54 protein-coding genes and 4 tRNA genes (1 of these 58 running past the window's edge) are annotated in these 56,474 nt (G+C 60.2%); 23 read left to right on the top strand and 35 right to left on the bottom strand.

Annotation, left to right across the window (positions count from 1 at the left end; all coding sequences use genetic code 11):
* The 12 genes from mraY to citD form a co-directional block, all read right to left on the bottom strand.
* Positions 1 to 1,027, bottom strand: partial view of a phospho-N-acetylmuramoyl-pentapeptide-transferase gene (gene mraY, locus BMZ36_RS01475; RefSeq protein ID WP_444542563.1) — the 5' portion only. It extends 53 nt beyond the left edge of the window; the window shows 1,027 of its 1,080 coding nt (coding positions 1-1,027); it begins with the start codon at positions 1,025 to 1,027; its stop codon lies beyond the left edge, outside the window.
* Positions 1,028 to 1,033: 6 nt separating this feature from the next.
* Positions 1,034 to 2,377: a UDP-N-acetylmuramoyl-tripeptide--D-alanyl-D-alanine ligase gene (locus BMZ36_RS01470; RefSeq protein WP_091190782.1), complete on the bottom strand. Its 1,344-nt coding sequence runs from the start codon at positions 2,375 to 2,377 to the stop codon at positions 1,034 to 1,036.
* 30 nt (positions 2,378 to 2,407) lie between these two features.
* Positions 2,408 to 3,907 carry a UDP-N-acetylmuramoyl-L-alanyl-D-glutamate--2,6-diaminopimelate ligase gene (locus tag BMZ36_RS01465; protein ID WP_091190157.1) on the bottom strand — a complete coding sequence of 500 codons (1,500 nt, stop codon included), beginning with the start codon at positions 3,905 to 3,907 and terminating at the stop codon, positions 2,408 to 2,410.
* Positions 3,904 to 5,751, bottom strand: coding sequence for a peptidoglycan D,D-transpeptidase FtsI family protein (locus BMZ36_RS01460; RefSeq protein WP_091190155.1), 1,848 nt, complete (start codon positions 5,749 to 5,751; stop codon positions 3,904 to 3,906). The genes BMZ36_RS01465 and BMZ36_RS01460 overlap by 4 nt, the downstream gene beginning before the upstream one ends.
* The gene (gene ftsL / locus BMZ36_RS01455) at positions 5,751 to 6,053 is read right to left on the bottom strand and encodes a cell division protein FtsL (protein WP_091190151.1); all 303 of its coding nucleotides are present in this window, start codon (positions 6,051 to 6,053) and stop codon (positions 5,751 to 5,753) included. The genes BMZ36_RS01460 and ftsL overlap by 1 nt, the downstream gene beginning before the upstream one ends.
* Positions 6,050 to 6,982: a 16S rRNA (cytosine(1402)-N(4))-methyltransferase RsmH gene (gene rsmH / locus BMZ36_RS01450; protein ID WP_091190148.1), complete on the bottom strand. Its 933-nt coding sequence runs from the start codon at positions 6,980 to 6,982 to the stop codon at positions 6,050 to 6,052. The genes ftsL and rsmH overlap by 4 nt, the downstream gene beginning before the upstream one ends.
* Positions 6,979 to 7,416, bottom strand: coding sequence for a division/cell wall cluster transcriptional repressor MraZ (gene mraZ, locus BMZ36_RS01445; protein WP_091190778.1), 438 nt, complete (start codon positions 7,414 to 7,416; stop codon positions 6,979 to 6,981). Before mraZ ends, rsmH begins: the two co-directional genes overlap by 4 nt.
* A 298-nt stretch (positions 7,417 to 7,714) precedes the next feature.
* Positions 7,715 to 8,764: a [citrate (pro-3S)-lyase] ligase gene (citC, locus tag BMZ36_RS01440; RefSeq protein ID WP_091190146.1), complete on the bottom strand. Its 1,050-nt coding sequence runs from the start codon at positions 8,762 to 8,764 to the stop codon at positions 7,715 to 7,717.
* A 107-nt stretch (positions 8,765 to 8,871) separates the two neighbouring features.
* On the bottom strand, positions 8,872 to 9,921 hold the full coding sequence (gene citC, locus BMZ36_RS01435; protein ID WP_091190143.1) for a [citrate (pro-3S)-lyase] ligase: 1,050 nt from the start codon (positions 9,919 to 9,921) through the stop codon (positions 8,872 to 8,874).
* A gap of 3 nt (positions 9,922 to 9,924) precedes the next feature.
* The gene (gene citF, locus BMZ36_RS01430) at positions 9,925 to 11,466 is read right to left on the bottom strand and encodes a citrate lyase subunit alpha (protein ID WP_218142600.1); all 1,542 of its coding nucleotides are present in this window, start codon (positions 11,464 to 11,466) and stop codon (positions 9,925 to 9,927) included.
* Positions 11,463 to 12,341 (bottom strand): HpcH/HpaI aldolase/citrate lyase family protein, encoded by an 879-nt coding sequence (locus tag BMZ36_RS01425; RefSeq protein ID WP_218142599.1) that lies wholly within the window; start codon positions 12,339 to 12,341, stop codon positions 11,463 to 11,465. The genes citF and BMZ36_RS01425 overlap by 4 nt, the downstream gene beginning before the upstream one ends.
* Positions 12,338 to 12,604: a citrate lyase acyl carrier protein gene (gene citD, locus BMZ36_RS14620; RefSeq protein ID WP_218142598.1), complete on the bottom strand. Its 267-nt coding sequence runs from the start codon at positions 12,602 to 12,604 to the stop codon at positions 12,338 to 12,340. Before citD ends, BMZ36_RS01425 begins: the two co-directional genes overlap by 4 nt.
* 166 nt (positions 12,605 to 12,770) lie before the next feature.
* Between citD and BMZ36_RS01415 the strand changes: the two genes are divergently transcribed.
* Positions 12,771 to 13,739, top strand: a complete 969-nt coding sequence (locus BMZ36_RS01415; protein ID WP_091190138.1) for a LysR substrate-binding domain-containing protein — start codon at positions 12,771 to 12,773, stop codon at positions 13,737 to 13,739.
* A 13-nt stretch (positions 13,740 to 13,752) separates the two neighbouring features.
* On the opposite strand, the gene BMZ36_RS01410 is transcribed toward BMZ36_RS01415, so the two are convergent.
* On the bottom strand, positions 13,753 to 14,619 hold the full coding sequence (locus tag BMZ36_RS01410) for an LpxL/LpxP family acyltransferase (RefSeq protein WP_091190135.1): 867 nt from the start codon (positions 14,617 to 14,619) through the stop codon (positions 13,753 to 13,755).
* Positions 14,616 to 15,467, bottom strand: coding sequence for a lysophospholipid acyltransferase family protein (locus BMZ36_RS01405; RefSeq protein ID WP_091190131.1), 852 nt, complete (start codon positions 15,465 to 15,467; stop codon positions 14,616 to 14,618). Before BMZ36_RS01405 ends, BMZ36_RS01410 begins: the two co-directional genes overlap by 4 nt.
* 120 nt (positions 15,468 to 15,587) lie before the next feature.
* Here BMZ36_RS01405 and msbA point away from each other — a divergent pair, with 120 nt between their 5' ends.
* A complete protein-coding gene (msbA, locus tag BMZ36_RS01400) occupies positions 15,588 to 17,327 on the top strand; it encodes a lipid A export permease/ATP-binding protein MsbA (RefSeq protein WP_091190127.1) in 1,740 nt (579 codons plus the stop codon).
* Between the two features lie 33 nt (positions 17,328 to 17,360).
* On the opposite strand, the gene BMZ36_RS01395 is transcribed toward msbA, so the two are convergent.
* The 4 genes from BMZ36_RS01395 to BMZ36_RS01380 all read right to left on the bottom strand — a co-directional run bounded on the left by BMZ36_RS01395 (position 17,361) and on the right by BMZ36_RS01380 (position 21,607).
* Positions 17,361 to 19,184: a type IV pilus assembly protein FimV gene (locus BMZ36_RS01395; RefSeq protein WP_143085944.1), complete on the bottom strand. Its 1,824-nt coding sequence runs from the start codon at positions 19,182 to 19,184 to the stop codon at positions 17,361 to 17,363.
* Positions 19,185 to 19,275: 91 nt separating this feature from the next.
* Positions 19,276 to 20,025 carry a glycosyltransferase family 25 protein gene (locus BMZ36_RS01390; protein WP_091190120.1) on the bottom strand — a complete coding sequence of 250 codons (750 nt, stop codon included), beginning with the start codon at positions 20,023 to 20,025 and terminating at the stop codon, positions 19,276 to 19,278.
* A complete protein-coding gene (locus BMZ36_RS01385; protein WP_091190118.1) occupies positions 20,022 to 20,861 on the bottom strand; it encodes a glycosyltransferase family 2 protein in 840 nt (279 codons plus the stop codon). Before BMZ36_RS01385 ends, BMZ36_RS01390 begins: the two co-directional genes overlap by 4 nt.
* Positions 20,858 to 21,607 (bottom strand): glycosyltransferase family 2 protein, encoded by a 750-nt coding sequence (locus BMZ36_RS01380; protein ID WP_091190768.1) that lies wholly within the window; start codon positions 21,605 to 21,607, stop codon positions 20,858 to 20,860. Before BMZ36_RS01380 ends, BMZ36_RS01385 begins: the two co-directional genes overlap by 4 nt.
* 80 nt (positions 21,608 to 21,687) lie before the next feature.
* Between BMZ36_RS01380 and BMZ36_RS01375 the strand changes: the two genes are divergently transcribed.
* The 5 genes from BMZ36_RS01375 to metW are packed head-to-tail and all read left to right on the top strand — an operon-like array spanning position 21,688 to position 26,336.
* Complete coding sequence (locus BMZ36_RS01375) at positions 21,688 to 22,560, top strand: glycosyltransferase (RefSeq protein ID WP_091190115.1); 873 nt, start codon at positions 21,688 to 21,690, stop codon at positions 22,558 to 22,560.
* 5 nt (positions 22,561 to 22,565) lie between these two features.
* Positions 22,566 to 23,804, top strand: coding sequence for an O-antigen ligase family protein (locus BMZ36_RS01370; protein WP_143085943.1), 1,239 nt, complete (start codon positions 22,566 to 22,568; stop codon positions 23,802 to 23,804).
* Positions 23,801 to 24,616: a glycosyltransferase family 2 protein gene (locus tag BMZ36_RS01365; RefSeq protein WP_091190109.1), complete on the top strand. Its 816-nt coding sequence runs from the start codon at positions 23,801 to 23,803 to the stop codon at positions 24,614 to 24,616. The genes BMZ36_RS01370 and BMZ36_RS01365 overlap by 4 nt, the downstream gene beginning before the upstream one ends.
* Entirely contained in the window at positions 24,613 to 25,752 is a 1,140-nt protein-coding gene (metX, locus tag BMZ36_RS01360) for a homoserine O-succinyltransferase MetX (RefSeq protein ID WP_091190105.1), read from the top strand. The genes BMZ36_RS01365 and metX overlap by 4 nt, the downstream gene beginning before the upstream one ends.
* Entirely contained in the window at positions 25,749 to 26,336 is a 588-nt protein-coding gene (gene metW, locus BMZ36_RS01355; protein WP_091190101.1) for a methionine biosynthesis protein MetW, read from the top strand. Before metX ends, metW begins: the two co-directional genes overlap by 4 nt.
* Before the next feature lie 67 nt (positions 26,337 to 26,403).
* Here the strand turns inward: metW and BMZ36_RS01350 are convergent, their stop codons facing one another.
* Entirely contained in the window at positions 26,404 to 26,652 is a 249-nt protein-coding gene (locus BMZ36_RS01350) for a YfhL family 4Fe-4S dicluster ferredoxin (RefSeq protein WP_091190096.1), read from the bottom strand.
* Positions 26,653 to 26,738: 86 nt separating this feature from the next.
* On the bottom strand, positions 26,739 to 27,299 hold the full coding sequence (rsmD, locus tag BMZ36_RS01345; RefSeq protein ID WP_091190092.1) for a 16S rRNA (guanine(966)-N(2))-methyltransferase RsmD: 561 nt from the start codon (positions 27,297 to 27,299) through the stop codon (positions 26,739 to 26,741).
* A gap of 67 nt (positions 27,300 to 27,366) precedes the next feature.
* Between rsmD and ftsY the strand changes: the two genes are divergently transcribed.
* The 5 genes from ftsY to rpoH all read left to right on the top strand — a co-directional run bounded on the left by ftsY (position 27,367) and on the right by rpoH (position 31,733).
* Positions 27,367 to 28,398, top strand: coding sequence for a signal recognition particle-docking protein FtsY (gene ftsY / locus BMZ36_RS01340; protein ID WP_091190088.1), 1,032 nt, complete (start codon positions 27,367 to 27,369; stop codon positions 28,396 to 28,398).
* On the top strand, positions 28,395 to 28,955 hold the full coding sequence (locus tag BMZ36_RS01335) for a GNAT family N-acetyltransferase (RefSeq protein WP_091190084.1): 561 nt from the start codon (positions 28,395 to 28,397) through the stop codon (positions 28,953 to 28,955). The genes ftsY and BMZ36_RS01335 overlap by 4 nt, the downstream gene beginning before the upstream one ends.
* Positions 28,956 to 28,964: 9 nt before the next feature.
* Positions 28,965 to 29,618, top strand: a complete 654-nt coding sequence (ftsE, locus tag BMZ36_RS01330; protein ID WP_091190079.1) for a cell division ATP-binding protein FtsE — start codon at positions 28,965 to 28,967, stop codon at positions 29,616 to 29,618.
* Between the two features lie 10 nt (positions 29,619 to 29,628).
* Positions 29,629 to 30,531: a permease-like cell division protein FtsX gene (gene ftsX, locus BMZ36_RS01325; RefSeq protein ID WP_091190074.1), complete on the top strand. Its 903-nt coding sequence runs from the start codon at positions 29,629 to 29,631 to the stop codon at positions 30,529 to 30,531.
* A 344-nt stretch (positions 30,532 to 30,875) separates the two neighbouring features.
* The gene (gene rpoH, locus BMZ36_RS01320) at positions 30,876 to 31,733 is read left to right on the top strand and encodes an RNA polymerase sigma factor RpoH (RefSeq protein WP_091190070.1); all 858 of its coding nucleotides are present in this window, start codon (positions 30,876 to 30,878) and stop codon (positions 31,731 to 31,733) included.
* Positions 31,734 to 31,963: 230 nt separating this feature from the next.
* On the opposite strand, the gene BMZ36_RS14830 is transcribed toward rpoH, so the two are convergent.
* The 11 genes from BMZ36_RS14830 to BMZ36_RS01260 form a co-directional block, all read right to left on the bottom strand.
* On the bottom strand, positions 31,964 to 32,362 hold the full coding sequence (locus BMZ36_RS14830) for a type II toxin-antitoxin system PemK/MazF family toxin (protein ID WP_091190065.1): 399 nt from the start codon (positions 32,360 to 32,362) through the stop codon (positions 31,964 to 31,966).
* Between the two features lie 1,099 nt (positions 32,363 to 33,461).
* Positions 33,462 to 35,303, bottom strand: a complete 1,842-nt coding sequence (locus tag BMZ36_RS01310) for a DUF927 domain-containing protein (protein ID WP_091190061.1) — start codon at positions 35,301 to 35,303, stop codon at positions 33,462 to 33,464.
* Entirely contained in the window at positions 35,300 to 36,346 is a 1,047-nt protein-coding gene (locus BMZ36_RS01305) for a DUF7146 domain-containing protein (protein WP_177187727.1), read from the bottom strand. The genes BMZ36_RS01310 and BMZ36_RS01305 overlap by 4 nt, the downstream gene beginning before the upstream one ends.
* A complete protein-coding gene (locus BMZ36_RS01300) occupies positions 36,339 to 36,938 on the bottom strand; it encodes a hypothetical protein (protein WP_091190056.1) in 600 nt (199 codons plus the stop codon). Before BMZ36_RS01300 ends, BMZ36_RS01305 begins: the two co-directional genes overlap by 8 nt.
* Positions 36,935 to 37,156: a helix-turn-helix transcriptional regulator gene (locus BMZ36_RS01295; RefSeq protein WP_091190765.1), complete on the bottom strand. Its 222-nt coding sequence runs from the start codon at positions 37,154 to 37,156 to the stop codon at positions 36,935 to 36,937. The genes BMZ36_RS01300 and BMZ36_RS01295 overlap by 4 nt, the downstream gene beginning before the upstream one ends.
* A 139-nt stretch (positions 37,157 to 37,295) precedes the next feature.
* The gene (locus BMZ36_RS14245; RefSeq protein WP_143085942.1) at positions 37,296 to 38,360 is read right to left on the bottom strand and encodes a DUF6387 family protein; all 1,065 of its coding nucleotides are present in this window, start codon (positions 38,358 to 38,360) and stop codon (positions 37,296 to 37,298) included.
* 129 nt (positions 38,361 to 38,489) lie between these two features.
* Positions 38,490 to 38,987, bottom strand: coding sequence for a JAB domain-containing protein (locus tag BMZ36_RS01280; RefSeq protein ID WP_091190762.1), 498 nt, complete (start codon positions 38,985 to 38,987; stop codon positions 38,490 to 38,492).
* 539 nt (positions 38,988 to 39,526) lie between these two features.
* Positions 39,527 to 40,768 carry a tyrosine-type recombinase/integrase gene (locus BMZ36_RS01275; protein ID WP_091190045.1) on the bottom strand — a complete coding sequence of 414 codons (1,242 nt, stop codon included), beginning with the start codon at positions 40,766 to 40,768 and terminating at the stop codon, positions 39,527 to 39,529.
* 167 nt (positions 40,769 to 40,935) lie between these two features.
* Positions 40,936 to 41,008, bottom strand: a tRNA-Ala gene (locus tag BMZ36_RS01270).
* A gap of 44 nt (positions 41,009 to 41,052) precedes the next feature.
* A complete protein-coding gene (gene secA / locus BMZ36_RS01265) occupies positions 41,053 to 43,761 on the bottom strand; it encodes a preprotein translocase subunit SecA (RefSeq protein ID WP_091190041.1) in 2,709 nt (902 codons plus the stop codon).
* A 142-nt stretch (positions 43,762 to 43,903) separates the two neighbouring features.
* The gene (locus tag BMZ36_RS01260) at positions 43,904 to 44,794 is read right to left on the bottom strand and encodes a M23 family metallopeptidase (RefSeq protein ID WP_091190037.1); all 891 of its coding nucleotides are present in this window, start codon (positions 44,792 to 44,794) and stop codon (positions 43,904 to 43,906) included.
* Positions 44,795 to 44,819: 25 nt separating this feature from the next.
* On the opposite strand from BMZ36_RS01260, the gene BMZ36_RS01255 reads away from it, so the two are divergent.
* The 3 genes from BMZ36_RS01255 to BMZ36_RS01245 all read left to right on the top strand — a co-directional run bounded on the left by BMZ36_RS01255 (position 44,820) and on the right by BMZ36_RS01245 (position 46,387).
* A complete protein-coding gene (locus BMZ36_RS01255) occupies positions 44,820 to 45,257 on the top strand; it encodes a DciA family protein (protein ID WP_091190032.1) in 438 nt (145 codons plus the stop codon).
* A gap of 115 nt (positions 45,258 to 45,372) precedes the next feature.
* Entirely contained in the window at positions 45,373 to 46,197 is an 825-nt protein-coding gene (locus BMZ36_RS01250; RefSeq protein ID WP_091190029.1) for an undecaprenyl-diphosphate phosphatase, read from the top strand.
* A gap of 114 nt (positions 46,198 to 46,311) precedes the next feature.
* Positions 46,312 to 46,387: transfer RNA gene (locus BMZ36_RS01245), tRNA-Met, on the top strand.
* A 70-nt stretch (positions 46,388 to 46,457) separates the two neighbouring features.
* On the opposite strand, the gene BMZ36_RS01240 is transcribed toward BMZ36_RS01245, so the two are convergent.
* The 3 genes from BMZ36_RS01240 to BMZ36_RS01230 form a co-directional block, all read right to left on the bottom strand.
* A complete protein-coding gene (locus tag BMZ36_RS01240; RefSeq protein ID WP_091190023.1) occupies positions 46,458 to 46,706 on the bottom strand; it encodes a hypothetical protein in 249 nt (82 codons plus the stop codon).
* A gap of 733 nt (positions 46,707 to 47,439) precedes the next feature.
* Positions 47,440 to 47,515: transfer RNA gene (locus BMZ36_RS01235), tRNA-Lys, on the bottom strand.
* A gap of 46 nt (positions 47,516 to 47,561) precedes the next feature.
* Positions 47,562 to 47,637 (bottom strand) — tRNA-Lys (locus BMZ36_RS01230).
* A 167-nt stretch (positions 47,638 to 47,804) separates the two neighbouring features.
* Here BMZ36_RS01230 and gshA point away from each other — a divergent pair.
* From gshA to ptsP, 6 genes are all read left to right on the top strand, one after another.
* Positions 47,805 to 49,109: a glutamate--cysteine ligase gene (gene gshA / locus BMZ36_RS01225; protein WP_091190020.1), complete on the top strand. Its 1,305-nt coding sequence runs from the start codon at positions 47,805 to 47,807 to the stop codon at positions 49,107 to 49,109.
* Entirely contained in the window at positions 49,106 to 50,053 is a 948-nt protein-coding gene (gshB, locus tag BMZ36_RS01220; RefSeq protein WP_091190017.1) for a glutathione synthase, read from the top strand. Before gshA ends, gshB begins: the two co-directional genes overlap by 4 nt.
* Complete coding sequence (locus BMZ36_RS01215; protein ID WP_218142596.1) at positions 50,050 to 51,081, top strand: FAD:protein FMN transferase; 1,032 nt, start codon at positions 50,050 to 50,052, stop codon at positions 51,079 to 51,081. The genes gshB and BMZ36_RS01215 overlap by 4 nt, the downstream gene beginning before the upstream one ends.
* Before the next feature lie 80 nt (positions 51,082 to 51,161).
* Positions 51,162 to 51,563, top strand: a complete 402-nt coding sequence (locus BMZ36_RS01210) for a PTS sugar transporter subunit IIA (protein ID WP_091190015.1) — start codon at positions 51,162 to 51,164, stop codon at positions 51,561 to 51,563.
* A 28-nt stretch (positions 51,564 to 51,591) separates the two neighbouring features.
* Complete coding sequence (locus BMZ36_RS01205) at positions 51,592 to 51,864, top strand: HPr family phosphocarrier protein (protein ID WP_091190014.1); 273 nt, start codon at positions 51,592 to 51,594, stop codon at positions 51,862 to 51,864.
* Positions 51,865 to 51,952: 88 nt separating this feature from the next.
* Positions 51,953 to 53,683, top strand: a complete 1,731-nt coding sequence (gene ptsP / locus BMZ36_RS01200; RefSeq protein ID WP_091190013.1) for a phosphoenolpyruvate--protein phosphotransferase — start codon at positions 51,953 to 51,955, stop codon at positions 53,681 to 53,683.
* 81 nt (positions 53,684 to 53,764) lie between these two features.
* Here the strand turns inward: ptsP and BMZ36_RS01195 are convergent, their stop codons facing one another.
* Positions 53,765 to 54,784, bottom strand: a complete 1,020-nt coding sequence (locus BMZ36_RS01195; protein WP_218142595.1) for a patatin-like phospholipase family protein — start codon at positions 54,782 to 54,784, stop codon at positions 53,765 to 53,767.
* A gap of 309 nt (positions 54,785 to 55,093) precedes the next feature.
* Between BMZ36_RS01195 and groES the strand changes: the two genes are divergently transcribed.
* Together groES and groEL are read left to right on the top strand one after the other, a co-directional pair.
* Positions 55,094 to 55,384, top strand: a complete 291-nt coding sequence (groES, locus tag BMZ36_RS01190) for a co-chaperone GroES (RefSeq protein WP_091190011.1) — start codon at positions 55,094 to 55,096, stop codon at positions 55,382 to 55,384.
* 61 nt (positions 55,385 to 55,445) lie between these two features.
* A partial coding sequence (gene groEL, locus BMZ36_RS01185; RefSeq protein ID WP_143085941.1) for a chaperonin GroEL occupies positions 55,446 to 56,474 on the top strand: 1,029 nt, incomplete at its 3' end.

Below are 56,474 nucleotides of genomic sequence, written 5' to 3'. Positions count from 1 at the left end.
TCCAGAAACGGACCACGACCTGCGTTTCCTTCCAGCCCTTGAGTTCGTAGTGGTGGTGCAGCGGCGCCATCCTGAACACCCGCTTGCCGGTGAGCTTGAAGCTCGCCACCTGGATCATCACCGAGAGCGCTTCGACCACGAACACACCACCCATGATAAAGAGCACGATTTCCTGGCGCACGATCACCGCGACGGTGCCGAGCCCCGCGCCCAGCGCCAGCGCGCCGACGTCACCCATGAACACTTCGGCCGGATAGGCGTTGAACCAGAGGAAACCAAGCCCCGCACCAGCCATCGCCGCGCAGAACACCACGAGTTCCCCGGCGCCCGGCACATAGGGCACACCAAGGTAACGGGAAAACACCACGTTACCGGCAACGTAGGCAAAGATGCAGAAGCCGGCCGAAATCAGCACGGTCGGCATGATTGCCAGGCCGTCGAGCCCATCGGTCAGGTTCACGGCATTGGAAGTACCCACGATCACGAGGTAAGTCAGCACGCAGAAACCGATCGCGCCGAACGGATAGAGGATCTGTTTGTAGAACGGGATGATGAAGCCGGTCTGGGCCGGATCCTTGGCGAAGTTGACCAGAACGACGCCGGCAGTAATCGCAATCAACGATTGCCAGAACATCTTGGACTTGGCCGACAGCCCTTTCGGATCCTTGAGCGCCACTTTCTTGTAGTCATCGACGAAGCCGATCACACCGGTCGCCAGTGTGACGATCAACGTGATCCAGATATATTTGTTGCGCAGATCGCCCCAGAGCAGCGTGGTCAGGCCGATGGACAAGAGAATCAGCGTACCGCCCATGGTCGGCGTCCCGGCCTTGACGAGGTGAGTCTGCGGCCCGTCGCTGCGCACCGCCTGGCCGACCTTGAGTTCGGTCAGCTTGTTGATCACCCACGGGCCGAGCATCCAGGAAATGGAAAGCGCAGTGATAGTCGCCAACACCGCCCGCAGGGAGAGGTAGTTGAAGACGTAGAAGGCTCGGACCGATTCACCCAGCCACTGGGTCAGAAACAGCAACACTTAGTTGTTCTCCTGCAAAAGCTTGACCACGCGTTCCATCTGCATGAAACGCGATCCTTTAACCAGCACCACGGCATTGGCCGGCAATTCGGCGCGCAATGCTGCGGCCAGCGCCTCGTGCGTTGCGAAATGCCGGCCTGCGCCGAAGGTCCGCACGGCTTCGGCCATGTGCTTGCCCACGGCATACAGCGCGTCGATACCTTTCTCTCTGGCATACGCACCGATCTCGGCATGACGCTGCGGCGCATCGGCGCCGACTTCGCCCATGTCGCCCAGCACCAGGATTTTCTTGCCGTTGGCAGTGGACAGCACGTCCGCCGCCGCTTTCATCGAATCCGGGTTGGCGTTGTAGGTATCGTCGACGAGCCGCGCACCGTTGAAAGCCCGCTTGGCTTCCAGTCGCCCCTTGACGCCACGGTAGCCGGTCAGCGCTTGGGCGATGGTTGCGAGCGGCACGTTCAGCGCTTGCGCCACGGCGGCGGCAGCGAGCGCGTTGCGCACGTTGTGCACGCCGGGAACCGGCAGCGCGACCGATGCCTCGCCTGCCGGCGTTGTGAGTACGAAACGGGTTCCTTCCTCGCCAGCGTCAAGCTCGCGTGCGCCGACTTCGGCAGACTGCAGACCGAACGCGATCTGGCGATGGTTGCCGGCCAGTTGTTTCCACAACGGCGATTGGGCGTCGTCGGCATTGATCACGGCGCATCCTTGCTCCGCGAGCCCTTCGTAGATCTCGCCCTTGGCGCGCGCCACGCCCTCGACCGAGCCGAGCATTTCCAGATGCGCCTGGCCCGCGTTGGTGATCAGCGCCACGTCCGGCCGGGCAATGCGGGTCAGGTAGGCAATCTCGCCGAAATGGTTCATGCCCATTTCCGCGACCACAAAACGGCAGCCCTCGCGCATCCCCAGCAGGGTCAGCGGCAGGCCGATGTGATTGTTGAGGTTGCCGCGCGTGGCGTGCACGCATTCGGCACCGGCATGCGTGGCCAGAATCGCGGCGATCATTTCCTTGGCCGTGGTCTTGCCGTTGCTGCCGGTCACGCCGATCACGCGCACATTGGCAAAGCGCTGGCGCCAGGACGCGGCCAGTTCGCCCAAGGCCTGCAGCGTATCCTGGACCACGATGCGCGCGCCGGGACCGGGTTCGCTGACCACGGCGGCGACCGCGCCATCCTTCAAGGCTTGTTCGACGAAAGCATGGCCGTCGAAGTGCTCACCCTTGAGCGCGAAGAACAGGTCGCCCGGCTGCACGTCGCGGCTGTCGGTCGTGACGCGCGCGACCGTGCGGCTGCCGTCGCCGGCCAGCTCACCCTTCATCGCCATTGCTGCATCACGCAAACTCAACATCATCGCCTTCTCTGTCCTGGTTCTGAACGGTTACCGCCCCATGAGGGAGCGGCTTAATTTTCCTGCCAGGGCCAGACCTGCCTGCTCGACGTCGTCGAAGGCATGCCGCTCGCCCCTGATTTCCTGATAGTTTTCATGTCCCTTGCCGGCGATCAGCACCACATCACCCGGCCGAGCCAACTCCACCGCATCGACAATGGCATGCGCCCTGTCCGATTCGATCGCATAGTGGTCCTTGCCGGTTCCCGGCACACCGGACACGCCTGCCACGATGTCGTCAATGATGGCCTGCGGGACTTCATCGCGCGGATTGTCGCTGGTGATGATCACGCTGTCGGCAAGCCGGCAGGCGATTTCCCCCATCAGGGCGCGCTTGCCGCGGTCGCGGTTTCCCCCGCAGCCGAACACGCAAATCAGACGCCCCGGACCGGACATCGATTCGCGCAACGTCGACAACGCTTTTTCCAGTGCATCCGGCGTATGGGCGTAATCCACAACGATCAGCGGCTGTGCGCCACCGCCCAGTCGCTGCATCCGCCCCGGAGCCGGCTCGATCTTGCCCAGCGCCTTCGCGGCCGTTTCAAGGGCAATTCCGGCAGCAAGCAGCACGCCCAGACAAGCCAGCAGATTGCTGGCGTTGAAACGCCCGATCAGCGGGGATGCGATCTGCGTTTCGCCCAGCGGCGTTGCGACCCGCATGTGGATGCCATCGAGCGAAACATCGAGCTTCAAGGGGCGGATATCCCCATCTTCGAGGCCATAGGTATAAACCGTTTCGGCGCGGGTCAGCCCAAGTAGCTTGCGGCCGAACGTGTCGTCCTGGTTGATGACAGCGCTTTTCAGACCTTCCCACTCGAACAGTCTGGCCTTGGCCGCGCCGTATTCGTCCATGTCGCCGTGGTAATCGAGATGGTCGCGCGTCAGGTTGGTGAACACCGCGCAATCCACCGCTACGCCGTGCGCGCGCGCCTGGTCAAGACCGTGCGAAGAAAGCTCCATCGCGACGTGCGTTGCGCCCTGATCAAGCAGGCGGCGCATCCAGTTCTGTACGCCAACCGGATCGAGCGTGGTATGCGTCGATGCTTCCAGTTCACCGGGGAAGCCGTTGCCCACCGTGCCGAGCACGCCGCCCTTGCCTCCGGCCTGCGTAAATGCCTGCGCCAGCCAGTTGGCGATCGATGTCTTGCCGTTGGTACCGGTCACGCCGGCGACCCACAACACCGCCGAAGGATTGCCCAGCAGATGCGCAACAACGATACCGGCAAGCTCGCGCAGTTGCGGCACGCCCACATTGGAAACAGGCCAGGCGTCGTCCCAGCAGAATCCTTCCGCCTCCCAGATCACGCCCGCTGCACCTGCCGCGATGGCTTCGGGAATATATTTGCGGCCATCGGCATACTCGCCGCGGAAAGCCAGAAAAACATCGCCCGCCTGAATTTGGCGGCTATCGGAAACGATGCGGCGCCCTGCGGCCAGCGAATCGATCGCTACCCAATCGGGCGCAGGCAACAGCCAGCTCGCAGGCTTCATGTTTCCTCCTTGACGTCTTCTTCGGCATGACCTGCCGGCCCGATCGTGTTGCCCGTCGGCGCGTCCGGCGATACCCCGAGCATGCGCAGGCTCCCTGCCACGACATTGCTGAATACCGGCGCAGCAACCAGCCCACCGTAATAACCGCCTTGCGGCTCGTCGATCATCACTGCGACGATCAGGCGCGGATCGGATACGGGCGCGAACCCGACGAACGAGGCCACGTATTTCTTGACGTAAACACCGTTCTCCAGTTTGGTAGCCGTTCCAGTCTTGCCCGCTACGCGATAGCCCACTACCTGGGCGCGGGTTGCAGTACCGCCAGGCTGGGTTACCATTTCCAGCATCTTGCGTACAGCCAGTGCAGTCTCCGGCTTGACCACCCGCTTGCCGGGCAACGGAGCGACCAGCCGGGTAAAAGTCACCGGCCTGATTTCACCGTCCGTGGCGAACAGTTGGTAAGCGCGCGCCATCTGCATCAGGCTGACCGAGATGCCATGACCATAAGCCATCGTGGCTTGATCGATAGGTACCCAGTTCTTCCAAGGCCGCACCCGGCCGGCGACCTCGCCCGGGAAACCCGTGCGCGGCGGCTCGCCGAATCCCAGATTGCGCAGGTAAGCCCAGTGGTATTCCCTCTCCAGCATCAGCGCGATCTTGGCCGAGCCGATGTTGGAGGACTTCTGGATGATCTGCTCGACCGACATGGCACCCGATGCGTGATCATCGTGAATCGTGTTCGGCCCGATCGACAGGCTTTTTCCGGTGGGCAGCACCGTGGATGGCCTGATTTTTCCGGCCTCCATCGCAGCGGCGATCGTGAACGGCTTCATCGTCGAGCCCGGTTCGTAAACGTCCGTCAAGGCACGGTTGCGTTTTCTGGCCGGATCGATCACGGCACGACTGTTCGGGTTGTAGGAAGGCGCATTGGCCAAAGCCAGCACTTCTCCGGTCCGCGCATCCAGCACCACCACGCCACCGCCGATGGCCTTGGTCGATTCAACGACGCTTTTCAGTTCGCGGTAGGCGATGTACTGGATGCGGCGATCAATCGACAGTTCGACCTTCTCGCCATCACGCGGCGGAATGATGGTCGTGGTGTCTTCGACAATATGCCCGCGCCGATCGCGAATCACGTTGCGGCTGCCGGGCTTGCCGGCCAGCATCGCCTCTCGCGTCAACTCGAAGCCTTCCTGCCCTTTGCCGTCGATATCCGTAAAACCGACGATGTGCGCCATCATTTCGCCAGCCGGGTAATAACGCCGATATTCCGGCTGCGTGTAGACGCCAGGCAGGTTCAACTCCTTCACGGCCTTGGCCTCTGCCGGCGTGACATGCCGCTTCAGCCAGACAAAATCGGCCTTCTGTTCTTCGCCTTTTGCGCTCTTGCGCGATTCGCCCAGTTTTTTGGCCAACTCTTCCGGCGTCACCCCCAGCAGTTTGGCCAGCTTGCCAAGCTCGGCCACGGAGATCGGCGTCGGATCCTTTTCGTTTTCCGGTTCCCAATCGTTCGGCCGAACTTTGCCCGGGGGCAGCAAGATGATCGAACGCGGGCTGGCCCAGACCGACTGCACCGGGGTGGAAATCGCCAGCAATTCGCCATTGCGGTCGGTAATCGTCCCCCGGTTGGCTTCCAGCTTCAGCGTACGCGCATAGCGCGCCTTGCCCTGCTCCTTGAGGAAAGTCTCCTTGTACACCCGCAGGTACAGCCCTCTGCCCAACAAGACACCGAACAGCAGCAACAGGGCACTCAACGCCACCCAAGTCCGCCAGCGTTCCAGCTTCGCCGGAGGATCGAACTTCTGGCGACGGCCATCCGCAGCCACTCTGCGAGCCAACGCCATCAGTGCCGCTCCGAGGTGTCCGGCTTGGCGACAGCCTGTCCGTGGGGCAGAATCACTAGCGTTCGGGCATTGCCGGGCTGCTGCATTCCCAGCCGGCGCGTCGCCTCGGCCTCGATCCGCGAATGCATGGCCCAGGTGCTCTGCTCCAGCTGCAGTTGCCCCCATTCCACGTCCAGACGCTTGGTTTCATTTTCCTCTTTTTGCAGCTCGATATAGAACTTGCGCGCCTTGTGCTGGCTGGTCACGACAGACAAAGCACAACCAACCGCGATCAGCAGCAGGAAGAGATTGAGGCGGGTCACAGCACCGCCTCCGTCCGCTCCGCCACCCGCAGGATCGCGCTGCGCGCGCGCGGGTTTTCCGCGACTTCATGCGCTCCTGCCCGGATCGGCTTGCCCAGCAGTTTCAGCGGTGCCTGCCCGATTTCGGACGCACGCACCGGCAGCCGTGAAGGCAGGCGATCACTGGTCGCAGCATCCTGCATGAAGCGTTTGACGATACGGTCTTCCAGAGAATGGAACGCGATGACCGAGAGCCGTCCGCCCGGCGCCAGCAGGGCCAGCGCCTGCGGCAGGGTCAGCGACAGTTCCTCAAGCTCGCGATTGATGTAAATCCGTACAGCCTGGAAGGTGCGTGTCGCCGGGTCCTGGCCCGGCTCGCGGGTGCGGACGGCCTTTGCCACGATCTGGGCAAGCTGTCCTGTAGTGGCAATTGGCGCCATCCCCCTGCTCGCAACAATCGCTGCTGCAACCTGTTTAGCAAACCGCTCTTCCCCATAATCTCTCACCACCTCGGCTATTTCTTTTTCCTCTGCCGCATTCAGCCACTCTGCCGCCGTCGGCCCGCGCGTGGTATCCATGCGCATGTCGAGCGGAGCATCGAAGCGGAAACTGAACCCGCGGCTCCCGTCATCCAGCTGGGGGGACGACACCCCCAGATCCATCAAAATGCCATCTACTTGCCCGATGCCGCGCGCAGCCAGCGCGTCCTTCAACGCTACGAAGCCGGAATGAACAATCTCGAAACGCGGATCGGAAATTTTTTCGGCCTCCGCAATCGCATGCGGATCCTTGTCGAACGCGATCAGGCGGCCTTGCGCCCCCAACCGCGAAAGAATCAGGCGGGAATGCCCGCCGCGACCGAACGTGCAGTCGACATAGATACCGGACGGCTGGAGCGCCAGCGCCTCGACTGCCTCGTCGAGCAGGACCGTGCGATGTTCGAAACTCACAGGACGATCCCTTGCATCTGATCCGCGAGGCTGACCGGATCGATCGCCATGACGGCATCGACCTTGGCATTCCAGCGGGCGTCATCCCACAGCTCGAACTTGTTGCCCATGCCCACCAGCGCGACCTCCTTGTCGAGTCCGGCACGCTCGCGCAGCTTGGTCGGAACCAGCACGCGGCCGGCGGAATCGAGCTCCAGCTCTTCGGCGAAACCCACGATCACGCGCGCCACCGCCGCCTGCGCGCCGGACAGCTTGCGCAGTTGCTCATAGATCGGCTGCCATTCGGTCTTCGGATAAATCAGCAGGCACCCTTCCGGATTAAGCGTGATCATGATGCGACTCTCGCTCATCGCGGACAGCAGTTCGCGATGCTTGGCCGGAATCGCCAAACGCCCTTTGCTGTCCAGATTGAGAGTCGAAACACCGCTAAACATGATCATCTCGCCAGGTGGAATTTCCCACTTTTACCCACTTTTACCCACTGGGCCCCACTATAGCGAAAAAAATATGCCGGCACAAGCGCCGGCATCAGGCATTTTCCTTTTTTATACAACCACTTATGCGCGCATTGTCAGGGTTTTACGCACAAAGATAAATCAAGATAAATAATGGGGAAGGCGTGCAAGTTAAAGTTCTACTTTAACTTGCTGCTCGTTGAGGACTCATTTGTTGGCGAGAATTGTCAGCTACGCCGACCAGCGGCGCCTTCTTTGGAGTTGCCCGGCAAAGTGCTCAATGCCGGGATTGGCTGGTTTTGATCCGCTCGATCACTGCAGCGGTTTCCGGGGCACGCAAGTAGCGGTAGGTCGTTTCCGGAACCAGCTTGGCGATCTCGTCCCACCCATCTTGCCGGATCAGCTCGCGCACCCGCGAGGCGCTGACCGGCGCGGCTTCCACTTCGATTCGGGGCATGACCAGCATTTCGATTCCGTATCGCGGCAGCACCGCGAGCATCGCATCGTTGTAGGTGGCCGTCACTGCGCAATAGGGCTCACTCCCCACGTAGCGGCGCGTAGCGCCCAGTGCCGGCGCAATGTGCCGGCCGAACACTTCGGCATCGAGCCGGGTCTGTGCCTTGGTGATTTCTTCGCCGCGCGTGAAATACGCCGGGAAGGTGGCCGCGGAAATCACGTACTTGCCGCCCGGCAGCACCCGCACGTTGGTCAAGTCGGCCACGCCTTCCTTCACCAACCGGAGTCGGTCGGCATAGGGAAACAGCGAGCGGTCTTCTTCCACCACCAGCACCACGACCGAGGCATTCTCCCGCGCAGCTTTCTCGATCACGGCACGGTGTCCCAGTGTGAACGGGTTGCAGTTGACGACCAACACGGCGCGCGGACCGGGCGGCAAGTCGGCGACCTGCGCAGCAAGCATTTTGCAGTGTTCGGCAATCGAACCCAGACCGGATTCAAGCAACGCGGCATACGGCTCCGCGCGCGCGATTTCCTTGAATCCCAGCGCGCTGAAGAGATGAGCGGCATCGGGCTTGGTGTAGATGAAATGATGGAAGATGCCGCGCGCGCCTGCTTCCTGAATCAGGTGACTGACCACGCGCGCTGTCAGCCCTTCCCCCTGCATGTCGGCGGCCACGGCAATGTTGCGCAGCACTTCGCCGGCCATCGAGCCGGTCGCAACCATGGTGCGCCCTTGGTAAAGCGCCACGGTGTAATCGACCGAAGCATCGAAAGACAGATCGAACCGGGCCAGAAACGCCCGCACGGCTTCTACCTCGTCCGCACGGGCCAAATCGATGGAACGCTCTTCAAAACCGTGCCAGCTCATGACAATCCCCTCTTCTGTTAATTGGACGAGCCACGCTCGCACCGGCAAACGCAGAGGCTCGTCAATTCTTTCTTACAGTATAGGTGGCAAAGTCAAGAAATCCGGCGTCAATGCCGGGACTGGCTGGCTTTGATGCGCTCGATCAGCGCGCTGTTTTCGGGAGACCGCAGATAGCGACAGGTGGTTTCCGGAACCAGCCGGGCGATGGCATCCCAGTCATCCAGGCGGATCAGCTCCCGAACTCTGGAAGCACTGACCGACGCCGAATCCACTTCGACCCTCGGCATGACAACGACTTCCACACCATATTCGGGCAAGACCGTTTTCATGGCCTCGTTGTACGAAGCCGTCACGGCGCAGTAGGGCTCGCTGCCGACATAGCGGCGCGTCGCACCCAAGGCCGGAGCGATGTGCTTGCCGAACACTTCGGCATCGAGCCGGGTCTGGGCTTTGGTGATTTCCTCGCCGCGCGTGAAATAGGCCGGAAACGTGGCGGCGGAAATCACGTACTGGCCGCCCGGCAGCACCCGTACGTTGGCGAGATCGGCCACGCCTTCCTTCACCAGCCGTAAACGGTCGGCAAACGGAAACAGCGAGCGGTCTTCTTCCACCACCAGCACCACGACCGAGGCGTTTTCCCGTGCGGCCCGTTCGATCACGGCACGGTGCCCCAGTGTGAACGGATTGCAGTTGACCACCAGCGCGGCGCGCGGACCGGGCGGCAGGTCGGCGACCTTCGCGGCAAGCATTTTGCAATGATCGGCAATCGATCCCAGCCCGGATTCGAGCAGCACCGCATACGGCTCGGCACGCGCGATTTCCTTGAACCCCAAGGCGCAGAAGAGAGGCGCGGTATCGGGCTTGGTGTAAATGAAATAGTGGTAGATGCCGCGCCGAGCAGCCTCCTGGATCAGATGGCTGAGCACGGCCGCAGTCAAACCCTCGCCCTGCAAGGCGGGCTCGACGGCAATGTTGCGCAGCACTTCGCCGGCTCGCGAACCGACCGCGACCAGTTCATCATTCCGGTAAAACCCGACGGTGTAATCGACCGCGGCGTCGAAAGACAGGCCGAAGCGGGCAAGGAATTTCCTGATTTTTTCCGCTTCGACCTTGTTGCCCGGAGGAACCGGGCGCTCAACGCAGTTTTGCCAGCTCATTGCTTATTTTGCCTGACGAACCACATCGAGCACCGTTCCATCCCGGTACTCCACCACGGCCACAATCCGGCTACCCAACGGCACTTCCTTGGGCTTGCCAGCCATCTTCTCGGCAATGGCCTTCAATTCACCGATTTCCTTGACCGGCAAGCCAGCAGCAAGCAACTGCTCGCGCAATTCGGCACGGCGCGGATTGACCGCCACGCCCCACTCGGTCACCAGCACGTCGATGGTTTCGCCCGGCGTGGTTGCGGTCAATACCTTGTCCATGATGATAGGCAAGCGCCCGCGCAGCAGGTTGGCGACGACGATGGTCAGACCGGCGCCGGCTGCCGCATCGCTGTGCCCGCCCGATCCGCCCATGATCACGCCATCCGAACCCGTCACCACGTTGACGTTGAAGTCGGTATCGATTTCGGTCGCGCCAAGAATCACGCAGTCGAGCTGGTTGACAGCGCAACCGGCATTGAACGGGCTCGCATAGAAGCCGGCACTGACTTCCAGATGGTTCGGGTTGCTGGCAATCGAGCGCACGGCTTCCAGATCGAAACCCTGCACGTCGATGATCTTCTTGAAAAGCCCTTCTTCGAGCATTTCCACCAGATGTCCGGTGATGCCACCCAAGGCAAAACTGCCGGTGATCCGGGCCTTTTTCATCATCTGCCGGACAAAATGCGCCACCGCGAGCGAGGCACCGCCCGCGCCGGTCTGGAAAGAAAATCCGTCGCGAATCAGGCCCGCGGCCTCGATCACTTTGGCTGCCGTATCGGCGATCTTCAGTTGCACCGGATCCTTGGTAATGCGCGTAGTTCCGGAAACGATGCCTTTCGGATCGCCGATCCGTTCGATCTTCACCACGTAATCGACCCGGGTCTGGGGAATCGAAACCGGCGACAGCGGATAGGCTTCCAGATGATCCGTCACCGCCACGACATGGTCGGCATATTCGGCATCGGGAAAAGCGTAACCGAGCGAACCGCACGCGGTCGGCCCAGTGACGCCGTTGATGTTGCCGCAGGGGTCGGCCGCTGGCGCGGCGATGAAGGCCACATCGATCTTGAGCTGGCCGCATTCGATGGCACGCGCCCGCCCGCCGTGCGTGCGCAGGACAACAGGCTGGGCCAGCACGCCACGGGAAACGGCTTCCGCCACGGGGCCGGACATGTAATTGGTATCGAGCGCCGTCACCACGCCGGTCTTGAAGTGTTCGACGAGCGGGGCGTGAACCGGAAACACCGAGCTCAGCGCCACCTTGAGATTCTTGATGCCGAGTCTGGCGGCTGTGGCCAGCACCTGGTTCACCACGCCGTCGCCGTTGCGGAAATGGTGGTGGAAAGACAGCGTCATGCCGTCCCTGACCGGGATGCGTCTGAAGACCTCTTCCAGCCCATCGAGCAGCTTGCTGTCTCCGGGGCGAGCGGCTTTGACTGCCGGCGCCTGGCGTTGCATGCCCGGCGGCGTGGCAAACGCGCCGGCAAACGATTTAACCGGGCCGTAGCCTTCGACAACCTCGGGGATTTCGCGCCCAATCGCATTGATCATCATTGCCCGTCCTCCTTCTTCAATCCCAGCATCCGTGCCATTTCCAATGTGCGTTTGGCCCGGTTCACGATCGGCGCATCGACCATCTTTCCATCCACGGCGATCACGCCGGAGCCTTGCGCTTGGGCCTGTTCGATGGCAAAGACCACCCGCTCGGCCCAGTCGATTTCTTTCTCCGATGGATTGAAGGCTTCGTGGATCACGTCCACCTGCCGCGGGTTGATCGCAAGCTTGCCCTTGAAGCCGATGCGCCGCGCCAAGCCGGCATCTTCCGCGAGCCCGGCATCGTCGTTGGCATCGGTAAACGGGGTATCGATGGCATCGATTCCGGCCGCCGCCGCGGCATTGATCAGGAGTGCACGCGCGGTGAGGATTTCGCCACCCTCCTTGCTGCGCACCGCGCCCAGCCCGGCGGTGTAGTCTTCGGCGCCGAAAGCCAGCGCGACCACGCGGGGATCGGCCTCGGCGATTTCCAGCGCATTCGCGAGCCCGCGCGGTGTTTCGATCAGCGCGATGATCTTGACCGGTTTTTGCCCCGCAACTTCGGCGGAGGCAATCAACGCGGCCGCTTCGCGCAGTTCGGCGGCATTCTGTACCTTGGGCAGCAGGATGGCATCGGGTGCGCACGGCACAATCGCAGCAATATCTACCGCGCCATCGCAATCGAGCGGATTGATGCGCACCACTTTTTCGCTGTCGCCGTAATCGGCATTCTTCAGCGCCATGCCGACGAGCCGCCGTGCGGCATCCTTTTCGGTCGGTGCAACGGCATCTTCGAGATCAAGGATCACGCTGTCGGCGCCGAATACGCCGCCGTTCTGCAGCATGCCGGGATGGTTGCCGGGTATGAACAACATGCTTCTGCGAATCGCCATCATGCTGCCCTCCGTGCCCGGTCGAGCGCCGTGAGCAGGCGCGCCTTGATCGTATAGTCGAGCGCCCCCCGATCCACAGCCTTGACCCAAACGTCCTTGACGCCTGCTTCGGCCAGCGTCGAGGCAATTACCGCCTGAATCGCCTCGCCGTACTGGTGCAAGACGTTGCTGTCGATGTCGATCTTTACCCCGTCGCCCGGTTCCTGCGGCGAGAGGGTGATCATGATGTCGCTGGATTCCAGCGTTCCTGCTTGGGCTGTTTTCACTGTGCATCCTCCGTTGGAGAAGTTCTTCGCAACCAGTGTATTGAGCGCGGCGATTCCGGAGGAAATACGAAATAGCGAGACAGGGTATAGGCCACGCCTATACCGGAGACAAAGGGGAAGATATGATCGATGCCACCGACACAGGCATCGACACGGAGCGCCGGGCATGGACTTCAAGCAACTCAAATACTTTGTCGCCATCGTCGACGCGGGCAGCCTGACGAAGGCGGCGCAAAAGCTCTATATCGCGCAGCCCTCGCTCAGTCAGCAGATCGCCGGACTCGAAGCGGAACTCGACACCAAACTGCTATTGCGCAGCGCGCAGGGTGTCACGCCAACGACTGCGGGCAGCGCGCTCTACAAGCAGGCCCGGCTGGTTTTGCGGCAGGTAGAACAGATCCGGGAGGATGTGCGGGAAGACCGGGGAGCAGAGGTCGGCACCGTGGCAATCGGGCTGCCGACCACCGTCACCACCATCCTGGCATTGCCGCTGTTCGAGCGCATCCGCCTGCGCTATCCCGGCATCCGCCTGCAGCTTTTCGAGGGCATGAGCGGCTCGATCAGCGAAATGCTGCCGAACGGCCGGCTCGATCTCGCGCTGCTGTTCCGCGATACGGAAACACGCGGCATGTCGGTGATTCCGGTATTCGACGAGGAACTGTACCTGTTCGGAAATGCGGGATTGTCGCTGGACGACACCGCAACAGACTGCCCGCTGCGCACGCTGGCCGACGTGCCGATGGTCGCACCGGGCGCCAGCCACGGCTTGCGGCTCATCATCGAGCGCACGTTCCAGCGCGAGAACGTCGAACTGAACATGATCGCGGACATCGATTCGCTGCCCACGCTCGTCGCCATCGCCCGCTCGGGGCTGGCCTGTACGATCCTGCCGGTCTCGGCATTGGCCAGAACCGCTCCTGATTCACGCCCCGCTGTGCGCCGGATCGTCGAGCCAGTCATGACCCGACCGGTCAGCGTCTGCTGGTCGCATGCGCTGCCGGTCAGCGCCGCCGCGCTCGCCGTGCGCAAAGCCATTGTCGAGCTTGTCACGGAATTGCATGAACAGGGGCAGTGGCCCGGTATCACGTTGCGGCCGGCGCCCGATAAGGGCGTACTTGAGGACACCGGAGGCTAAATCGACAGCTGAATCAGTAAAGGGAAGGCTCGCCCTCCGGGCGGGTCTTGAAGCGGCGATGCAACCAGTAGTACTGCGAGGGCATTTCCCGGACGCGGTCTTCGATGAAGGTATTCATGCGCGCGGTGTCGGTATAAATGTCGCCGGTCGGGAAGTTGTCCCATTCCGGATAGTAGCGCTGCACGAAGCCGGTCCAAGTCATTTCGCTGACCATGGGCACCACGCGGGCTTTCGCCAGCAGAGTCAAACGGGTCAAGGCCGGGATGGTGGCAGCAGACTGCCCAAAAAACGGCACAAAGATGGATTCGCGCGGCCCCAGATCCTGATCGGGCAGATAGACAAAGCCGTAGCCATCCCTCAGCGCCTTGACGCAGGGACGAATCCCTTCGCTGCGTTTGATCAGGACGGGATTCTTGAAGCGGGTACGCGCACGCAACAGCAATTGATCAAAGGCGCCCACGCGCTGGGCTGAATACATGCTCGCGCCGCTGTAACTCATCGAGTGCCGGATGGCGATAAAATCGAGTCCGAGAAAATGCGGCAGCAGTATGATGACCGGCCCCTTGGCCGCAGCATTTTCAAAGTGCTCCACCCCTTCCCGCCGAACCAGACGATCGATTCTGCGTTCCGAGCCATACAGCAGAATGCTGTAGCAAAGAAAACCGGAGGCCAGTTCACGGAAATGCCGGCGCAACACACTGCGGCGTTCGGCATCGCTCCAATCGGGGAAACACAGTTCCAGATTGCGCAAACCGATGCGGCGCCGACGCGCCATCAGCGGATAAAGCAACGTTCCCAGCACCGCCCCCTTGAGGCGCAATAGCGGGAACGGCAGCCAATGCAACAGCCAGAAAAAAACGGACAGCAGGCGGGCAATCATGCGTTCTCTCCCGGTGCCGGTGCGCCTTGCGGCTGCTTGTAGCGGTTGTAGCTCCACAGGTATTGGCTGGGCGCCAGTCGAATCAGTTTTTCCATATTGGCGTTGAGCAGATGGGCATCCTGGATTGCATCGCCACTGAATTCCCCCTCCAGCGGCATGACATGAAAACGGTAACCGCCGCCGATACCCAGCCGCTCGGTGAAGCAGCACAGCACCGTGGCCTGTGTGGCAGCGGCCAGGCGCGAAAGCAGCGTCATGGTATAGGCCGGGCGGCCGAAGAACGGCGCCCAGACGCCCTCGCCGCCCCCGGGCGCCTGATCCGGCAACAGGTAGGTCACTCCGCCGCGCTTGAGCGTCGTCAACAGCACCCGCACGCCGCTGGTATTCGCAGCGGCCGGCTTGGCGCCGCTGCGGCTGCGCGAGGCGATCATCAGCGGTTCCAGATACGGCTGCTTGGGTGGGCGATAGAGCGGTGCGAGTGTGCGCGGCACCCAACCTGCAATGCAAACACCGGTCATCTCCAGTGCCCCCAGATGCGGCGAAATAAAGATGACTGGCCGGTTTTCAGCCAGAGCGGCTTCGACATGCTCCCAGCCGCACCGCTCATGCACTCTGGCGAGCAGGCCGGGAAGCGGGCGCAGCCAGTGCGCGAACATTTCCATCGCGCTGATACCCTGATGCGCGATGCACGCCGCGCGCGAAACCGTGAGCCCGCTCTGCGCGAGATTGGCGGCCATGATGCGGCGATGGCGCGCCGAAACCAGCCAGACCAGCCAGCCCAGCAGCGCGCCGAACAGTTGCAGCAGCGGAATTGGCAAGCGGGAGAAAAATTTGCCCAGAAGCAGCATGGCGCGAAGAATTCTTGAAACCGCGCTATTGTAACGGGGTTTGAGCCGTCAGGTGCGTTTCTGGGTTTCATCTGCAGCACTCCCGTATAATCGCCCCTTTGCCGCAAGATTTTTCCGCCCATGTCCAGTCGCGCCCTCTACTTCCGCATCCTCGGCTACATCAACCGTTACCGCTCCGCCGCAGCGTTGGCCATCCTGTGCATGGTGGTGGCGGGCGGCGTCGACGCGGCGATGATGCGGCTACTGAAAAACCTGATCGACGGTTTCCAGCAACTCAGCACCGGACAACAAGAACTCTGGATCATGCCCACCGTGCTGTTCGGGCTGGGGCTGCTGCGGCTGGGGACGAGCTTTACCTACGAATACCTTAGTGCCTGGCTCGCTTCGCGAGTGATGTTCGACCTGCGCGGCGAGGTGTTCGACCGCCTGATCCGCATGCCCGCGCCGTTCTTCGACCGCTCCTCCACCGGCGTGCTGCTCTCGCGCGTGACCTTCGACGTGAACCAGATCATGGATGCGGGGCTCAACGTGCTGACCGTGATCGTGCGCGATTCGGTGCTGTCCATCGGCCTGATTGCCGTGATGCTGTGGACCGATTGGCGGCTGACGCTGTTCTGTCTGCTGCTCTTGCCCAGCGCGGCGGTGTCCATCCGCGTGGTCAGCAAGCGCCAACGCCGCCTGTCGCGCGAAACGCAGGATACGATGGGCGAGATGACGCGCATCCTCGACGAGAGCCTGGGCGGACAGCGCATCGTCAAGATTTTCGGCGGCATGCCGTATGAAGCCGGGCGTTTCAGTACAGCCAACAACCTGGTGCGCCAACTGCATGTGAAGCGTAACGCCACCAGCAGCATGAATTCCGGCTTTACGGTGTTCCTGATCGCCGTGGCCATTGCGGCGCTGATCTATTTTGCCGGCCTGCGCGCGCAGGAAGGTGTGTTGACTGCCGGCGCGTTCGTCTCCTTCATGGGGTCGATGATGCTGCTGCAGCAACCGGTAAAGAACCTCTCCAAGATCAACGACCAGTTGCACAAGGGGCTCGCAGCGGCCGAATCGGTATTCGCCATCATCGACCAGCCGATCGAGGAAGATACGGGATCGCGCGAGGTCGAGCGCGCACAGGGCAAGCTGGAATACCGCAACGTGGTGTTCCGCTACGCGCCGGACAGCGACCGCACCGCACTGGACAGCCTCAACCTGACCGTCCGGCCAGGCGAAACCGTCGCGCTGGTCGGCCCCTCCGGCGGCGGCAAAACCACGCTCGTCAACCTGCTGCCGCGCTTCTACGAACCCTCGGCCGGCCAGATCCTGCTCGACGACGTACCGTTGATGGACTACCGGCTCGCCAACCTGCGCCGCCAGATCGCGCTTGTGAGCCAGGACGTGGTGCTGTTCAACGACACAGTCGCGGCCAACATCGCCTACGGTGCGGATGCGGTGGACATGGACAAGGTGCGCGCAGCCGCCAAAGCAGCACATGCGCTGGAGTTCATCGAGAACATGCAGGACGGATTCGGCGCGATGCTCGGCGAAAACGGCGTGCGCCTGTCGGGCGGCCAGCGCCAGCGCATCGCAATTGCCCGCGCACTGTACAAGGACGCGCCGATCCTGATCCTGGACGAGGCGACCAGCGCGCTCGACACCGAATCGGAACGCCAGGTGCAGGCCGCGCTCGACAACCTGATGAAGGGCCGCACCACGCTGGTGATCGCGCACCGGCTCTCCACCATCGAAAATGCCGACCGCATCGTGGTCCTGCAGCACGGCAAAGTCGCCGAGGAAGGCCGCCACGCCGACCTGCTCGCAGCGAACGGCATCTATGCCCGCATGCATGCGGTGCAATTTGCGGGCGGGGAATAAGAAACGGGGGGATAGACCTAGTCTGTCCGGGCGCTATTCGTCGATGGGCAACAACCGGTCAAGCCAAGCCGCAGCCACCATGCGCTGCTCGAAAGTTCCGCGGTACAGCAACTCTTCCAGCCTGTTACAGGCCTCGTCGCGCTGACCGGCGTGAATCATGCGAGCGACTTCCTGTAAAACGGGGTCGTCGGAAACGTAATCGGCTTCGGCTGTTTTTTTCGCGAAAGCCGGTTTGTCCAATGGCGGCAGTTCCAGCAGAGGCGACGCATCCCCTCCGAACATGAGGGGAGATGGCTCATGCACGGTCTTGCCATCCAGCCCCGGCAATTCGAACTCCAGCGAGAAATCGACCTCAGCCTCGGCCGGTTGCGCCGTTTCGGCTTGGGCTCCGGTCGGAAAATCGCCCCCTTCCCGATACAGGGCGTTGTCCGGATCAAGTTCGCGGCCGATGGCCTGCACCTGATGCCACAGGGCATCGGACAGGAAATGGGTACGGAATTCCTGCGCCCGCGCGGCAAACAATGCCTTGTCCCCTGCCTGACGACAAGCCTCGAACAGTTTGACCCACAAGGCCACGAACAGGGGGCGGCGCTTTATCTCGTCTTCCAGCAGATCCAATGCCTGGCGTGCCAAACCGTGATCCATCAGCAACTGCACTTCTTCAAGAACGGTATCGGGCTGAAAGACATCCACCTCGCCCCCCCCTCCCCACGCAGGCTGGGCCGGTTGGTTGGTAGCGCTGGCGACCGCTTCCGTGACCAGGACATGAGGGAGCGCGGGTGCGGAGCAAGAAAGAGCCTCTCCCGCTTTTTCCGCTTCATCCAGATCAAGCTCGAAAACGCGCTCTGCAGCCAGGGTCTTGGCCCTTTCTTTGCGCCAACGCCAGACAAAAAACACGGCAACGACAGCCCCCCCCCCTGCGAGCACACCCCAGAGCCAAGGCCCGGGGAATTCGCCTTCCCCGCTCTTGGCCGCTTCCGGCTTGCCGGCATGCGGCTTGGACACGACCGCCGACGCAGGCACCGAAGCCATGGCAACGGGCGAGGCCACCGGGGAAGCAGCCACCAACTGCCGCTCCAAGCGCATAATCCGGTCCTTGAGCTGCATCAACTGCGCAACCTGATCATCGGCGTCTATCAGCAACAGTCTTTCGCGGAGTCTGAGCTTTTCTTCTTCCGAAAGCTCGACCGCCAGCCGCACCGGATCAAGCGCTGCGGTCGAGAGTTGCAGCCGGAATCCGTCTTCCTGCAACACGCCCCCGGAAGCGGCTTTATCCTTTGGTCTGGCAATTTTTTCGCTTTTTCTAGCGGGCGGGGCGGCCCGTTTTGCACTCCCGCTCTCACTCACGCGCGGAGCACGAGAGACTGCAGCAGGCGGCATGCTCGGCGCGGGCATCGTTGCAACGGGGAGCGTGGCAATAGCCGGGGACGGGGAGACAGTTTTGTATTCACGCGGATCGAGCAAGGCGTTGTATTCCCGCGTAATTCCGCTACCCGCCTCGCCAGCACAGCGCAGCCGCACCACAAGCCGCAAAAGGGGCTCCGTTTCCGCGCCAATGCCACGGATATGCAGCTCACCACCGGAGCCCTTGCGCCGAAAATCCAGACTGGCATGGCGCAAGACGCGAACGCCGTCCGCACTGTCGGCGTCCGCCAGACGGAAACAATCCGTTCCCAGTGACTCCCCTTCGGCAGCGGACACATTCACCACGGCGGAAAAAGGCTCGCCCAGTGCCGAGCGGACCCGGATGTTGCCCAACCCGGCAGCACCTGCGCCGCTGGATAAAAGCGCAAACCCCGCCAGCAGGAACACAACAGAAAAAAGCCTTGCCTCAAGGCGAACGGAAACGGGCAGCACGCGCGGGAAGACCTTGCAAATAATAAACGGTTAGCATTTGGCGCGAGTTTAACATGCCTCCGCGAGGCTACCGCAGGCTTGGTACAGATTCCTATTTCCGCAAAAACGCGTAGCGAACCCGCTTCCCCATCACCCAGCGCTGCTTGCGCAAATCGCCGATGCCGCGATGAAGCTCGCGCACCAGCCGCCGCCACAGCGGCAGGCGGGCACGCTTGCGGCTGCCGATGGTCGAGGCATGCTGCAACTGCTCAACCACGAGGTAAGGCTCGACGCCGTACAGCCGCAGCTTGTGTTCCCAGCCGCGGTCGATGGCGTCGTCGATCGCGCAACTCATTTTTTCCGTGTGCTGCAGCAGACGCTCGGCCGCAACGCGGTTGAGTACGTAGCCCTGCGTGCCGCGCGGCTGGTCGAAATAGTCGACCAGCCAGCGTCCCGGCATGAGCTCGGCCAGCTTCGCGCTTTCGCGGCGAAATACGCCATACAGGCGCACGATGTCCCACTCACCGGCGTGCGCGCACAGCGCCTTCAGCCCTTCGGCAAAATCCGGCTGCAGTTCGACATCGTCTTCCAGCACGCACAGGAACGGATCGCTGCCAGCCAAAAATTCCTGCCAGGCTTGGCGGTGACTGAGAAAGCAGCCGATCTCGCCCTGCGTCAGATCATGGCCGTGCCGGGCCAGCCGCTGCTTGCGCTGGTAGCTGGCTGGCCAGCCTTGGGAAAGATCGGGGCGGATTGCATCCAGAAAACGGTAAGGCAGGCCGAGTTTTTCCAGTTGCCCGGCCATGAAAGCGCGACGCTGTTCGGCGTCGGCAAGAGAAATGCAGACAATCGGCGGGATCATGGGATATCGGGCTCAAGGTATTGGTCAAGTCCCAGCGTGGCGCGGACATGGTGGCCCTTGAGCGTGACCTCGAGCCGCGCCCAGTTTTCCGGCTGCTGCGAACGGTCGTTTTCCTTGTGCCACAAGTGCAGCACCGGAACGGCGAAGCGCCCGTCCTTGAGTCGGATTCCGGCGCGAATCAGGCGCACGGCGAAATCCGAATCCTCGTGCCCCCAGCCGGAAAACGCCTCGTCGAAGCCGTTGACCCGCATGAAATCGCTTTTCCAGACGCCGATATTGCAGCCCTTGAGCACTTGCCAGCGCTGGGCGCGCTTCTTGCGTGCGCTGTCGAGCCCCAGGCGTAGCCAGGGAATGGCGCGGTTGGATTTGCCGCTGACCCTGGCCAGCAGCCAGCGCAACGCGCCCCAGTTCGCGGGCGCGGCGGGTTGCTTGCTGGTCAACAGCTTGCGAGTGAACTTCTCGGCCAGCAGCACGCGGTTTCCCGCAACGAACCAGCCCGCCTCCGCCAGCTTCAGGTGGTGGTGCGCAAAATCGGGGAAAGGGATGCAGTCGCCATCGAGGAAAACCAGGTACTCGCCGCACGCCACCGTGGCGCTGCGGTTGCGGATGGCAGCGAGGCGGAAACCGGTATCCTCGTGCCAGACATGGCGCAGCGTACAGGGAAAGCGCGTCTGCCAGCTTTCGACGACTTCGCGCGTGGCCGGGCCTGAACCGTCGTCGGCCACGATCACTTCCCAGTCGGCGGGGTCGATACCGGCCTGCCCGGCCAGCCCGGCCAGCACGGCATTGAGCGCATCGGTGCGGTTGTAGGTGGAAACGATCACGGAAAGCTTCACTGCTTTTCCCCGAGGTACATGAGCTTCAGGTAACGATAGTAGGCGCCTTCGGCATTGGAAACCGCGAGGATGAAGCCCTCGCGCCCATCCAGGAAGCCGCGCTTGAGGAAATAGCTGCGGATGAAAGTCCACAGCCCCTTGCCGATGGCCTTGAGCAGGCCCGAGCGCTCGCCGCGCGCCAGCCGCTGTTGCGCACCGGCACTGGAATAACTGTCGATCTTGGCGAGCACCTGGCTCAGATCGTCGAACGAATGGTGCAGCAGGTGATGCTGCAGGCGAACGGCTTCGCCCGCGAAGATCAGCCGCTCATGCACCAGATCGTCCGAATAGCGCGCCGCGCCGCGTTTGAAGAGGCGCGGAACGAAATCCGGATACCAGCCCGAGTGATGCATCCAGCGCCCGCAGTAATTGGACAGGCGCGGCAGGGCGTAGACATCGGCCTTGGGCGCAGCCACGGCAGCGCGAATCTCTTCGGCCAGTTCCGGCGAGAGCACCTCGTCAGCATCGAGCGCCAGAATCCAGTCGGTATCGAGCAGCGCCAGGCAGCGGTTCTTCTGCACCCCGAAGCCCGGCCAGTCGACACTGACGTGAATCTCGGCGCCATGCGCGCGGGCGATGTCGAGCGTGTTGTCGGCACTGCCGGAATCGAGCACGACGATGCGGTCGGCCCAGCGCACGGCGGCCAGACAGGCATCGAGATGCGCAGCGGCATTCCGGGAGATCATGGCAACGCCAAGAGTGGGCATTTTGCAGGCTGGCAGGTATTGGGAGGCTGCTATAATCGCCGGATTGGCCGGCATCGTGCAAGCCGGAATCGGGAGAATTCATGCGCGTCAGCGGTTTTACCTTTCTGCGTAACGGCACGCTTCTCGGCTACCCCTACATCGAAAGCCTGAAAAGCCTGCTCATGGTCTGCGACGAGATCGTCGTAGCCGTGGGCAACAGCGATGACGACACGCTGGAACAGGTCCGGTCGATCGGCGATGCGCGCATCCGGGTCATCGAAACCACCTGGAACGAGAATATGCGCGACCGGGGCTACGTCTACGCGCAGCAGAAAATGATCGCGCAGTTCAACTGCACCGGCGACTGGGCCTTCTACCTCGAAGGCGACGAAATCATCCACGAAGACGACGCGCCGAAAATCCGCGCCGCGCTGGAACAGCACCTCGACGATCCCGAAATCGAAGCGCTGGTCTTCGATTACCACCATTTCTACGGCTGCCCCGATTGGGTGGCGAAAAGCCCGGGCTGGTACCGCCGCGCACCGCGCGTGATCCGCAACAGCATCCGTTCGTGGGCGCCGGACGGCCTGTTCTGGGTAGTCATGGACAAGAACAAGCGCGGACGCTACCCGCGCGCCGCGCTGGCGGACTGCCCGATCTACCATTACGGCCACGTGCGTTCGGCCGAGAAGATGTACGAGAAATACAACCGCTCGGCCCACTACTGGAACCACAAGCCCAGCGTGGGCGGCAAGCACGATTACTCGCAGATCGACGCGAGCATCCTCAAGCGTTTCGAAGGCAGCCATCCGGCCATCGTCCAGCCCTGGCTGCTGGAAATGGCCGAGCAGACCTTCACTCCCGACCCCGCCCACCAGCTCACCAGGCGCGAAAAGCGTCACCGCCGCCTGATGCTGCTTGAGCAATGGCTGGGACGAGATCTGACCAAAAAACATTTCACGCTGGTGCGCTAACCGCCATGGATTTTTCCCCTTCCAAAATCGCCGCAAGCTGGCAAGGCAAGCTCGCCGTCGCCGCGGCCTTCCTCGCCGGGGTCGGCATTCCGGTTTCACTGGCGCTGGAAAACATCGCCGCCGGGCTGATCGTGCTGGCGGCCTTGCTGACGCCCGCGCTGTGGCGCCAGTTGCCCGGCATCTGCCGCAAGCCGTTCGTGCTCGCGTGTCTGGCCTTTTACGGGCTGTTCGTGCTCGGCGCATTGTGGTCGCCCGAACCGCTGGAACGCATCGTCTGGATGCTGACCAAGCTGCGCGCCTACCTCTGCGCGCCGCTGATCTTTGCCGTGTTCCTGCTGCTGCCGGCGCGGCGCGCTTTTTTCTGGGGGCTGACGCTCGGCACGCTCGCAAGCCTGGTGCTGTCGTTCGCGATGGCAGCCATCGGCAAACCCTTCTGGCAGGGCATGCTGAACGATTGGGCAGTATTCCACTCCCACACCTACCACAACTATTACCTGAGCCTGCTGGTGTTCGGCTTGCTGGCATTGCTGGTCAACGGTGAAATCGCCGGTCGCTGGAAACCGGTTGCATGGGTGGTCATTCTCCTTTGCACGATCAACATCCTGTTCATGGTGCAAGGCCGCACCGCACAGGTCATTTTCCTGTTGCTGCTGGCATTGATTCCCGTGCTTTGGCGCTGGCGGCTTGGCTTGGCCGCAGCACTACTGGGCGCAATGGTCTTACTGCCGGCCCTGTATTTTTCCTCCGCGGGGCTGCGGACGGGCGTAGCTCGTGTCAAGGCAGATCTGGCCCTGTTTGAAAAAGATTCGCGGCAATCCACCAGCGTGGGCGTGCGACTGAATTTCTACCGTTCTGCCCTGCAAATGGTTGCAGAGAAACCGCTTCTCGGACACGGCACCGGCACGATCGTGAGCGAATTCAAACGTATTGCCGAAACCAACCCGGACAGCCTGGAAACGCGGAATCCGCACAACGATTACCTGTGGACCGCCGTGGAATTGGGGCTGGCGGGCATCGTCGCGCTACTTGGCATGATGACAGCCCTGGTGATCCAGGCGCGCCGCAGCGCCCGCCCGGAAAAATGGATGTGCATCGGTTTTGCCCTGTCGATGGCGGCTTCCACGCTCGCCAACTCGTTCTTCATGGACAACATCACCGGGCTCGGTTTCGTGCTGACCGCCTGCGCCCTGCTCGCCGGCAACAGTTTTGGTAGCCGGCCAGCCGGGCGGGAGATCTTTGCATGATCAGCATCATCACTGCCATCTACAACCAGCGCGCAGTCAACGAACTGTTCTGGGAGCACCTGCAGCGTTACACGCACAACCCGTTCGAATTGATCATCATCGACAACGGATCGACCGACGGCAGTGCCGAGTTCTTCGAATCGGTCGGCGCGAAGGTCATCCGCAACGGCGCCAATTACTCCTACCCGCACTGCCAGAACCAGGGCATTGCCGTGGCGCAGTACGACTGGCTGGCGTTCCTCAACAACGACATCATTGTCTCGCCGGACTGGGACCAGAAGCTGGTCGAGAGCATGACCGCCAACAATCTTGAAGTCGCCACCGTCTGCGGCATCGAGCAGGTCGAGAACGCGCGCGCAACCCGCACGCTCAAGCGCCGCTGGAAAGCGATCAAGAACGTGCTGGGCGTGTTCGGGAGCGGCAAACCCACGTTGCGCCTGATGCATCGCCTGATGTACCTTGACTGGGAGGGTTTCTGCCACGAACGGCAACAGCGCTTCCACCACCAGATCAAGGAAGGCTTCGTCGGCAACACGGTGATGATGCGCCGCGCGGCCTTCGACAAGATCGGTACCTGGGACGAGCGCCAGCAGGGTGCGGATTTCGACCTCTTCCTGCGCAGCAAGACCCGCGCGCGCGACGTGGGCGACATCCGCCCGGTGCACATCTGCCTCGATGTATTCGTGCACCATTACATCCGTTTGACCGTCAAGGCCGGCTACCCGCCGTTTGCCGACCGCGACAACCTGATCGGGCTCTCCGACAAGTGGTCGGAGGAAGATCTGAAATTCTTGCAGGAAATGAACAAGTGACTCAGCCACAAAGCGTCGGGGTCGTCACCGCGCAGAAAGCGGTGTTCGACCAACCCATCTCCCTCGCGTGCGGAACCACCCTGCCGCGCTACGAGCTGGTCTATGAAACCTATGGCCAGCTCAACGCCGACAAGTCCAACGCCATCCTGATCTGCCACGCACTGTCGGGCAACCACCATGTCGCCGGCAAATACGCCGAAACCGACAAGGCCACCGGCTGGTGGGACAACATGATCGGGCCGGGCAAGCCGATCGACACCAACCGCTTCTTCGTGATCGGCCTGAACAACCTCGGCGGCTGCCACGGCTCGACCGGGCCGTCGAGCATCGACCCGGAAACCGGCAAGCCCTACGGCTCGCGCTTCCCGCTGGTACTGGTGCGCGACTGGGTGGAAACGCAGGCCCGGCTCGCCGACTCCCTGGGCATCGACCGGTTCGCCGCAATCATCGGCGGCAGCCTGGGCGGGATGCAGGCGCTGCGCTGGACGATCTCGCACCCGCAGCGCGTGCGCCATGCGCTCGTCATCGCCTCGGCGCCGAAGCTCACAGCGCAGAACATCGCCTTCAACGACGTGGCCCGCCAAGCCATCCTGACCGACCCGGAATTCCACGGGGGAGACTACTACGAACACGGCACCGTGCCGCGTCGCGGCCTGCGCCTGGCACGCATGCTCGGCCACATCACCTATCTTTCCGATGACGGCATGGGCGAAAAATTCGGTCGCCTGTTGCGTTCGGGCGAGTACAAGTACGGCTTCGACGTCGAATTCGAGATCGAATCCTACCTGCGCTATCAGGGCGACAAGTTCTCCACGCTGTTCGACGCCAACACCTACCTGCTGATGACCAAGGCGCTCGATTATTTCGATCCGTCGCGCGACTACGAGGGCGACCTCTCCAAGGCACTGGCGCAAACCGCCGCCAAATTCCTGGTCGTCTCGTTCACCACAGACTGGCGCTTCTCGCCTTCGCGCTCGCGCGAGATCGTCAAGGCATTGCTCGACGCGCGCAAGGATGTGAGCTACGCCGAGATCGAATCGCAGCACGGCCACGACGCCTTCCTCATGGAAGACCCTGCCTACCACGGCGTGATGCGCGCCTACCTCAACCGGATTGCCGAGGAGATTGCCCGATGAGTGCCTTGCGCGCAGACTTGCAATACATCGCCGACTGGATCAAGCCCGCCTCGCGCGTGCTCGACCTCGGCTGCGGCGACGGCGACCTGCTCGCCTCGTTGCGCGAAGAAAAAGCCGTCACCGGCTACGGCGTCGAGATCGACGTCGACAAGGTCGTCACCTGCGTCGGCAAGGGGATCAACGTGATCCAGTCCGACCTCGAAAGCGGGTTGGCCACGTTTGAATCGGGCAGTTTCGACTACGTGGTGCTGTCGCTCACGATCCAGGCCATGCACAACATCGAGGGCATCCTCGCCGAAATGCTGCGCGTGGGGCGCACCGGCATCGTGACCTTCCCCAACTTCGGCTACTGGGAAAACCGCTGGCAATTACTCTTGGGCCGCATGCCGGTCTCGGAAACCATCCCTTACGAGTGGTACAACACGCCGAACATCCACTTCTGTACGCTGGCCGACTTCGACCAGTTGCTGGGCAAGCTCGGCATGCAGATCGAGGATCAACAGGTGTTGCACCAGGGAGAAAAGGTCGAATTCCTGCCCAACCTGCTGGGCAGTCTGGCCATGGTGCGTTTTGGCCGAATCTGACAAGAAATTCCAATGAAAAATGCCCGCCGGATCGGCGGGCATTTTGTTTTGTTTGGCGAAAACCGGATTACTTGCTGGTCAGAATCTTGTACTTCTGCAGCAGCGCTTCCTTGCTTTCCTTGTGGTCCGGGTTGAACGTGATGCAGTCAACCGGGCAAACCTGCTGGCACTGCGGCTCGTCGTAGTGGCCTACGCATTCGGTGCACAGGTCGGGGTTGATTTCGTAGGTTTCCGCGCCCTGCGAAATGGCGCCGTTCGGGCATTCCGGTTCGCAAACGTCGCAGTTGATGCATTCATCGGTAATCATCAGGGCCATGGCAGCTATTCCTCAGCAAAAAACTCGGGTATTGATTTTGCAGCGATTTTCCCACGATTGGGCGGGCCGGACAATATCCGCGCCCATCATTGCGCGCCGTTCGTCGCCCGGCGCAGCAAGCCGTAATGCACCTGCCCCGCCTTGCCTTCCTTTTCCAGCGACCATCCGTCGAGTGCGGGCCATGCCGCGCATTCGGCATAGACGAGCGCCCCTTCGTTGAGGATGCGCGGCAGGCGTTCCAGTGCTTTGGCGAGAAAATCGCTGGCAAAGGGCGGGTCGAGAAAAACCAGGTCGAAACGTTCGGGCGTGCTTTCCAGAAAACGCAGCCCGTCGCTCCAGACCACTTCCAGGTTGCGCGCATCGAGTGCCGCCTTGTTGCCGCGCAGCGCTTCCAGCACCGGCTTGGCCGTTTCCACGGAAACCACCTTGGCCGCATTGCGCGAAGCGGCCTCGAAACCCAGCGCGCCGCTGCCGGCGAAGAGGTCGAGACAGACAAGCCCGGTGCAGTCCTGCCCCAGCCAGTTGAACAGTGTTTCCCGCACCCGGTCCGGTGTCGGACGCAGCCCTTCGATCTGCGGAAAACGCAAACTGCGGCGCTTCCATTGCCCGCCGATGATCCGCACCTGATTTTTGTACTGTCCTGACATCGCTGCACCGCGTTAAAATCGCACGAGATCGGCATTTTCCGTCATCCACCCACGGCTCGACAAACCCATGTTCAGTTTTTTCCGCAAAAAGACCGATGAAACTGCCCCGGCAGCAGACGCCATCCCCGAAACCAAACCGGTTCACGAGGCACCCGGCATCGCACCGGCGGCCATCGAACCCGCCCCCAAGCCCTTGAGCTGGACCGAAAAGCTCAAGGCCGGCCTGGCCAAGACGCGCGACAAGCTCGGCAAGAATCTGGCGGGGCTGTTCGGCGGCGGGCAGATCGACGAAGACCTCTACGAAGAGCTGGAAACCGTGCTGCTCACGGCCGACATGGGCGTTTCCGCAACCAACCACCTTTTGCACGACGTGCGCGAGCGCGTGAGCCTTGCCGGGCTCAAGAACCCGTCCGAACTCAAGGGCGCGCTGAAAAGCTCGCTGCAGGAACTGCTCGCACCGCTGGAAAAATCGCTCGACGTTTCCGGCCACAAGCCCTTCATCCTGATGGTGGCGGGCGTGAACGGCGCGGGCAAGACCACCAGCATCGGCAAGCTGGCCAAGTATTTCCAGTCGCAGGGCAAGTCAGTGCTGCTTGCGGCGGGCGACACCTTTCGCGCCGCCGCGCGCGAGCAACTCGTGGTCTGGGGCGAGCGCAACAACGTGCAGGTGATCGCCCAGGAATCGGGCGATGCTGCTGCCGTGGCATTCGATGCGATCAACGCAGCCAAGGCGCGCGGCGTCGATGTCATCATCGTCGATACCGCAGGCCGGCTGCCGACCCAGTTGCACCTCATGGAAGAGATCAAGAAGGTCAAGCGCGTGGTGCAGAAGGCCGAGCCTTCCGGTCCGCACGAGGTCATGCTGGTGCTTGACGCCAACACCGGCCAGAACGCGGTGGCACAGGTCAAGGCCTTCGACGATGCGCTGGGGCTGACCGGCCTGATCCTCACCAAGCTCGACGGCACAGCCAAGGGCGGCGTGATCGCCGCCATCGCCCGCGACCGCCCGGTGCCGCTGCGCTTCATCGGCGTGGGCGAAGGCATCGACGACCTGCGCCCGTTCGTCACGACCGAATACGTGGAGGCCCTGTTCGAATGAAAGACTTGCCCACCCTGCTGACGCCCCGCCTGGTCCTGCGCCCCCTGCGCGCGGACGACGCGGCCCAGATCGCCCAACTCGCCGGCAACTGGAATGTGGCCCGTTTCACGCGGCGCATCCCGTTTCCCTACTCCGAGGAACTCGCCAGCCAGTTCATCCGCGAACAGCGCAGCGCCTACAACAAGGGCCAGGAATGGACCTGGGCAGTCTGCCTCAAGGACGGCCTGACGCTGGTCGGCTGCGCGAGCGTGATGTTCGAGAAGGACATGGCCGGGGAGCTGGGTTACTGGATCGGCGAAGCTTACTGGGGCAAGGGCTATGCCTCCGAAGCCGCGCGTGCCGTGGTCAATCATGCATTCAATTCCTGCGAACTGTGGGAACTCGAAGCGCGCCACATCTTCGGCAACGATGCCAGTGGCCGCGTGCTGACCAAGCTCGGATTCCAGGTCGTCGGTTTCACCCAGGGCACCTGCCGCGAAGCCGGCCAGAACATCGTACTTTATCGCCAGTTGCGCGCGGCCTGGATTGCGCGCCCGGACCGCGAAACGTTTGTTTGAGATGACCTCATGATCCAGTTCCAGCAAGTTTCCAAGCGCTACCCCGGCGGCTTCGACGCATTGAAGAACCTCTCGTTCGAGATCCAGACCGGTGAGCTGCTGTTCCTGGCCGGGCATTCCGGCGCAGGCAAATCGACCATCCTCAAGCTGATCGCCGGCATCGAGCGGCCCACCGGCGGCGCGGTGCTGGTGAACGGGCAGAACGTCGGCAGCATGCGCCGCAGTTCGATCCCGTTCATCCGCCGCAACATCGGCCTGATTTTCCAGGACCACAAGATCCTGTTCGACCGCAGCGTGTACGACAACGTACGCCTGCCGCTCGACATCCTCGGTTTCGACGGGCAGGAAGCGCGGCGGCGCGTGCTGGCGGCGCTGGACAAGGTCGGTCTCTCCGGCAAGGAAAAGCTCAACCCGGTCACGCTCTCCGGCGGCGAACAGCAACGCCTGTGCATCGCCCGCGCCGTGGTACACCGCCCTGCGATCCTGCTCGCGGACGAGCCGACCGCCAACCTCGACCGCGATTACGCGAACGATATTCTCGAACTGTTCCGCTCCTTCCATCAGGTCGGGGTGACGCTGGTCATTTCGGCGCACGACGAATCCCTGATGGCGGACTACGGCCGCCGCATCCTGCGCCTGAAAAACGGCCAGTTCACGGCATAAGGAGACGGCAATGAAAAACTGGTTCCGTCAACACTGGCTGGCTTTCAAACGCACGCTCGGCGGCATGCTGCGCCAGCCGCTCACCAGCCTGCTCAATCTCCTGGTCATCGCAGTCGCTGCGGCTTTCCCGCTGGCGCTGTGGCTGGTCATTTCCAGCCTGTCCGGCGTCGCGGGACGGATGCCGGTCGAATCGCAGATCACGGTTTTCCTGCGCTCAAGCGCGACGGAAGGGGAAATCAAGGCCCTGCGCGAACTCGACGGCAAGGATGCGCGCATCGCCCGCCACCGCTTCGTTTCCAGAGACGAGGCGCTCAAGGAAATGCAGCAATCGACCGGCATGGGCGACCTGCTGGCCGGGCTGCCGGACAACCCGCTGCCCGATGCGATCATCTTCACAGCAAAAAGCAACCAGGCCGAGACGCTGGAAACGCTGCAAAAGGAACTCGCCGTCAAGGCTGGCGTCGACGAAGCCCAGCTTGATTCCGCCTGGGCGCGCAGGCTGGAACGATTGCTGGCGCTGGGGCGCGCGGTATTCGATGCCATCGCGGTCTTGCTGGCGCTGGCGCTGGTGCTGATCACCGGCAACACCATCCGCATGCAGATCCTGACCCGTCAGGATGAAATCGAGGTTTCCAAGCTGATCGGCGCCTCCGATGCCTTCATCCGCCGACCGTTCATCCACTTCGCCATCGCGCAAGGGCTGGGCGGCGGCTTGCTGGCCTGCGGCATTGTGGCACTGGCGCTGTGGCGGCTGAATCCGGCCGTGCGGGAACTGGCCACCGCCTATGGCCAGCAATTCGCGCTGACCACTCCGGGCTTGGTCAGCATTGCCTTGGTCTGCGCTGCGACCACCCTGCTCTGCCTGTTCGGAGCCTGGCTGGCGGTGTGGCAGCATTTGCGGAAACTCCTCTGAAAACCTTCACTATCTTGCTACGAAGCCGTGATCGGGGCTCATGCGCTGCTCTTCGCCCCGCTGACGGCGTCCGCGACAGAGCGTGAACAGGTTTTGAGAGCCGCCGCGAATTGAGTCGGGCTATCGGCCTCATTGGAATAATTGCCATGCAATCCAAGCGCCGTTGTGCTGGAATGCATACGTGAACTTTCCGCATCTTTAGCACTCGAAGGTTGCGAGTGATAGAATGAATTTGCCGGGGTGCCCCGGCGCTTCAGAGCCTACTTCAGCAGAAGACGCCCAAGCAAATGCGGAAGGCCGAGCAGCCTGCAGGAATAGGCTCTTGGTATCAGGAGAATTGAATCATGGGAACCGCGCTAACCCTACCCGTACTGTCCGCCGGTGACAGCATCGAGAGCTACATCCTGCGCGTCAATACCATTCCGTTGCTGACCGCAGAAGAGGAGGTCGAACTGGCGACCCGCCTGCAAGAACACAACGATCTGGAGGCCGCGCGCCAACTGGTACTCTCGCACCTGCGCGTGGTGGTTTCAATTGCCCGTGGCTATTCCGGCTACGGCCTGCCCCAAGCCGACCTGATCCAGGAAGGCAACATCGGACTGATGAAGGCGGTCAAGCGCTTCGAGCCGGATCGCGGCGTACGCCTGTTCTCGTTCGCCGTACACTGGATCAAGGCCGAAATCCACGAATACATCCTGCGCAACTGGCGTCTGGTCCGCGTGGCGACGACCAAGGCGCAGCGCAAGCTGTTCTTCAATCTGCGCTCGATGAAAACCGGCTTTGCCGCGCTGACCCACAAGGAAGCCCAGCAGATCGCCGACGATCTTGGCGTCAAGCCCGAAGAAGTGCTGGAGATGGAAACGCGCATGAGCGGCCAGGATGTGGCGCTCATGGCCGATGAAGGCGACGACGAAGGCTTTGCCCCAATCGACTGGCTGGCCGATCACGAAAGCGAGCCCGGCAGGGCGCTGGAGCGCCGCGCCTTCGATCACCTGCAATCCGAAGGGCTGCAAGGCGCACTGGAAAGTCTCGACGAACGCAGCCGCCGCATCGTGGAAACCCGCTGGCTGGCCGACGAAGGCGAAAGCCTGACCCTGCACGACCTCGCCGCTGAATACAACGTCTCGGCCGAACGCATCCGCCAGATCGAGGTCAAGGCGCTGCAGAAGATGAAGCAGTTGCTTCTGCCGGCAACGGTTTGAAAATTTGAAATGTTTTACAAAAAGCGGAGGGATTCCTCCGCTTTTTAATTGCATTGCACAGGTTGATGAAAAAAGGGTTGGCGGTATGCCAACCCTTTTTTTGATCTGTGGACCGAATGGCTATCGAAGTTTGCTGTACAAGTGGCTGTTTTGCTTGGTTAGCCATTTTTGCTTTTTAAAATGTACCCCCATAAATACCCCCGGCAAGGTGTTGCTTACCTCGCCGAAACTTAAAGTGGTAGGTACGCTTTTACCGCAGCTAGGACCCCAGAATAATCCCCTTTATCCATAAGAGGGGCGTAATACTCGCGCCCATTTCTTGTACGGCGATGCAGTTTGTCGAGTCGTTCAAAACTGACGGTATAAAGCATATCCCCTTTGGCCCATATCTGCGCGTATGCCAAAGTGTCGGGACATGGGTTATTTCGCAAGAGGTAATGCCAGTCTTGAGCAGGATCAGGCGCGGTAGTTGATAGCGGCACAACAGTGCATAGCTTGCGGGAGTGAGTACTTGCAGGAGAAATAACAACCACTGGCCGGCGCTTTACCATCTCGGGCTCAATGAATCCCCTAGTAAAGTCGCATAACAGAATGTGGCCTGGCTTTGGATAAAAATGATTAAGTGGCATTGTTTTTGTTTCGGATAAAGCAAAGCCGCCCGTGGGCGGCTCTACAAAAAACGCGGGGTAGCTTGTTATCGCCACCCCCGCGCCGCTGCCTCACCTTTCGGGAGCCAGACTCCAACCGGATTAACCGGATACAAGTTCATTATGTATCCGAATTTCATCGGCTGCAACTAATTTGCACATGTTGAAAATTACTAGTGTATTGATCCGTAGTCGTTCACTGGAGTTTACTGCCGTACGGTATAACCCCCTATACACAACCCCCTGACTAGAATCGCATCGCGCCTGCCTGACCCGTATAGGCAACTTCCGTAGAGGGACCCAAGGCAGGCAAGGGAAGGGGGCTTCCCCAAACTGCCTGCCTGCCCGGCTTTCCCCTCTTGGCTAAAACCTGCTCACCAGATCAACAGGGGCAAACGCTGCCGCACGATCAGGCTGCAGGCCGGGGGTTCAATCAAAATCAGGACGATCAATCGCACCAGCACTCTGCAAATTTAACCCCCCTCCCCCTGAAAATCACTCCCCATGAAAGAACGCTTAACCGGTCGGTCTTGGACTGGTCGGCCCAGACTTTTTACCCCCCCCTCTCTGTCATGTAGTCAGCCCAAGCAGACAAGGCCACCGACTACAAAACACCGTGGATTTCAGTAACTTTCTAGGCTGCTTTGTACCCCTAGAACGGGGCTAGAATTACCCGCGTAGGAAGGTACTGGAAGGACCCGGACACCTTGGCAGGCAAACAGGCAAGCCACCAACCAAGCGCCCCTTTACCCGGTTGAATGGATCGCACTGGACTGCACTGGAACACCTCCCGCCCAAACATTTCAGTAACCCGATCACCCGCCAGAATTGCCGCGAATTTATCCTTGCAAGCGCCTCAGCAGCGCCGCAGCCTACCCCCACCCTGTCCGTTTTTTGGTGTTACCGGTGTTACTGGTGTTACCGCATTGATTTATATCGATATTTTTTGTGTTGCTGGTGTTGCAGTTGGTGTTACTGGTAACACCTTGATTGTCCAAACGCGTCCAGAAATAGCAAAGGGGTGGATATTTCCGCCCCTGTTTCATACTCGAAACCCCGCCGCACCAGACAGCGCTAGCCGTCAATCCTCGCCCCATTCCCATAGCTTGGGCGATACCCAATACACACGCGGCTTCCCCATTCCCGGCACGGCTTTTTGTCTTGATGCCTTGCCATCGCCACCCGGCAGCAAGATTCCTAGATCGACCAGTAGCCGGTTTGCCTTGCGTGGATCAAAGCCTTTCAGGACTTCCCCGGTCCATGCTTGCGGCAGGACATAATAGGTTGTCTTTGATACTTCCTCGCCATTGACGCTGCCGGTTTCCGTTTCCCGGAATCCGCAGCGCATCAGGGTTTTGGGGGCGTGATTATCGTTTTGCACATTACGGGCCAGATCGGCATAACGGCCTTCCCCGTGCTGCTCAAAGTGCGCCTGTACTTGGCGGATAATCTGCCTATCTTCCTCGTTTCCGGCTCCCCCACGCTGGGCAAGCCAATCCTCAAACAAGCCGCAAGCGGCCTCCCATGCGGTCAGCAAATCCCAGCCAGTCAACCCGTAGAGCGTAGCTTGCTCGGCGGCATAGCCTGCCAAGGCGAAGTAATGCGCTGCGTGGCGCACTTGGGCGCTCGCGCCTTCCGGGACGCAACGCTCGGCAAACTTATGCAAGGCCCGGCGGATTTCCTGTTTCTTGGTTTCCATATCCTCAGCGGTCAGGCGGGCAAGGAAGGCTTGACCGGCTGCGCCGTGGTGCTGGGCCGCAGTGGTCGCCAGCTTGGCGCACAGCGCGGGAGCATCCTGATACCCATGCAGATCATCGAACGCGCCAACACTTCGGCGGGCGGGGATCGACAGCAGCCGCACCGCTTGGCCGGCCTTGATTGTTTTGCCGGCCTGTCTGATAACCGTGGCAAGGTCTTGCTCGCCGTTCGATATGGCAAAGCAGCACCAGCGGGCGAAGTCGCGCAGCCCGCCGCTATCCTTGCCCCGCGCCTTGCCCTTGCCTTGACTGATCAGGTACACCACGCTATCCACTTCACGGGGCTCAGCCAGGTTGATTTCATCCAGCAGGAAAGGCAGATCGTTATAGCTGGCGCTGGCGTACTCGATCCCTACCGCCGTCGCCTTCCAGCTCATGCGGTAGTCTTTCGGGTTGCCCCAGATACTGGCCGCCATGTCGCAAATGGTGGACTTGCCGGCCTTGCTGTCGCCGTAGAAGTGGAAGCCCCCAGAATCCAACCCGGTCAGCCGCACCAGCGGACCAGCAAAGCCCGCCCCCAGTGCCAGCAGTAACAGCGGATTACCCGGCGCATACTTCGCCACGCCATCGCGCCAGCCTTCCAGCGTACCGGCCAGCGCAATCGGCGGCTTGCCGGCCCCTTGGTAGATCAGGTTTTCGGCAGTCGGGCCGATCACTTCATCCGGCAAGACAAAGGCCGATTCATGCCAGCCGGTGCGCTCGATCTTGCGGGCGCGGGGCGCATCGGTGCCGGTTTGCAGGTACAGCATCAGGTTTGCATTCCGATCCTTGGCCGATGACAGCCATAGCCCCAGCTCGGCCAGCTCTTCAATGACTCGCGTGGATTGATCGGACACCAAACGGGCGCGGGGTATCTGGTGCGTTTTGGTCTGGCCGTCCAAGTCGGTCAGCTTGACCAGTACACACCAGCCGCTGCCATTGGCATCGCGCAATTGCGCCACGATTTCTAGTGGGCCGCATAGCTTGCGGGGTTCGGTATCGCCACGCTGGATATACACGCCATCCGGTTGCGGGACAAATGTCGCATCGCCGGCAACGGTTGCGGTTTTCGGCTTGGGCGGTTTCTTGGCTTTGGCTGGACGGGCGGCAGGTGTTGCACTCGGCTGGGGCTGGTCTACCAAGGGGGCGGATTCGGGGTTTTGCAGCAAATCGTGGTCGGCTGTCATGCGGCGTCCTTTTCGTTTTGCGGGTCATTGCTGGCGCGTGCATTCCATACGTCCAGCCAATCCCAGCCGGGTTTACCGGGCAGCAGAATCCGCACGCTGCGGCCTTCTTGGGTCAGTCGGTCCGCAAGGGTCTTGGCTGCGTTCTGGCCAGTGCCGTTTTCATCGTGGTCGGCATAGATGAACACTTGGCGGGCCTCGGGCGGCAGCACCATTTGTGAAAGACCAAAGGCATTCAGCCCGGCCCAAACCGGAAGCCCGGACCCCAGATGCACGGCCAGCCCGGTTTCTATCCCCTCACAGATGGCAAGTTTTTCCCCGGCAGGGAACAGGCGGCAGGCCGCACCAGCAAGCGGGCCGCTGGGCTTGCTCATCTTCTTGGGGCTGGGCGCGTCGATCTTGCGCCCTGCGCCAGTCAGATAGGTTTTATGCACGGCCACCAGAGCGCCATCCGGCGCTTGCACGGCGGCCACCATGCCGCAGAAGTCGCCCAGCTTGATCGGTTTGCCATCCTCACCCCGGTCCCAATACGGCAGGCAAGGATGGAAGCGCAGGGCTTGCGGATACTCGGCCAGACTCAAGCCACGGTTGCGCAGATACAGGCCGACAGGAGAACCGGGCATAACCGGGTGCGCCTGCCGCCAAGTGGATAAATTGACCGCCCGGTTATTCAGCCAAGCGCGTTTCTGCTCGGCGTCCTCCCGCTCTTTGCGCCGCGCCAATTCTTCCGGACTTGGCGCGGTTGCCGTTACAGCAGCGCCGCCCAGATAGTCCGAAACAAAGCGGGCGGCTTCGATAAAGGAACAGGAGCGGAACGCGGCCAGCAAGTGGAAGCCGTCGCCGCCGTCCGGGCGGCACTTGTTGCACACATAGCAGCCCCGGCCATCCTTATCGGTGAAGCGGAAACGATCCTTGCCCCCGCACACCGGGCAAGCGCCGTGCTTGTTGCGCAGGTGTTTAGGATCAACGCCAGCCGCTTGCAGAATTCCCGGCCAACGGTTGCGGGCGGCATCTTTGAGGCCAATCAGATCAAGGCGGTTATTCATGCTCGCCCCCTTGCTCGGCAAGCCAAGCTGCAAGCATTTGCGCATCAACCTTATCTAACGCAGGGATACCATCATGCCCCCAGAATGGGGCAGCCTGTTTCTGCAAACAGTCGCCGCAATCGGTCAGCAAATCAGCCGGCATTTGGTCGGCAAACCCTCGCGCCGTAGCTTTGCAGGCCAGCGCATATTCCAAGCCCAGCAAATGCGCGTCACCAATCGCGTTTTGCAGCGCCATAGCCGCCTCGATCCCGGCCAGATACGGCGGCAAGGCCGGATTATCGGACGCCTCCAACAGCTCCCGGACGGAAGGCGACATTTCCGCATCCTCTTGATTGGCACTTGGGCTAGATGGGAACGGCAGCACGTTTGTTTTTGCCAGTGTCGCAGGCGCGGGGCTTGCCGTGGTTACAGGTTGGCCGTCTTGGCGCAGGGGAATCATTGAAGCACAGCCTAGCCAAACCGCCCGCTGGTCATTCTGGGGAACCCCTAAGGCCACGGCAGCACCACGAACATGCAGCATTGCACGGGCCACGGATGCGGCCACATCGGCGGGCAGGAAAGGGGCGCGTGATTTCAGTTCGGAGGCGTTCATGCTGCGCCCCTTTCTGCGACGCGGGCGGCAATCCAAGCCTGAATTTCAGACAACAGCCAAGCGCGGCTATTGGGACTAATTGGCACGGCGGCAGGAAAAGTGCCATCGGCCATCATCTTGTAGATGCTGGATTTCTTGAGGCCAACCATAGCCTCGACTTGGGCGAGCCGCAAAAGTTGCTCGTGTTGCGGCTGATTTTGGGTGGTGGTGTTTGCCATTATCGTTTCCTTTCCGTTGCGGGTTTTCTCGGCGCAACTGCACCGACACGGAAACAATAAAGACATAGAACGGCCCAAGACACGGCCAAATAACAGCAGGAAAAACCCTCAAAAAATGCGGGTTTTTATACGTGAGAAATTACCGCATTTTTGTGGCAACAACTTCTTGGGCGTGAAGCATATCAACCGTTTCGCGGCAGATGACTTTCTTTGCCCAGTCCTTTGCGCGGCGAATTGCATGGCGTTCATCGCCATTTATGCCACAAGGAAACAACGCATCCAAAAGAGCGGACTCATCAATTTTTACACCTTCCAGTGTTGCCCAGTACATCAAATCAAAGTAGGGGAAAATCTGGTATGCCTGCCATTTTTTGAAGTCTTGCTCGTTGATGATTTTATTTTCTGGTAATGGGTGTTGTGCACGTTGATCTGCCAGCCATTTTTTGAACTCATCCATAATTAGATCATCGGAGGCTTGCAGGTTGACCACAACTACAGGCGCATACCACTCATCAAACGGTTGGTTAAAATATTTATCTGCCTGCGCTCTCTGGGTGAGGGTTACGGTTTGGACAGTTTTATTTTCTTGTTCGTCGAATGGCACGCCAGCGGCATGGCAAGCGGCTCTATTTTCTACTCGGGCGTGCATTTCTTTAAGCGACTCATCTAGCTCTCTGTAATACCGTTCAACCAGTGCAAAACGGCTTGCAACTTGGCGTTTTTGTTTTGACTCCAAATAAAAGCCATACGCCAATCCTCGGTGAATAGGGGCAACCACGTTGTAGCGGAATTCAGCACAAACAGCCCCTAAATGTAACTCATCATACGATGCAGTATTAAAGAACTCGCGGCGAACAGCCCAATGCTTTTCATGTATTGCCTCAATTCTATTTTTCGTAGCATCATCAAGCGAATGCCAAATCCAATCACCTTCATCAGGAAGTCGCGGCCCCTCATCGCAATAGCCGCCAAACCCCGGCAGAGAATTCCAACGCTCACCGGTTGCCCGCTCATCCAGCCAGAAAAGAGCCCCAAATTCATCATTAGATGCATCAGTTCCATGGAGCTCCATCCATTTGATACGACTTTGGATGAGCCATGCCCATTGCCTAGCATCAAACTTTGCCAAGGGTTTATACGCTTCCAAAGAAAACCAACTGGGTAAGTCGCGGGCGCTTTTAATCCGTTTAGATTGTTTTTTCATGGCTTGCCTTCACAAGCACCCCTTCAAGAAGTCGCCCGGCCAACGGGTGAAGGTATCCCGTTATTCGGCGGCCAAACCTAGGCCGGGCTGTGCCAGTTTACCCCACGGCAGGCAAGGAAAGGCTTGCGACTACAAATAGCCGTTCTCTTTAAAGGAAAGCAGTTTAGCCCCGCCAATAATGAGATGATCCAACAGCTTCACGTCGATCAGACTAAGGGTTTGTTTGATTTGTTCGGTTATTTGGCGATCCCCATCACTGGCACCGACTCTGCCGCTGGGGTGGTTGTGGTAAATAATTACCGCCGCCGCATCTATTTCCAGCGCACGGCGGGCGACTTGACGCGGGTAAATGCGAGCCTCGTCCAATGTGCCACGAAACATATCCTCAACAGCAATAATTTGATGACCAGCATCAAGCCAGATCACACCAAACACCTCGTATTTCAACTCTCCCAGCTTGAGTTTCAGTAGCTGGCAGGCGCTGTCCGGGCTGGTAATGGCTGGGCCGTAGGTGGTGCGCGTTTCCAGCACAGAAAGCGCTGCACTAATCAGCTCTTCCTCTGTTTTGAAGCGGAAAGGGTAAACCCGTCGCCGTGAGCCGGCAGGGTGTGTGGATACGTTTGCCATAATCTGGCCTCCTATGTTTGCGGTTGTGTTTCCGCTCCCGCTGCTAAACGGGTGGACGGAACCGGGCGGGTTAGCAGACCGGCAACATAGGCAACCGGCGAGCCTTGCGGCTCCCCACCCGGCCCGCCCATAGAAGGCGCACCAAGGGCTATACGGACCAAAAAAACCGCCTGCTGGCGGTTGTCCGCCTATGTTGTTCGGGCTGCTAAACCCGGTCGCGCTATTGAACGCGACAACATCAGGATAGGCTTGTCGGTGTTTCCGGTCAAGGCCCAATCCTTACAAGATTTCATCCCCGGCGCAGCCCAAAACCGCCGCTGTCAGGCGGGCAGGAAAGAGCCTACCCGCGCCGCATTTTTCACCTTTTGGGATGCGCTTGGACAATCAAGGTGTTACCAGTAACACCAACCGCAACACCAGCAACACAAAAAATATCCATACAAATCAATCTGGTAACACCAGTAACACCGGTAACACCAAAAAACGGAGGGTGCAGGGGGTGGGGTGGCGTCTTTGTGCTAGTGCTGTAAGTTGGTTCCTTACGCGGCCTTGCCGAAATTACCGGTAATAATCTCGGCCCCGGCTTTGAGTTTTTCCAGATAATCAGCCCATGTTTGCATCATGGTACGGCGGTCTTTGATGAACTTGGTACGGTTGTATGCCGTGCCGAGCGCATCCGGGACTCGATGGGCTAGTTGATGCTCGATTACGTCCCGGTCTATTCCAAGCTCTTCATGCAGGATGGTCCGGGCCATGGCCCGGAATCCATGCCCGGTGATTTCCGTTTTGGTGTCGTACCCCATACGGCGAAGGGCAGCATTTACGGCGGCTTCACTCATCGGCTTGTTAGGATCGCGCCCGGTGAAAACATACTGGCGGCGACCCGTCAGCGGGTAAAGCTCCCGAAGGACCGCCACGGCTTGAGCCGAAAGCGGCACAAGGTGCGGGGTAGTTATCCCTTTGCGTATCCAGCCCTTCATGCGTTCGGCGGGTATGTTCCACTCGCCTTTGTCTAGGTTGATCTCTGACCATTCCGCCTTGCGCAGCTCTCCGGGCCGGGTAAATACCAGCGGGGCCAACCGTAGCGCAGATTGCACAATCAGCGTCCCCTTGAATCCATCCATGGCTCGCAAGAGTTCAGCCACGGCGGAAGGCTCGACAATTGAGGCGTAATGTTTGGTTCTGGATGGTGGCAAAGCGCCCCGCAGATCGGCGGCCGGGTCGCGCTCGGCCCGGCCAGTCGCCACGGCATAGCGGAATACTTGGCCGCAGTTCTGCAAAACCCGGTGCGCGGTATCCAGCGCCCCGCGTGATTCAGTCCGGCGAATAGTTGCCAGCAGTTCAGGCGCAGTAATCTCGGCAATCGGGCGATTCCCCAGCCAAGGGAAGGCATCTTTTTCCAGACGGTAGATAACCTTGTCGGCATGGCCTTTGGCCCAAGTCGGCTCATGCTTGGCGAACCACTCGCGGGCAACAGCCTCAAAACTGTTTTCACAGGCAATGACGCGGGCCAGCTTGGCCGCCTGTTTGGCTGCTGCTGGATCAACCCCTTGCGCAAGCAGCTTGCGGGCTTCGTCCCGACGTTCCCGTGCTTCCTTTAGGCTGACTTCCGGGTAAACCCCGTGCGCCAGTAACTTTTCCTTTCCGCCGTATCTGTACTTATGACGCCAATACTTGGCCCCGTTCGGCTGGATCAAAAGGAACAAGCCTTTCTCGTCCGCCAGTTTGACCGGCTTCCCTTCGGCTTTGGTTTTGCGTATCTCGGTATCGGTAAGCGGCATTGGGGGTATCTCCCTTTGGCGTATTGCCAGATACCCCTAGTTATACCCCCTCACACCGCCGGATTGCAACGTACCCCGACAGACGACAATGGACGCAAAAAAGGCCGGAAGCCTTGAATTTACTGGCTTTACCGGCCTTACTTGGACTGTTATGGAAAGGTGATTTGTGGACCGAATGAGGATCGAACTCACGACCTCTGCATTGCGAACGCAGCGCTCTCCCAGCTGAGCTATCGGCCCGTATTCACAGGCTAGTCAGTGGCAGCAGGGTCGTCAATATCGAATTACGCGAGGCGGCCGTGGCAATGCTTGTATTTCTTGCCCGATCCGCACGGGCAGGCTTCGTTGCGGCCAACGCCGGCAAAACGTGCCTGCTGCTCCTTGCGCGCATCTTCCGCTTGATCATCCTCCATGCCTGGTGTCAGGTCGTCGTGGAGGTACTGCACACCCTCCGGCAACTCGCGCGGCTGCACAGCATCCACGTCTTCCTGGGTACGGACCTGCACGTTCATGACGATCAGCACAACATCCCGCTTGATGCGGTCCAGCAGGCTGGAAAAGAGTTCGAACGCTTCGCGCTTGTACTCCTGCTTGGGGTTTTTCTGAGCATAACCACGCAGGTGAATGCCCTGGCGCAGGTGATCGAGCATGGAAAGATGTTCGCGCCAGTTCTGGTCGAGATGCTGCAGAAGCACGGCGCGCTCGAATTGACGGAATGTTTCGACGCCAGCCAACTCCACCTTGGCATCGTACGACTCTTGGGCGATGGTCTGGATGCGGGACTTGATCGCTTCCACGTCCAGCGCCGGCTCATGCTGCAACCACTCGCTGATCGGTGCATCAATACCGTATTCGGCCAGCGATTTTTCCAAGCCCGGGATATCCCACTGCTCTTCCATGGCTTCCGGCGGCAGATGCTGGTCGACCAGCTCAAGCACCGTACTCTGGCACATCGCCGTAATGGTTTCTGAGATATCCTCGGATTCCAGCAACTCGTTGCGCTGACCGTAAATGGCCTTTCGCTGTTCGTTGGCAACGTCGTCGTATTCCAGCAACTGCTTGCGGATATCGAAGTTGCGACCTTCGACCTTGCGCTGCGCGGATTCGATGGCGCGGGAAACCATCGGAGCTTCGATCGGCTCGCCTTCCGGCAGCTTGAGCTTGTCCATCACGAATGCGACGCGGTCGCCGGCGAAGATACGCAGCAGCGGGTCTTCAAGGCAGAGGTAGAAACGGCTGGAGCCCGGATCGCCCTGACGACCGGAACGGCCGCGCAACTGGTTGTCGATACGGCGCGATTCGTGGCGTTCGGAGCCGATGATGTGCAAGCCGCCTGCTGCCACCACTTGCTCGTGCAGCTTCTGCCAGTCTGCGCGCAAGGCGGCAATTTTTTCGCGCTTGCTTGCTTCATCCAGGCTTTCATCTTCCTCGATGGCGCGCAATGGCATTTCCAGACTGCCGCCCAGCACGATGTCGGTACCGCGACCGGCCATGTTGGTTGCAATCGTGATCATGCCGGGGCGGCCCGCTTCGGCAACGATTTCCGCTTCGCGGGCGTGTTGCTTGGCGTTGAGCACGTTGTGCGGCAGTTTTTCCTTCTGCAGCATCGTCGAAAGCAGTTCGGACTGCTCGATCGAGGTGGTGCCGACCAGTACCGGCTGTCCGCGCTCCCGGCAGTCCCTGATATCGGTCAGCATCGCCGCATATTTTTCCTTGGCGGTCTTGTAGACCTGATCCTGCCGGTCTTCGCGGATCATCGGACGGTTGGTCGGGATGATCACGGTTTCCAAACCGTAGATTTGCTGGAATTCGTAGGCTTCGGTATCGGCGGTGCCGGTCATGCCCGAAAGCTTGCCGTACATGCGGAAATAGTTCTGCAGCGTGATCGTGGCGTAGGTCTGGTTTTCCTGGTTGACCTGTACGCGCTCCTTGGCTTCCACGGCCTGATGCAGCCCTTCCGACCAGCGACGGCCGGCCATCAGGCGACCGGTGAATTCGTCGACGATGACAATTTCGCCATCCATGACCACGTAGTGCTGGTCGCGCAGGAACAGGGTGTGCGCCTTGAGTGCGGCGTTGAGGTGGTGGACCAAACTGATGTTGGCGGCCGAATAGAGGCTGTCGCCCTCTGCGAGCAGCCCCTTCTGCGTGAGGAGTTCCTCGACGCGTTCGTGGCCGGCTTCGGAAAGGTGGACCGAATTGGCCTTTTCGTCGACCCAGTAATCGCCTTCGCCTTCTTCGGTTTCCTGGCGTTTCAGGAGCGGCGGAATGGCGTCCATTTTCAGGTACAGGTCGGTGTTGTCCTCGGAGGGGCCGGAGATGATCAGCGGCGTACGCGCTTCGTCGATCAGGATCGAGTCCACTTCGTCGACGATGGAGTAGGCCAAGCCGCGCTGCACCCGCTCTTCATTGCGGAATGCCATGTTGTCGCGCAGGTAGTCGAAGCCGAATTCGTTATTGGTTCCGTAGGTGATATCGCAGGCGTAAGCGGCCTGCTTTTCCTCGTGGTCCATTTCGGCCAGGTTCACGCCGCAGGTTAGCCCCAGAAAGCGGAACAGGCGCCCCATCTGACGGGCATCGCGGCCGGCGAGGTAATCGTTCACGGTTACCACATGCACGCCCTTGCCGGTGAGCGCGTTGAGGTAGGCCGGCAGGGTTGCGACCAGCGTCTTGCCTTCGCCGGTGCGCATTTCGGCAATTTTTCCGTAATGCAAGGCCATGCCACCGATCAACTGCACATCGAAATGACGCATTCCCAGCGCGCGCTTGCCGCCTTCGCGACATACCGCAAAGGCTTCCGGCAGGATCTGGTCAAGCGAAGCCCCCTCGGCAATCCGCTTGCGGAATTCCTCCGTCCTGGCGCGAAGCTCGTCGTCGGAAAGCTTTTCCAGGCCGGCTTCCAGCGCGTTGATCTGGCGGACTACCGCGCCGTATTGCTTGAGCAGGCGATCGTTGCGACTACCGAAAATCTTCTTGAGCAGTTTGGAGATCATGTTCTGTTCTTTTTACCAAATGGGCAAAAGCACGGGACGTGCTTCTCGCCGGTTAATTCGATTCCACAGCGAATGACTGCGGCGGATTGGGTTCCCCCATCCGCCGCGCCTTGAATCCTGATTCGTTTTACACAGCGGCCTGTCAGGGCCGCAACGCGGGTATTTTGCCTGCCGCCACTTCCGTGGCCATGAAGCGCAACGGATTTTGCGGCACATTCTTGTAGCGTATCTCGTAATGCAAATGGGCGCCGGTCGAGCGCCCGCTGTTGCCCAGCTGCGCGATAACCTGCCCCGCTTCAACCATTCCGCCCTTGCGCACCATCAGCTTCGCGTTGTGCGCATAACGGCTGGTCAAACCGTTGCCGTGATCCAAGTCGACCATATTACCATATTCGACATGGTAGCCCGCAAAGGTCACCACGCCCCGGCCGGAGGCTTTGACCGGCGTCCCGACATCACCCACAAAATCAATGCCCTCGTGGAAAGTCTGCTTACCGCTCAGGGGGTCGATTCTTGCGCCGAATCCCGAAGATTGTCCGAGGGACAGTGAGACGGGAGGCAAGGCCGGCAAATTTTTCGTATCAGGCAGCATCAATACTGCCTCAGCCAAAGACAGCTGGTCGTGATAGGCTGAAAGCAGTGTCTCCGTTCCAGTCAACTGCCTGAGCAGGTCATCCGCGGACAAATACGCCCCTTCCTGCGCCGCGCCGCCGCGAGGCGCAGCCTCACCGGAAAGGAACGGCTTCACGTCGACGCCGGATTTTTGCCCGACCTGTTTTGCCAAGCCATCCAGTCGAACCAGTTTTGCCTGCAACTCGCCCAGTTTCACCGCCAACGCATCGATCTCGGCCTGACGGGGGTTGGGAACAAAACGCGTCAACTGGGTCACGCTCCGGGACGAAGCCAGCAAAGCCCCCAAGGCAAAGCAGGCACCACCAATCAGCATGGCCGCCAGCGTCAACGCCAGCGCCACCTGTTTCGGCCCCAGCGAAACAGCCTTGGCCAAGCGACTGGAAACCAGAATAATATTCAATATCTAATCCTCATCAGCAAACATCATGCAGCGTCGCCCCTCCCGCCCCGGTTTTGTCGGCCGCGACCCCGGATTGGCCCGAATCGTGAATCGCGTCGGCGAACTCCAGCAGGTACTGGACCTCGTCCGCCACGCAACGCCTCCAGAACTGGCACCGCTTTGTCAGGGCGTTGCCTGGTCAGGCTCCACCGTAGTCATCGGCGTACCACACAGCGCCGCAGCCACGCGCCTGCGGCTGGCAGCACCCGCCATTCTCGCGGCCTTGCAGGATGCAGGATGGCACGCTACCGCAATCTTGCCGCGCGTGCAAGTCAACCTCAATCATGAAAAACCAAGAAGAACCAATCGCTTAAGCATCCCCCCCGCGGCACAAAAGGCATTTGCCGATCTGGCAAACACGCTGGAAGACAAGGATCTGCAGGATGCCATCCAGACCTTGCTGAAACACCAGAAGCAAAGTTGACCCCGGCTCCGACAAAAACACTGCGTCAGCATTCACGCCCGCCGCATATCCGGGGCAACGCCCTTCCGGATCGCCTATAATCTTCCCCTTTCAAACGCAACAGTGGTACAGCGATATGGATCTGGTTCTGGTTTTCAAAGCAGTCATCATGGGAATCGTCGAGGGCTTGACGGAATTTCTGCCGATTTCCAGCACCGGCCACCTGATCCTGACAGGCGATCTGCTCAATTTTCTCGACAAGGAAAAACGCGATGTCTTCGAGATTTTCATCCAGTTCGGCGCCATGCTGGCCGTCGTATGGGAATACCGCGCCAAGATCGGCCACACGTTGCACGGCGCCAGGCAACCGGGGCGCGAGCGCAATCTGCTGATCAATGTCACCGCGGCTTTCGTACCTGCCGCCGCCATGGGCTACCTGTTCAACAAAGCCATCAAGGCCGTGCTATTCAAACCGGTTCCAGTTGCGCTGGCTTTCATCGTCGGCGCATTCGTCATCCTCTGGGCAGAAAAACGCCAGCATCGCATCACCGTGGAATCCGTCGACGACCTGACCCTGCGCGATGCCATCAAGATCGGCTTTGCCCAGTGTTTTGCGCTGATCCCCGGCACCTCGCGTTCCGGCGCAACGATCATCGGCGGCCTGTTTTTCGGCCTGTCGCGCCGCGCTGCCACCGAGTTCTCCTTCTTTCTCGCCATCCCCACGCTGAGCGCCGCCTCGCTCTACAGCCTGTTGAAACACCGCCACGCGCTGGACATGCACGACATGGGCATCTTCGCCATCGGCTTTCTGGCTTCGATGATCAGCGCCTTTTTCGCAGTGCGTGCGCTGTTGAAATTCATTTCCACCCACACCTTCATCGCCTTCGCTTGGTACCGGATCGCCTTTGGCATCGTGGTCTTGCTGACGGCCTGGAAGGGATGGGTCGAGTGGACCGTGTAATCGCCCGCCCCAAAAAAAGCAGTAGTTTTTCATCGGGCCAACAGAACATCCAAACAAAAGACCGGTCGAATCCTTGACTGCTCCACAACTTCTGGATATAGTCTCGTTCTCTGTCGCGGGATGGAGCAGTTGGCAGCTCGTCGGGCTCATAACCCGAAGGTCGTAGGTTCGAGTCCTACTCCCGCAACCAGGAATACCAAAAAACCCAGCCTTCACGGCTGGGTTTTTGTTTTAGATTGCACCAAAAGCTTTTCCTGAGATCACTTCTGCACGGCAACCCGCTCCAACCGGAAATAGTTTCCGTCGGCAAACAGCACAAACTCCTCCACCGGGCTCTCCCGCTCCCCGAAGTGCGGGCTGAACGCATCATAATTTGCTGCCGGGCGCACTTTTTCGCCAAAGTGAGTATCCAAAGGATCCTGATTATCCGCGCGATTCTGACTGGCCACAGCCTGCTCAAGTGTTTCAAATACACCGCGGCTGGTACGATAGACCTTTCGAATTTCCATTTTGCCACCCCTCCTTATTTTGTTTGAGCACGGCAATTCCAAACCTTGGACGGGCCAGAATTTCCGCAACACTTACTGCCATACCTGACAGCCAATCTGAAGTCTAGCAGCCGTCGCATTGGGCGCAACCCGCGAACCCCGCGCCTTCAAAACAAACCCTTCCCCCGGGGCGACGAGTTTTCACGAAAGGCTGTTTGGCTGATATGGGGTAGCCTGAAAACCGTAGACACGCCTGTGAGGGCGGCGTCCGCAAAAAAACAAAAAGAGGCCGTGAAACAATTTACATCTCAATCAAGCGCTGCATCCTGAAGAGCAATGCCGAGGAAAATCGGCACTACAGACACAAAAAAGCCCCAGTCAGACGCCGAGGCTTTTCACATTCAGGTTCAATGCCAGATCAGTCGACCAGGAGCGGCTCTTGGCCAGCCTCAATGATGTCTTCGCGACCGAAGTGCGATGCCACATAAGACTGAACTTCCTTCTCCACGGGGAAGACCTGTGCGCACTTGATCTTGCCCCCGGCCATAACAACGCCGCTGAATGCAGAAAACAAACCCATCACACAAACAGCAACTGCACACTTCTTAACATTAATTACAGACACCTTCAAAAAGCAGCCGAGACGCGGCGGATAAAATTACCGCGAGAGGATTTGGAAAAAACCGAAGCTCAAACCGGACTTGCCGGCGGCAGAAACGAAAAAACCAGCCCGAAGGCTGGTTTCTTGTATCTTTGGTGGGGCGTCACAGATTCGAACTGTGGACCTACGGATTAAGAGTCCGCTGCTCTACCAACTGAGCTAACGCCCCAAAGAAGGCACGCATTGTATTGCGTTTTTTTGTTCTGTGCAAGACTTGGTAGGCCGTGCGGGATTCGAACCTGCGACCAACGGATTAAAAGTCCGCTGCTCTACCAACTGAGCTAACGACCCGCCCTGTACAGAGACGCGCAATTATATAGAGGAAACTTTTCCTGTCAAGCACGCGCACGCTTTTTCAGTACATGAGGCTATCCTAGCCGATGCATCGCCGCCCCCGCATCTTGATTCACTCCTTTGCGCCCGCATATGCAATAGGATAACTTGTCCGGACCTTCTCAATGAGTGTACCTCATCTCACCACCGCACTGACCGGCCCCCTGCACGATCTGGAACGCAAGATTCTCGGTTCGTTGCCGGAAATCGAACACTGGTTCCGCAACCAGTGGCAAGAGCACACGCCGCCGTTTTATGGCTCGGTGGATCTGCGCAATGCGGGCTTCAAGCTGGCGCAGGTGGACATGAACCTGTTCCCCGGCGGGTTCAACAACCTGAATCCGGATTTCCATCCGCTGTGCGTGCAAGCAGCGATGATGGCGCTGGAGGGCTTTTGCCCGGATGCGCGCCGCCTGTTGCTAATCCCGGAAAACCACACGCGCAACCTGTTCTACCTGCAGAACGTGGCGGCCATTGTGCGCATCCTGCGCCAGTCGGGCATCATGGTCCGCATCGGTTCGTTGAACCCGGACATCACGGCACCTACGCGCCTTGACCTGCCCGACGGCGGTTGCCTGTTACTGGAGCCAGTGCAACGGCAGGGGCGGCGCATCCGCCTTGCCGATTTCGATCCTTGCGTCGTTCTGCTCAACAACGATCTTTCCGCGGGCATTCCTTCCATCCTGCGCGACGTCGACCAGATGCTGCTGCCCCCCTTGCAGGCCGGCTGGGCGGTGCGCCGCAAGACCCGTCATTTTGCCGCGTTCGACCAGGTAGCCCATGATTTCGGCGACCTGATCGGCATTGACCCGTGGGTGATCAACCCTTATTTCAGCGGCGTTTCCGGGCTTGATTTCCAGACGCGCGAAGGCGAGCAATGCCTGGCCGATGCGGTTTCCGACATCCTGAACAAGACCCGCCTGAAATACGCGGAACACGGCATCGACGAGCAGCCGTTCGCCATCGTCAAGGCCGATGCCGGCACCTACGGCATGGGCGTGATGAGCGTGAAATCGCCGGACGAGGTGATCGGCCTCAACCGCAAACAGCGCAACAAGATGGCCGTGGTCAAGGAAGGTCTGGAAGTCTCGGAGGTGATCGTTCAGGAAGGCGTACCGACTTTCGAGCAGATCAATGCCGCCGTGGCCGAGCCGGTCATCTACATGATCGACCGTTTCGTGGTAGGCGGCTTCTATCGGGTACACACCGGCCGCGGGCCGGACGAAAACCTCAACGCACCGGGGATGCATTTCGTGCCGCTGGCCTTCGCCACGCCGTCGAACACCCCCGATTGCGACGGCCGGCCGGATTGCCAGGCCAACCGTTTCTACGCCTACGGCGTGGTTGCCCGGCTGGCGTTGCTGGCAGCGGCGCTGGAGCTCGAAGAGAGCGAAGACCTGGTACAGCCCCTGGCCGAGGCCGTGGCATGAAGCTGCTCTTTATCGTCGACCCGCTGCCGGGGCTGAAAATCCACAAGGATTCGAGCTACGCCATGATGCGCGAAGCCTCCGCTCGCGGACACGAAATCTGGACGGCGCAAGCGGAAACGCTGTGCGTGCGCGCCGGGCGCATCGAAATTCACGCTGCGCCGCTGAGCTTCTCCGATACGCAGTACGGCCACGATTGGTACACGGAAGGCGACTACGCGGCGATGGCGCTGACCGATTTTTGCGCCACGGTCATGCGCAAGGATCCGCCTTTCGACCAGCAATACCTGTACGCCACCCATCTCCTGAGTCTCGCGGAAGCGCATGGCGCGAAAGTGTTCAATTCCGGACAGGCCCTGCGCGATTTCAACGAAAAATTGTCGGTTCTGCGCTATCCGCAGTTCACGGCGCCAACACTCGTCAGCCAGCAGGAAGACGACCTGCGCGCGTTCCTGGCAGAACACGGAGACATCATTCTCAAGCCACTCGACGGCATGGGCGGAGCGGGCATTTTCCGCGTCCGCAACGATGACCCCAATATTGGTTCGATCATCGAAACGCTCACCTGCAACGAAACGCGCACCGTGATGGCGCAACGTTTCATTCCAGAAATCGCTGCGGGCGACAAACGGGTACTGATCATCGACGGGCTCCCGGTGGATTGGTGTCTCGCACGCATCCCCAAAACGGGGGAGACGCGTGGCAATCTGGCAGTCGGCGGCACCGGCGTTGCCCAAGCACTCACCTCCCGGGATCGGGAAATTGCCGAAGCCCTCGGTCCGCAATTGCTGGCACAGGGATTGCTGCTCGTCGGTCTGGATATCATTGGCGATTATCTGACCGAGGTGAACGTGACCAGCCCGACCTGTTTCCAGGAAATCAGCACCCAGTCCGGCATCAACGTGGCGGGGCTATTCATCGATGCCGTCGAACGCAGGGCCGCATGATGCGCCGGTTCTTGGTGCTCCTTGTTGCCTTACTGCTGCCGGCATGCAGCAAGCCCGCGCTTTATCAGCAGGAAAGCTATGTATTTGGCACCCGTGTTGTCATCTCCGTCTGGGGCGCGCCGGAAAATCAGGCTCGCGAGGCAACGGCCGCAGCGCTGGGCGAGCTCGATCGGCTGCATGCCAAGCTGCATGCCTGGCGCCCGTCCGAGGTTCTACACCTCAACGAGGCGTTTGCCAGAGGCGAATCTGCGACTGTCGACGACGAACTGGCTGGCATGCTGAAACAGGCAGCGCGATATGCCCGGCAGTCCGATGAACTGTTCAACCCTGCAGTCGGGCAACTGGTAGCGCTGTGGGGCTTTCACCGCGACACGTTTGAGCCGGTCACCGCCGATCCCAAGGCGGTCGCGGCCTTGCTCGCCGCCCGCCCCTCGCTGGAAGACCTGCGCTTCGACGGCGCGAAGGTATCCAGCCGCAATCGCGCGGTCGCAATCGATCTGGGCGGTTACGCCAAGGGCTGGGCACTGGACCGGGTGGCAGGAATCCTGCGCAGCAAGGGCGTGAACAATGCGCTGATCAACATCGGCGGCAACGTCATGGCGTTGGGCCGCAAAAATGCCGAACGCTGGAAAATCGGCTTGCAGCATCCGCGCAAGCCGGCAGCGATGGCCTCGATTGAATTGAACGATGGAGAGGCCATCGGCACCTCGGGCGATTATCAGCGTTATTTTGAGAAAGACGGGCAGCGCTATTCGCACATCATCGACCCGCGCACCGGCAAACCGGCCCAAATCCTGCAAGCGGCCACCGTCATCGCGCCAGCAGGGAAAGAAGCCGGCACGATTTCCGATATCGCCACCAAACCGTTGTACATCGGAGGCAAAGCCAGCGCGCCGCGTTTTGCCGAGCGCTTCGGCATCCGCGATTACCTGCTGATCGACCCGCAGGGGGCGATTTTCGCCTCGCCATCCATGCTGTCGCGGATCGCCTGGCTGGAAAAACCCGACACGATTGCCACATTGCAGTAATTTGACTGCTCGCCGGACTCGGCAGAACTTCATTTCGGCTATATCATTGAAGTAATTTCCGGTTTGGCAATGGAACTGCGATGGTAGGAATTGTCATTGTGACTCATGTGATGCTGGGCGATGCGCTGTTGGCATGCGCCCGCCACATCATGCAACGGGACATGCCCAATCTTGGGCATCTGGCCGTAAGCAAGGCCGACGACCCGGACGAAGTGCTCGTGCGCGCTCGCCAGTTATGCGAAAAACTGGACGACGGGTCGGGCGTCCTGCTGTTGACCGACATCTTCGGCGGCACGCCGTCAAACGTCGCCAACCGACTCATCCAGCCAGGACGCATCGAAGCTGTGGCCGGTGTCAATCTGCCCATGCTGGTTCGCGTCCTGACTTACTGCCATCAGCCGCTGGATGTGGTGGTCAGCAAGGCCATCACCGGTGGCATGGAAGGGGTGCTGTACATGCTACCGCCGGAAAAAAGCGTTTAACGAAACCTCAAACCAGGAAGCACAAGAAATGCCGGTTCAGGAAGTCGAGATCGTCAACAAGCTTGGATTACACGCCCGGGCCTCAAGCAAATTCACCCAGCTCGCGAGCCAGTACCAGTGCGAAGTCTGGGTCAGTCGCAACCAGCGCCGTGTCAATGCCAAGTCGATCATGGGCGTCATGATGCTGGCCGCAGGCAAGGGCAGCAAGATCACCATAGAAACTTTCGACGGCACGGATGAAAACGAAGCCATGGCAGCACTTGTGGCTTTGGTTGCCGACAAGTTCGGAGAAGGCGAATAGTCGTATCCATTCAGCTTCCCATGCCGCCGAAGAGCGGCAGGGAAAATTCCGGGAGCCCTGAAGCAGGCTTCGGAGGAGAGGAAGAGGCATGAGTTGTTTGACACTGCAGGGTATCGGTATCGGTGGCGGCATTGCCATTGGTCACGCCCGCGTCATGACACGCACGGATATTGAGGTTGTCCATTTCCGGATCGCCCCCGATGAAGTCCAGAGCGAGATTCGTCGCTTTGAAGAGGCTATCCGCCAGACCCGCAAGGAACTTGAAACGCTCTGGTCCAGCATCCCGGAAAATGCGCCGACCGAGTTGGGCGCGTTTCTGAGCCTGCATATCATGCTGCTCAACGATCACACGCTTTCCAAAGAACCGATTTCCCTGATCGAGAACCAGCATTGCAACGCCGAGTGGGCCTTGCAGCAGCAACTGGATGTTCTGCTGGCTCAGTTTGACGAGATTGAAGACGACTACCTGCGCGAGCGCCGTGCCGACGTGGTACAGGTCGTCGAGCGCGTGCAAAAAGCGCTGGCCGGCCATGAAAGCTCCGCACACGCCGCTGGCGATGGAGCCCAAAACACCATCCTGGTTGCGCACGATCTCTCGCCGGCGGATATGGTCCTGTTCAAGGATTGCAATCACCTGGCTTTCATCACCGACCAAGGCGGGCCGACCTCCCATACCGCCATCCTGGCGCGCAGCCTGGATCTACCCTCAGTACTGGCCCTGCGCCATGCCCGCTCCCTGATCCGCGAAGGCGAATTGCTGATCGTGGACGGCGTCAACGGCGTCGTCATCGTCAACCCGGACGACCATACGCTTGCCGAATATCATCTGCGCAGCGAGGAATGGCTGGGCAAGCAAAAAGCCCTGCTCGATATCCGCACCCGTCGCCCGGTTACCCGCGACGGAATCGAACTCGAGCTGTTTGCCAATATCGAACTGCCGGACGATACGTCCGATGCGCTCGAATACGGCGCGGACGGCATCGGCCTGTTCCGCTCGGAATTCCTGTTCCTGCGCGAGGAAGAGCTGCCTACCGAAGACGAACAGTTCGAAGCCTATCGCCGCGTAATCCAGGCAATGGAAGGCCGCCCGGTTGTTATCCGGACTCTGGATCTGGGCAAGGACAAGATTGCCAAGTGGCAGAACCAATGCGAATCGGCCAACCCCGCTCTGGGCCTGACCGGCATCCGTCTGTGCCTGGCGGAAAGCCAGATCTTCCGCACCCAGTTGCGCGCCATCCTGCGTGCCTCGGCCTATGGCCAGGTCAAGCTGCTATTGCCCATGCTGTCGCAAATTGCCGAAGTGCGCGCCACCCAGCGCCACATCGAGGAAGCCAGGGCCCAGTTGCGCGAGGAAAACATTCCGTTCGCCGAGAACATCGAGCTGGGCGGCATGATCGAAGTCCCGGCCGCGGCAATTGCGGTAGCAAAATTCCTCGGACATCTGGATTTCATCTCGATCGGGACCAACGACCTGATCCAGTACACCATGGCGATCGACCGCAACGACGATATGGTTTCGCACCTGCACGATCCGCTGCATCCCGCTGTGCTTCAACTGATCGGCCATGTCATCGCCACCGCGGACCGTATGGGCAAACCGGTGGCCATGTGCGGCGAAATGGCCGGCGACCCGACCCTGTCGCGGCTTTTGCTGGGCTTGGGACTGCGACGTTATTCGATGCTGCCGATCCAGTTGCTCAAGGTCAAACAGCAGTTGCTGACCACCGACCTGGCTACGGTGCGCCCGTTGGTCGAGCGCATGCTGGCGGCGGAAGAAAGTGAGCAGATGCGCGATCTGCTTCTGGAACTCAACCGGTAACTTCCGCGGAAAAACAAAAACGGCGGGGATTCCCGCCGTTTTTGTTTTCAGCCCCTTATGTCTGGCGTTTGGACTTGGGAGTCATGGGTTTTGCCCTCCTTCGACCAGATGCGCAAGATGCGCCGTGGCCCATTCCTTGGCCTGTTTGTAGCCAATCTCGTACATCTGGGCCAAGTTGGAACGCGACCAATCGAACACTTCCGCCAGATCCTGGCCGGAAATTCCGTCCAGCAACGGCACCTTGTGCAGGCAAATGTCCTTCTTGTACCGGTCTTCGAAAATTTTCACGTCGTCGCGCGCGATTTCCACGAGAGGAGTAATAATCGACATCACCCACGCATCGTAAAGATCACGCGGCGGGCGCAGCAATTGTTCCGCCCCCAGAATGTCGAAGACCACAATCTCTTCGAGCTCCGGATGGTTCTTCAACAGATCCTTGAAATTAAGGCTGTCGAGCACCGCACCCTCAATGAAGAATTCGTCGCCGATCTGGGTGGGAGGATAAATGAAAGGAAAGGAGAGCGCCGCCTGCAAATGCAGCAGGTCGATCTTGTCCTTGCCCCAGTTGGCCATCTCGCGCCTGGATAGATTGTAGGCATTGACATAGAAGGCCGGTTTGATTTCCGGAATGCGCTCAAAGTCAATGAGCTCTCCTGCAAACGGAACATGCGCACACAGGCCCTTCGATGACGAGTTGAGATCGGAGGGGCAAGCGCAGGCCAGCGCCAGCTCGGCACCATCTTTCATCCACTGAGACAACGGGTCATGCGCGGGCCAGCGCTTGATTTGCTCCACCAGCGGGTTCATGGCCAGCGCGCGCCGATAGATATCGGCCAGGACGCCGGGCTTGTTGAAGACCTTGTAATTGACCGGAAACTGTTCGTAGAGCGGGTCTGCGATCCCGATGTCGGTCAGTTCGCGCAGCGTTTTGACCGGATCCCCGTTTTTCGGTGCCAGATACATCAGGCCGAGCAATGCTCCGGCACCCGCCGTCGAAACCACGTCGAACCGGAGACCCAGTTCATGAAAAGCCACAAGCGCGCCAGCGACCAGGGTCGAATTGGGAGCGCCGCCACTGATGACAAGGGCTGTACGTGCCATGACATACTCCATTCAATATATCGTGACCATATCGTAGCACGGCAAAAACAATCGAAAGACTACAATCATGCCATTACAAGGCAGCGGCAATTTTTACGCCAGGAAAAATGTACGGCATGCCAACGCAGAATTCCATTCATCGTGATCGCGTACACTTTTCAAACGAAAACCTCCTCACCTCTTGAAAAGCGTCAACCTCGCACCTATTATTGGCACTCGTTAGCCACGAGTGCTAACAGACAAACATCAACCCGTTGATTTTGTGCTGTTTGCGTTTTGGCACAGCATTTCATAACAGGAGATAAGCACATGAAAATCCGTCCGTTGCATGACCGTGTCGTGGTCAAGCGTGTAGAAGCCGAAGAAAAAACCGCCTCCGGCATCGTGTTGCCGGGCAACGCAGCCGAAAAGCCGGACATGGGCGAAGTGATCGCCGTTGGCACTGGCAAGCTGCTGGATGACGGCTCCGTGCGCGCCCTGCAACTGAAAGTGGGCGACAAGGTCATTTTCGGCAAGTACAGCGGCCAGACCGTCAAGGTTGATGGCGAAGAACTGCTCGTCATGCGCGAAGAAGATATTTTCGGCGTCATCGAAGCTTAATCGCCCGGATATTTCGTAGGGCGGGTCGAGACCCGCCAGTAAAAAGATTTGGAGAACTAAAATGGCAGCAAAAGAAGTCAAGTTTGGCAATTCCGCCCGCTCCCGCATGGTTGCCGGCGTCAACATCCTGGCCGACGCAGTCAAGGTCACCCTGGGCCCGAAAGGCCGCAACGTGGTGCTGGAGCGCTCCTTTGGCGCCCCGACCATCACCAAGGATGGCGTTTCTGTGGCCAAGGAAATCGAACTGAAGGACAAGTTCGAGAACATGGGTGCCCAGATGGTCAAGGAAGTCGCATCCAAGACCTCCGACATCGCCGGTGACGGCACCACCACCGCTACCGTGCTGGCCCAGGCCATCATGCAGGAAGGCATGAAGTACGTGGCTGCAGGCATGAACCCGATGGATCTGAAGCGCGGCATCGACAAGGCCGTGATCGCCCTCGTTGGCGAACTGAAGAACATCTCCAAGCCCTGCACCACCAGCAAGGAGATCGCTCAGGTTGGCGCCATCTCCGCCAACTCCGACACCGTGATCGGCGACAAGATCGCTGAAGCCATGGACAAGGTCGGCAAGGAAGGCGTGATCACCGTTGAAGACGGTTCCGGTCTGCAGGATGAGCTGGATGTCGTGGAAGGCATGCAATTCGACCGCGGTTACCTGTCCCCGTACTTCATCAACAACCCGGACAAGCAGATCGCTGCTCTGGAAAACCCGTTCGTGCTGCTGTTCGACAAGAAGATCAGCAACATCCGTGATCTGCTGCCGGTGCTGGAGCAAGTCGCCAAGTCCGGTCGTCCGCTGCTGATCATCGCTGAAGATGTCGATGGCGAAGCGCTGGCGACCCTGGTTGTGAACACCATCCGCGGCATCCTGAAGGTTGTCGCCGTGAAGGCCCCGGGCTTCGGCGATCGTCGCAAAGCCATGCTGGAAGACATCGCCGTGCTGACCGGCGGCACCGTGATCGCAGAAGAAGTCGGCCTGACCCTGGAAAAGGCCACCCTGGCCGAACTCGGCCAAGCCAAGCGCATCGAAGTGGCCAAGGAAAACACCACCATCATCGACGGCGCAGGCCAGGAAGACGCCATCAAG

This window comes from Formivibrio citricus (assembly GCF_900115065.1).
Classification (GTDB): Bacteria; Pseudomonadota; Gammaproteobacteria; order Burkholderiales; family Chitinibacteraceae; genus Formivibrio; species Formivibrio citricus.
This window is presented reverse-complemented; position numbering and strand designations above follow the sequence as displayed.

Bases quoted from the DNA above. Each gene is read 5' to 3' on its own strand.
- BMZ36_RS01460 (WP_091190155.1), bottom strand. From the start codon at position 5,751: ATGGCGTTGGCTCGCAGAGTGGCTGCGGATGGCCGTCGCCAGAAGTTC.
- gshB (WP_091190017.1), top strand. From the start codon at position 49,106: ATGAAGCTGCTCTTTATCGTCGACCCGCTGCCGGGGCTGAAAATCCAC.
- citF (WP_218142600.1), bottom strand. From the start codon at position 11,466: ATGATGATCAATGCGATTGGGCGCGAAATCCCCGAGGTTGTCGAAGGC.
- rpoH (WP_091190070.1), top strand. From the start codon at position 30,876: ATGGGAACCGCGCTAACCCTACCCGTACTGTCCGCCGGTGACAGCATC.
- BMZ36_RS01275 (WP_091190045.1), bottom strand. From the start codon at position 40,768: ATGCCGCTTACCGATACCGAGATACGCAAAACCAAAGCCGAAGGGAAG.
- BMZ36_RS01365 (WP_091190109.1), top strand. From the start codon at position 23,801: ATGATCAGCATCATCACTGCCATCTACAACCAGCGCGCAGTCAACGAA.
- BMZ36_RS14245 (WP_143085942.1), bottom strand. From the start codon at position 38,360: ATGAAAAAACAATCTAAACGGATTAAAAGCGCCCGCGACTTACCCAGT.
- msbA (WP_091190127.1), top strand. From the start codon at position 15,588: ATGTCCAGTCGCGCCCTCTACTTCCGCATCCTCGGCTACATCAACCGT.
- BMZ36_RS01335 (WP_091190084.1), top strand. From the start codon at position 28,395: ATGAAAGACTTGCCCACCCTGCTGACGCCCCGCCTGGTCCTGCGCCCC.
- BMZ36_RS01405 (WP_091190131.1), bottom strand. From the start codon at position 15,467: ATGCTGCTTCTGGGCAAATTTTTCTCCCGCTTGCCAATTCCGCTGCTG.
- BMZ36_RS01305 (WP_177187727.1), bottom strand. From the start codon at position 36,346: ATGAATAACCGCCTTGATCTGATTGGCCTCAAAGATGCCGCCCGCAAC.
- BMZ36_RS01210 (WP_091190015.1), top strand. From the start codon at position 51,162: ATGGTAGGAATTGTCATTGTGACTCATGTGATGCTGGGCGATGCGCTG.
- ptsP (WP_091190013.1), top strand. From the start codon at position 51,953: ATGAGTTGTTTGACACTGCAGGGTATCGGTATCGGTGGCGGCATTGCC.
- BMZ36_RS01255 (WP_091190032.1), top strand. From the start codon at position 44,820: ATGCAGCGTCGCCCCTCCCGCCCCGGTTTTGTCGGCCGCGACCCCGGA.
- ftsE (WP_091190079.1), top strand. From the start codon at position 28,965: ATGATCCAGTTCCAGCAAGTTTCCAAGCGCTACCCCGGCGGCTTCGAC.
- groES (WP_091190011.1), top strand. From the start codon at position 55,094: ATGAAAATCCGTCCGTTGCATGACCGTGTCGTGGTCAAGCGTGTAGAA.
- ftsX (WP_091190074.1), top strand. From the start codon at position 29,629: ATGAAAAACTGGTTCCGTCAACACTGGCTGGCTTTCAAACGCACGCTC.
- BMZ36_RS01280 (WP_091190762.1), bottom strand. From the start codon at position 38,987: ATGGCAAACGTATCCACACACCCTGCCGGCTCACGGCGACGGGTTTAC.
- BMZ36_RS01425 (WP_218142599.1), bottom strand. From the start codon at position 12,341: ATGATGGCGATTCGCAGAAGCATGTTGTTCATACCCGGCAACCATCCC.
- BMZ36_RS01465 (WP_091190157.1), bottom strand. From the start codon at position 3,907: ATGAAGCCTGCGAGCTGGCTGTTGCCTGCGCCCGATTGGGTAGCGATC.
- BMZ36_RS01215 (WP_218142596.1), top strand. From the start codon at position 50,050: ATGATGCGCCGGTTCTTGGTGCTCCTTGTTGCCTTACTGCTGCCGGCA.
- BMZ36_RS01370 (WP_143085943.1), top strand. From the start codon at position 22,566: ATGGATTTTTCCCCTTCCAAAATCGCCGCAAGCTGGCAAGGCAAGCTC.
- BMZ36_RS01295 (WP_091190765.1), bottom strand. From the start codon at position 37,156: ATGGCAAACACCACCACCCAAAATCAGCCGCAACACGAGCAACTTTTG.
- BMZ36_RS01375 (WP_091190115.1), top strand. From the start codon at position 21,688: ATGCGCGTCAGCGGTTTTACCTTTCTGCGTAACGGCACGCTTCTCGGC.
- BMZ36_RS01300 (WP_091190056.1), bottom strand. From the start codon at position 36,938: ATGAACGCCTCCGAACTGAAATCACGCGCCCCTTTCCTGCCCGCCGAT.
- rsmD (WP_091190092.1), bottom strand. From the start codon at position 27,299: ATGTCAGGACAGTACAAAAATCAGGTGCGGATCATCGGCGGGCAATGG.
- BMZ36_RS01205 (WP_091190014.1), top strand. From the start codon at position 51,592: ATGCCGGTTCAGGAAGTCGAGATCGTCAACAAGCTTGGATTACACGCC.
- BMZ36_RS01350 (WP_091190096.1), bottom strand. From the start codon at position 26,652: ATGGCCCTGATGATTACCGATGAATGCATCAACTGCGACGTTTGCGAA.
- gshA (WP_091190020.1), top strand. From the start codon at position 47,805: ATGAGTGTACCTCATCTCACCACCGCACTGACCGGCCCCCTGCACGAT.
- citC (WP_091190143.1), bottom strand. From the start codon at position 9,921: ATGAGCTGGCAAAACTGCGTTGAGCGCCCGGTTCCTCCGGGCAACAAG.
- BMZ36_RS01390 (WP_091190120.1), bottom strand. From the start codon at position 20,025: ATGATCCCGCCGATTGTCTGCATTTCTCTTGCCGACGCCGAACAGCGT.
- BMZ36_RS01415 (WP_091190138.1), top strand. From the start codon at position 12,771: ATGGACTTCAAGCAACTCAAATACTTTGTCGCCATCGTCGACGCGGGC.
- BMZ36_RS01195 (WP_218142595.1), bottom strand. From the start codon at position 54,784: ATGGCACGTACAGCCCTTGTCATCAGTGGCGGCGCTCCCAATTCGACC.
- BMZ36_RS01470 (WP_091190782.1), bottom strand. From the start codon at position 2,377: ATGTTGAGTTTGCGTGATGCAGCAATGGCGATGAAGGGTGAGCTGGCC.
- mraZ (WP_091190778.1), bottom strand. From the start codon at position 7,416: ATGTTTAGCGGTGTTTCGACTCTCAATCTGGACAGCAAAGGGCGTTTG.
- BMZ36_RS01310 (WP_091190061.1), bottom strand. From the start codon at position 35,303: ATGACAGCCGACCACGATTTGCTGCAAAACCCCGAATCCGCCCCCTTG.
- citC (WP_091190146.1), bottom strand. From the start codon at position 8,764: ATGAGCTGGCACGGTTTTGAAGAGCGTTCCATCGATTTGGCCCGTGCG.
- BMZ36_RS14830 (WP_091190065.1), bottom strand. From the start codon at position 32,362: ATGCCACTTAATCATTTTTATCCAAAGCCAGGCCACATTCTGTTATGC.
- metW (WP_091190101.1), top strand. From the start codon at position 25,749: ATGAGTGCCTTGCGCGCAGACTTGCAATACATCGCCGACTGGATCAAG.
- secA (WP_091190041.1), bottom strand. From the start codon at position 43,761: ATGATCTCCAAACTGCTCAAGAAGATTTTCGGTAGTCGCAACGATCGC.
- BMZ36_RS01240 (WP_091190023.1), bottom strand. From the start codon at position 46,706: ATGGAAATTCGAAAGGTCTATCGTACCAGCCGCGGTGTATTTGAAACA.
- ftsY (WP_091190088.1), top strand. From the start codon at position 27,367: ATGTTCAGTTTTTTCCGCAAAAAGACCGATGAAACTGCCCCGGCAGCA.
- BMZ36_RS01380 (WP_091190768.1), bottom strand. From the start codon at position 21,607: ATGCCCACTCTTGGCGTTGCCATGATCTCCCGGAATGCCGCTGCGCAT.
- BMZ36_RS01410 (WP_091190135.1), bottom strand. From the start codon at position 14,619: ATGATTGCCCGCCTGCTGTCCGTTTTTTTCTGGCTGTTGCATTGGCTG.
- BMZ36_RS01250 (WP_091190029.1), top strand. From the start codon at position 45,373: ATGGATCTGGTTCTGGTTTTCAAAGCAGTCATCATGGGAATCGTCGAG.